53 protein-coding genes (1 of these 53 only partly in view) are annotated in these 55,308 nt (G+C 69.8%); 22 read left to right on the forward strand and 31 right to left on the reverse strand.

Annotated features, from left to right (window positions below; genetic code table 11):
* The 4 genes from B0W80_RS18630 to B0W80_RS18645 all read right to left on the reverse strand — a co-directional run.
* The coding region (locus B0W80_RS18630) for a CaiB/BaiF CoA-transferase family protein (protein ID WP_143684688.1) at positions 1-618 on the reverse strand (618 nt) is incomplete at its 3' end.
* Positions 619-631: 13 nt separating this feature from the next.
* Positions 632-1,426 carry an enoyl-CoA hydratase gene (locus tag B0W80_RS18635; RefSeq protein WP_077000649.1) on the reverse strand — a complete coding sequence of 265 codons (795 nt, stop codon included), beginning with the start codon at positions 1,424-1,426 and terminating at the stop codon, positions 632-634.
* Positions 1,423-3,579, reverse strand: coding sequence for a hydantoinase/oxoprolinase family protein (locus B0W80_RS18640; RefSeq protein WP_077000650.1), 2,157 nt, complete (start codon positions 3,577-3,579; stop codon positions 1,423-1,425). Before B0W80_RS18640 ends, B0W80_RS18635 begins: the two co-directional genes overlap by 4 nt.
* A gap of 45 nt (positions 3,580-3,624) precedes the next feature.
* Positions 3,625-5,238 carry a hydantoinase B/oxoprolinase family protein gene (locus tag B0W80_RS18645; protein WP_077000651.1) on the reverse strand — a complete coding sequence of 538 codons (1,614 nt, stop codon included), beginning with the start codon at positions 5,236-5,238 and terminating at the stop codon, positions 3,625-3,627.
* A gap of 223 nt (positions 5,239-5,461) precedes the next feature.
* On the opposite strand from B0W80_RS18645, the gene B0W80_RS18650 reads away from it, so the two are divergent.
* The gene (locus B0W80_RS18650; protein WP_077000652.1) at positions 5,462-6,412 is read left to right on the forward strand and encodes a LysR substrate-binding domain-containing protein; all 951 of its coding nucleotides are present in this window, start codon (positions 5,462-5,464) and stop codon (positions 6,410-6,412) included.
* Positions 6,413-6,436: 24 nt separating this feature from the next.
* Here B0W80_RS18650 and B0W80_RS18655 read toward each other — a convergent pair whose 3' ends face one another.
* The 10 genes from B0W80_RS18655 to B0W80_RS18700 form a co-directional block, all read right to left on the reverse strand.
* Positions 6,437-7,399, reverse strand: coding sequence for a tripartite tricarboxylate transporter substrate binding protein (locus B0W80_RS18655; RefSeq protein ID WP_179106972.1), 963 nt, complete (start codon positions 7,397-7,399; stop codon positions 6,437-6,439).
* Positions 7,400-7,701: 302 nt separating this feature from the next.
* On the reverse strand, positions 7,702-8,802 hold the full coding sequence (locus tag B0W80_RS18660) for a substrate-binding domain-containing protein (RefSeq protein ID WP_077000653.1): 1,101 nt from the start codon (positions 8,800-8,802) through the stop codon (positions 7,702-7,704).
* An 89-nt stretch (positions 8,803-8,891) separates the two neighbouring features.
* Positions 8,892-10,205: an MSMEG_0569 family flavin-dependent oxidoreductase gene (locus tag B0W80_RS18665; protein WP_077000654.1), complete on the reverse strand. Its 1,314-nt coding sequence runs from the start codon at positions 10,203-10,205 to the stop codon at positions 8,892-8,894.
* A gap of 60 nt (positions 10,206-10,265) precedes the next feature.
* Entirely contained in the window at positions 10,266-10,556 is a 291-nt protein-coding gene (locus B0W80_RS18670; protein ID WP_077000655.1) for an MSMEG_0570 family nitrogen starvation response protein, read from the reverse strand.
* Positions 10,544-11,740 (reverse strand): MSMEG_0565 family glycosyltransferase, encoded by a 1,197-nt coding sequence (locus B0W80_RS18675; RefSeq protein ID WP_077000656.1) that lies wholly within the window; start codon positions 11,738-11,740, stop codon positions 10,544-10,546. Before B0W80_RS18675 ends, B0W80_RS18670 begins: the two co-directional genes overlap by 13 nt.
* A complete protein-coding gene (locus B0W80_RS18680; protein WP_077000657.1) occupies positions 11,733-12,806 on the reverse strand; it encodes a sll0787 family AIR synthase-like protein in 1,074 nt (357 codons plus the stop codon). The genes B0W80_RS18675 and B0W80_RS18680 overlap by 8 nt, the downstream gene beginning before the upstream one ends.
* Complete coding sequence (locus B0W80_RS18685) at positions 12,803-13,387, reverse strand: MSMEG_0567/Sll0786 family nitrogen starvation N-acetyltransferase (RefSeq protein WP_083745489.1); 585 nt, start codon at positions 13,385-13,387, stop codon at positions 12,803-12,805. The genes B0W80_RS18680 and B0W80_RS18685 overlap by 4 nt, the downstream gene beginning before the upstream one ends.
* Positions 13,388-13,403: 16 nt before the next feature.
* Positions 13,404-14,495, reverse strand: a complete 1,092-nt coding sequence (locus B0W80_RS18690; RefSeq protein WP_083745493.1) for an MSMEG_0568 family radical SAM protein — start codon at positions 14,493-14,495, stop codon at positions 13,404-13,406.
* A 20-nt stretch (positions 14,496-14,515) separates the two neighbouring features.
* Positions 14,516-15,541 (reverse strand): Nit6803 family nitrilase, encoded by a 1,026-nt coding sequence (locus B0W80_RS18695; RefSeq protein ID WP_077000659.1) that lies wholly within the window; start codon positions 15,539-15,541, stop codon positions 14,516-14,518.
* A 47-nt stretch (positions 15,542-15,588) separates the two neighbouring features.
* Positions 15,589-16,071 carry an MSMEG_0572/Sll0783 family nitrogen starvation response protein gene (locus B0W80_RS18700; RefSeq protein ID WP_077000660.1) on the reverse strand — a complete coding sequence of 161 codons (483 nt, stop codon included), beginning with the start codon at positions 16,069-16,071 and terminating at the stop codon, positions 15,589-15,591.
* A gap of 363 nt (positions 16,072-16,434) precedes the next feature.
* Between B0W80_RS18700 and B0W80_RS18705 the strand changes: the two genes are divergently transcribed.
* The 5 genes from B0W80_RS18705 (at position 16,435) to B0W80_RS18725 (ending at position 21,009) form a co-directional block, all read left to right on the forward strand.
* Complete coding sequence (locus B0W80_RS18705; protein ID WP_306171866.1) at positions 16,435-17,832, forward strand: PLP-dependent aminotransferase family protein; 1,398 nt, start codon at positions 16,435-16,437, stop codon at positions 17,830-17,832.
* Positions 17,833-17,929: 97 nt separating this feature from the next.
* Entirely contained in the window at positions 17,930-18,679 is a 750-nt protein-coding gene (locus tag B0W80_RS18710; RefSeq protein WP_077000662.1) for an ABC transporter permease, read from the forward strand.
* Positions 18,676-19,368, forward strand: coding sequence for a phosphate ABC transporter ATP-binding protein (locus B0W80_RS18715; RefSeq protein WP_077000663.1), 693 nt, complete (start codon positions 18,676-18,678; stop codon positions 19,366-19,368). Before B0W80_RS18710 ends, B0W80_RS18715 begins: the two co-directional genes overlap by 4 nt.
* Positions 19,365-20,207, forward strand: a complete 843-nt coding sequence (locus tag B0W80_RS18720; protein WP_077000664.1) for a substrate-binding domain-containing protein — start codon at positions 19,365-19,367, stop codon at positions 20,205-20,207. Before B0W80_RS18715 ends, B0W80_RS18720 begins: the two co-directional genes overlap by 4 nt.
* Complete coding sequence (locus B0W80_RS18725; RefSeq protein ID WP_077000665.1) at positions 20,191-21,009, forward strand: extracellular solute-binding protein; 819 nt, start codon at positions 20,191-20,193, stop codon at positions 21,007-21,009. Before B0W80_RS18720 ends, B0W80_RS18725 begins: the two co-directional genes overlap by 17 nt.
* A 13-nt stretch (positions 21,010-21,022) precedes the next feature.
* Here B0W80_RS18725 and B0W80_RS18730 read toward each other — a convergent pair whose 3' ends face one another.
* Both B0W80_RS18730 and B0W80_RS18735 read right to left on the reverse strand, forming a co-directional pair.
* A complete protein-coding gene (locus B0W80_RS18730; protein WP_077000666.1) occupies positions 21,023-21,532 on the reverse strand; it encodes a hypothetical protein in 510 nt (169 codons plus the stop codon).
* Positions 21,533-21,561: 29 nt separating this feature from the next.
* Positions 21,562-22,029 (reverse strand): winged helix-turn-helix transcriptional regulator, encoded by a 468-nt coding sequence (locus tag B0W80_RS18735; protein WP_077000667.1) that lies wholly within the window; start codon positions 22,027-22,029, stop codon positions 21,562-21,564.
* A gap of 131 nt (positions 22,030-22,160) precedes the next feature.
* Here B0W80_RS18735 and B0W80_RS18740 point away from each other — a divergent pair, with 131 nt between their 5' ends.
* Positions 22,161-23,465 carry a D-amino acid dehydrogenase gene (locus tag B0W80_RS18740; protein WP_077000668.1) on the forward strand — a complete coding sequence of 435 codons (1,305 nt, stop codon included), beginning with the start codon at positions 22,161-22,163 and terminating at the stop codon, positions 23,463-23,465.
* On the opposite strand, the gene B0W80_RS18745 is transcribed toward B0W80_RS18740, so the two are convergent.
* Complete coding sequence (locus tag B0W80_RS18745) at positions 23,402-24,400, reverse strand: LysR family transcriptional regulator (RefSeq protein ID WP_083745490.1); 999 nt, start codon at positions 24,398-24,400, stop codon at positions 23,402-23,404. The two genes, B0W80_RS18740 and B0W80_RS18745, sit on opposite strands and share 64 nt — an antisense overlap.
* Before the next feature lie 145 nt (positions 24,401-24,545).
* Here B0W80_RS18745 and B0W80_RS18750 point away from each other — a divergent pair, with 145 nt between their 5' ends.
* Positions 24,546-25,679 carry a DSD1 family PLP-dependent enzyme gene (locus B0W80_RS18750; RefSeq protein WP_077000699.1) on the forward strand — a complete coding sequence of 378 codons (1,134 nt, stop codon included), beginning with the start codon at positions 24,546-24,548 and terminating at the stop codon, positions 25,677-25,679.
* Between the two features lie 36 nt (positions 25,680-25,715).
* On the opposite strand, the gene B0W80_RS18755 is transcribed toward B0W80_RS18750, so the two are convergent.
* From B0W80_RS18755 to B0W80_RS18780, 6 genes are all read right to left on the reverse strand, one after another.
* Complete coding sequence (locus B0W80_RS18755; RefSeq protein ID WP_077000700.1) at positions 25,716-26,618, reverse strand: ketopantoate reductase family protein; 903 nt, start codon at positions 26,616-26,618, stop codon at positions 25,716-25,718.
* A 74-nt stretch (positions 26,619-26,692) separates the two neighbouring features.
* On the reverse strand, positions 26,693-27,679 hold the full coding sequence (locus tag B0W80_RS18760; protein ID WP_077000669.1) for a tripartite tricarboxylate transporter substrate binding protein: 987 nt from the start codon (positions 27,677-27,679) through the stop codon (positions 26,693-26,695).
* A gap of 42 nt (positions 27,680-27,721) precedes the next feature.
* Positions 27,722-28,531 carry an enoyl-CoA hydratase-related protein gene (locus B0W80_RS18765; protein WP_077000670.1) on the reverse strand — a complete coding sequence of 270 codons (810 nt, stop codon included), beginning with the start codon at positions 28,529-28,531 and terminating at the stop codon, positions 27,722-27,724.
* The gene (locus B0W80_RS18770; RefSeq protein ID WP_179106973.1) at positions 28,528-30,399 is read right to left on the reverse strand and encodes an AMP-binding protein; all 1,872 of its coding nucleotides are present in this window, start codon (positions 30,397-30,399) and stop codon (positions 28,528-28,530) included. Before B0W80_RS18770 ends, B0W80_RS18765 begins: the two co-directional genes overlap by 4 nt.
* A gap of 141 nt (positions 30,400-30,540) precedes the next feature.
* Entirely contained in the window at positions 30,541-31,371 is an 831-nt protein-coding gene (locus B0W80_RS18775; protein ID WP_077000672.1) for a helix-turn-helix transcriptional regulator, read from the reverse strand.
* Between the two features lie 132 nt (positions 31,372-31,503).
* Positions 31,504-32,538 (reverse strand): LacI family DNA-binding transcriptional regulator, encoded by a 1,035-nt coding sequence (locus B0W80_RS18780; protein ID WP_077000673.1) that lies wholly within the window; start codon positions 32,536-32,538, stop codon positions 31,504-31,506.
* A 330-nt stretch (positions 32,539-32,868) separates the two neighbouring features.
* On the opposite strand from B0W80_RS18780, the gene B0W80_RS18785 reads away from it, so the two are divergent.
* The 6 genes from B0W80_RS18785 (at position 32,869) to B0W80_RS18810 (ending at position 39,310) form a co-directional block, all read left to right on the forward strand.
* Complete coding sequence (locus B0W80_RS18785; RefSeq protein WP_077000674.1) at positions 32,869-33,828, forward strand: tripartite tricarboxylate transporter substrate binding protein; 960 nt, start codon at positions 32,869-32,871, stop codon at positions 33,826-33,828.
* A 56-nt stretch (positions 33,829-33,884) separates the two neighbouring features.
* Entirely contained in the window at positions 33,885-35,033 is a 1,149-nt protein-coding gene (locus B0W80_RS18790) for a mandelate racemase/muconate lactonizing enzyme family protein (RefSeq protein WP_077000675.1), read from the forward strand.
* Positions 35,034-35,056: 23 nt separating this feature from the next.
* Entirely contained in the window at positions 35,057-36,655 is a 1,599-nt protein-coding gene (gene garD / locus B0W80_RS18795) for a galactarate dehydratase (RefSeq protein ID WP_077000676.1), read from the forward strand.
* 143 nt (positions 36,656-36,798) lie between these two features.
* Positions 36,799-37,752, forward strand: coding sequence for a 2-hydroxyacid dehydrogenase (locus tag B0W80_RS18800; RefSeq protein WP_077000677.1), 954 nt, complete (start codon positions 36,799-36,801; stop codon positions 37,750-37,752).
* A gap of 68 nt (positions 37,753-37,820) precedes the next feature.
* Positions 37,821-38,786, forward strand: coding sequence for a tripartite tricarboxylate transporter substrate binding protein (locus B0W80_RS18805; protein ID WP_077000678.1), 966 nt, complete (start codon positions 37,821-37,823; stop codon positions 38,784-38,786).
* 140 nt (positions 38,787-38,926) lie between these two features.
* A complete protein-coding gene (locus tag B0W80_RS18810) occupies positions 38,927-39,310 on the forward strand; it encodes a nuclear transport factor 2 family protein (RefSeq protein WP_077000679.1) in 384 nt (127 codons plus the stop codon).
* A 28-nt stretch (positions 39,311-39,338) separates the two neighbouring features.
* Here the strand turns inward: B0W80_RS18810 and B0W80_RS18815 are convergent, their stop codons facing one another.
* From B0W80_RS18815 to B0W80_RS18825, 3 genes are all read right to left on the reverse strand, one after another.
* Positions 39,339-39,725: a DUF4345 domain-containing protein gene (locus B0W80_RS18815; protein ID WP_077000680.1), complete on the reverse strand. Its 387-nt coding sequence runs from the start codon at positions 39,723-39,725 to the stop codon at positions 39,339-39,341.
* A 263-nt stretch (positions 39,726-39,988) separates the two neighbouring features.
* Positions 39,989-41,209, reverse strand: a complete 1,221-nt coding sequence (locus tag B0W80_RS18820; RefSeq protein ID WP_077000681.1) for a DUF418 domain-containing protein — start codon at positions 41,207-41,209, stop codon at positions 39,989-39,991.
* Positions 41,210-41,267: 58 nt separating this feature from the next.
* Entirely contained in the window at positions 41,268-41,711 is a 444-nt protein-coding gene (locus B0W80_RS18825; RefSeq protein ID WP_077000701.1) for a carboxymuconolactone decarboxylase family protein, read from the reverse strand.
* A gap of 180 nt (positions 41,712-41,891) precedes the next feature.
* Between B0W80_RS18825 and aspA the strand changes: the two genes are divergently transcribed.
* Positions 41,892-43,313, forward strand: a complete 1,422-nt coding sequence (gene aspA, locus B0W80_RS18830) for an aspartate ammonia-lyase (protein WP_077000682.1) — start codon at positions 41,892-41,894, stop codon at positions 43,311-43,313.
* 51 nt (positions 43,314-43,364) lie between these two features.
* On the opposite strand, the gene B0W80_RS18835 is transcribed toward aspA, so the two are convergent.
* Positions 43,365-43,691, reverse strand: coding sequence for a thioredoxin family protein (locus B0W80_RS18835; RefSeq protein WP_077000683.1), 327 nt, complete (start codon positions 43,689-43,691; stop codon positions 43,365-43,367).
* 102 nt (positions 43,692-43,793) lie between these two features.
* The gene (locus tag B0W80_RS18840; protein ID WP_083745492.1) at positions 43,794-44,930 is read right to left on the reverse strand and encodes a helix-turn-helix domain-containing protein; all 1,137 of its coding nucleotides are present in this window, start codon (positions 44,928-44,930) and stop codon (positions 43,794-43,796) included.
* 225 nt (positions 44,931-45,155) lie between these two features.
* Here B0W80_RS18840 and B0W80_RS18845 point away from each other — a divergent pair, with 225 nt between their 5' ends.
* The 7 genes from B0W80_RS18845 to B0W80_RS18875 are packed head-to-tail and all read left to right on the forward strand — an operon-like array spanning position 45,156 to position 52,767.
* Complete coding sequence (locus B0W80_RS18845) at positions 45,156-45,650, forward strand: (2Fe-2S)-binding protein (RefSeq protein WP_077000685.1); 495 nt, start codon at positions 45,156-45,158, stop codon at positions 45,648-45,650.
* Positions 45,651-45,661: 11 nt separating this feature from the next.
* Positions 45,662-48,106, forward strand: coding sequence for a xanthine dehydrogenase family protein molybdopterin-binding subunit (locus B0W80_RS18850; RefSeq protein WP_077000686.1), 2,445 nt, complete (start codon positions 45,662-45,664; stop codon positions 48,104-48,106).
* 16 nt (positions 48,107-48,122) lie between these two features.
* A complete protein-coding gene (locus B0W80_RS18855) occupies positions 48,123-48,923 on the forward strand; it encodes a xanthine dehydrogenase family protein subunit M (protein WP_077000687.1) in 801 nt (266 codons plus the stop codon).
* Positions 48,924-48,933: 10 nt separating this feature from the next.
* Positions 48,934-49,863, forward strand: coding sequence for a MoxR family ATPase (locus tag B0W80_RS18860; RefSeq protein WP_077000688.1), 930 nt, complete (start codon positions 48,934-48,936; stop codon positions 49,861-49,863).
* Positions 49,864-49,910: 47 nt separating this feature from the next.
* The gene (locus tag B0W80_RS18865) at positions 49,911-51,059 is read left to right on the forward strand and encodes a VWA domain-containing protein (RefSeq protein WP_077000702.1); all 1,149 of its coding nucleotides are present in this window, start codon (positions 49,911-49,913) and stop codon (positions 51,057-51,059) included.
* A gap of 35 nt (positions 51,060-51,094) precedes the next feature.
* Complete coding sequence (locus tag B0W80_RS18870) at positions 51,095-51,700, forward strand: CoxG family protein (RefSeq protein WP_077000689.1); 606 nt, start codon at positions 51,095-51,097, stop codon at positions 51,698-51,700.
* A 56-nt stretch (positions 51,701-51,756) separates the two neighbouring features.
* Positions 51,757-52,767 (forward strand): XdhC family protein, encoded by a 1,011-nt coding sequence (locus tag B0W80_RS18875; protein ID WP_077000703.1) that lies wholly within the window; start codon positions 51,757-51,759, stop codon positions 52,765-52,767.
* Between the two features lie 60 nt (positions 52,768-52,827).
* On the opposite strand, the gene B0W80_RS18880 is transcribed toward B0W80_RS18875, so the two are convergent.
* From B0W80_RS18880 to B0W80_RS18890, 3 genes are all read right to left on the reverse strand, one after another.
* Complete coding sequence (locus B0W80_RS18880) at positions 52,828-53,046, reverse strand: hypothetical protein (RefSeq protein ID WP_077000690.1); 219 nt, start codon at positions 53,044-53,046, stop codon at positions 52,828-52,830.
* A 73-nt stretch (positions 53,047-53,119) separates the two neighbouring features.
* Positions 53,120-54,787 carry a sulfatase-like hydrolase/transferase gene (locus B0W80_RS18885; RefSeq protein WP_077000691.1) on the reverse strand — a complete coding sequence of 556 codons (1,668 nt, stop codon included), beginning with the start codon at positions 54,785-54,787 and terminating at the stop codon, positions 53,120-53,122.
* Positions 54,784-55,308: the 3' portion of a YceI family protein gene (locus tag B0W80_RS18890; RefSeq protein ID WP_077000692.1), read on the reverse strand. The gene runs 60 nt beyond the window's last position; the window shows 525 of its 585 coding nt (coding positions 61-585); its start codon lies off the right edge, out of view; it ends in the stop codon at positions 54,784-54,786. The genes B0W80_RS18885 and B0W80_RS18890 overlap by 4 nt, the downstream gene beginning before the upstream one ends.

The raw sequence follows: 55,308 nt of genomic DNA on the forward strand, positions 1-55,308 counted from the left end.
CAGCGAGGCCTGCACCCACTGGCCCTCGCCCGAGCTCTCGCGCTCCAGCAAGGCCGTCATCACCGCGAGCGCGCAGTACAGGCCCGCGCCGATATCGGCGAGTGCGATGCCGACGCGCGTCGGCCCGTTCTCGGGAAAGCCGTTCATCGACATCATCCCGGCCATGCCCTGGATGATGTGGTCGAAGCCGGGCCGCTTGGCGTAGGGTCCGTCCTGCCCGAAGCCCGAGATGCTGGCGTAGACGATGCGCGGGTTGATCTTGCGCAGCGATTCGTAGTCGATGCCGAGCCGGTGCTTCACGTCGGGCCGGAAGTTCTCGGCGATCACGTCGGCCTCCTGCACCAGGCGGTGCAGGATCGCCAGGCCGCTCGGGTGCTTGAGGTTGAGCGTCAGCGAGCGCTTGTTGCGGTGCAGGTTCTGGAAGTCCGGGCCTTCGCGCAGGCCGCCCCAGCCGTCGCTTTGCTCCAGCAATTCGGGCGTCTCGATCTTGATCACGTCGGCGCCCCAGTCGGCGAACTGGCGAATGCAGGTCGGGCCGGCGCGCACGCGCGTGAGGTCGAGCACCTTGTAGGCGGCCAAGGGGCCGCGGCGGGGAGGCGTATGCGTTGCTGGGTTCATGTCGTGGCTCATGTCAGCGCCCCTTGAAATTCGGCGTGCGTTTGTCGGCGAAGGCGGCGCGGCCTTCCTGGTAGTCCTCGCTGGCGTAGCAGGCATCGACCAGCGCCTGGGCCGCCGCCAGGTCGCGGGCGGACTCGGGCTTTTCGTATTCGAGGAAGGCGCGCTTGAGCGCGCGCAGCGTCAGCGGCGCATTGCCCGCGATCTGCCGTGCGTAGTCGAGCACCGATGGCTCGAGTTCGGCAGCCGGCACCACGCGATGCACGAGCTGGCACGCGAGCGCTTCTTGCGCGCTGTAGCGGCGGCCGGTGAAGAAGAGGTCGCGCGCAGCCGCCGCGCCCATGACGCGCGCCACCCGCACCTGGCCTTCGTGGCCGAAGCCCAGGCCCAGGCGCACGGCAGGAATCGCGAACACCGCGCTGTCGGCGCAGACGCGGATGTCGCAGCTCACCGCGAAGTCGAGTCCGCCGCCGATGCAGTAGCCGTGCACCATCGCGATGGTCGGCTTCGCGCAGGCATACACCGCGTCGTACGAGCGCTGGTTGATCTGGTTGTACTCGCGGTTCTGCTCGGGATTGGTCCGCACGCTGCCGAAGGCCGAGATGTTCGAGCCGGCGGCGAAAGCGCGCTCGCCCATGCCGGTGACGATGACCACCCGCACCTCGGGGTCGGCCTCGAAATCGGCCATCACGCGCGGCACCTCGCGGGCCATGTCCATCGAAATGGCGTTGTGCCGGGCCGGGTCGTTGAAGACCATCCAGCCGATGCCGTCGGCCTTGCGGGCCTGCAGAGAAGCGATCTCGGTCGTCATGACAGTGCGTTGGTGTTGAGGTTGGAAGCGCCGGCGCTTTCGGAGGCGCCGGCTTCGCCCGCGAGGGCGAGGTCGATGATGAGACTGCCCGAGCTGTCGACGCGCGCTTGCGAGTCGGCCGGCAGCACCAGCGTGGAAGAGGCTTCCTGCACGAGTGCGGGGCCCTGGATCGTTTCGCCGGCAGCGAGCCGCTCGCGGCTGTACACCGGCACGTCCTCGTAGCGCTTGCGGGCGCCCACCCAGACCTGGTGCCGGCCCGCCAGCGCCGAGGCGCCGCCGGCCGCCACGGCGGTGCTGGCCAAGCCGCTGGCCGTCGCCTCGACGGTGGCCGCGATGCGGATGTTCACGATCTCGACGTCGCCGAGCGGCATCACCTGCGAGAACATCTGCCGGTAGGCTGCCTTGAAGGCTTCGGCGAAGGTCTTGGCCGACGCGTCGGTGTACGGCCCGGCCGGCAGCGTGGTGACGATCTCGAAGCCCTGGCCCACGAAGCGCATGTCGGCCGAGCGCAGCACGCGCGGCGCACTCGGGTGGTCCGGCAGCGTCGCGTCGATCACCGCGAAAGCCTCGGCCTCGAGCTGGGCGTAGAGGCCTTCGAGTTCACGCCAATCGGTGCGCGAGATCGGTTTCGCCACGGTGGCCATGCGGTCCACGCGGGCCGGTGCCATCAGCAGGCCCAGCGCCGAGGCCACGCCCGCGCCCGGCGGGCACACGACCCGCGTCGCGCCCAGGCGCTGCGCGACCTCGCAGCCATGCAGCGGACCGCCGCCGCCGGTCAGCAGCATGGCGAAGCGCGAGGCCGTGTGGCCGCGCTCGGCCACGTGCACGCGGGCCGCCGCGGCCATGTTCTCGTTGACGATCGAGTGGATGCCCCATGCCATCTCGGGAATGCTGATGCCGGCCTGCTCGGCCAACGGTGCGATGGCGGCCTTGGCGCGGGCCACGTCGAGTTCGATGGTGCCGCCAGCGAAGGTGGCGGGGTCGAGGTAGCCGAGCACCAGGTTCGCATCGGTCACCGTCGGCTGCGTGCCGCCGCGGCCGTAGCAGGCCGGGCCGGGTGTGGATGCCGCGCTTTCGGGGCCGACCTTGATCAGCCCGAGCGGATCGACGTGGGCGATGCTGCCGCCGCCCGCGCCGATCTCGATCAGCTCGATGGTCGAGATGGAGATCGGCAGACCGCTGCCTTCGGTCAGCCGCTTCTGGCGGCTGGCCTCGAACTGGTGGGCGATCATGGGCTCGCCGCCGTCGATGATGGCGAGCTTGGCGGTGGTGCCGCCCATGTCGAAGGCCAGCACGTCCTCGATGCTCGAACGCTCGCCGAAATACGCACCCGCCAGGGCGCCGGCAGCAGGGCCCGATTCGAGCAGCTGGATCGGCACGCGCTTGGCTTCGTCGACGTGCGTCAGCCCGCCGTTCGACAGCATCATGAAAAGCGGCGCCTTGATGCCGATGGCCCGGATCTCGCCCGTCATCAGGTCGAGGTAGCCGTCGGCCAGCGGCTTCACGTAGGCATTCGCCACGGTGGTCACGCTGCGTTCGTACTCGCGGATCTGCGGCGACACCTCGGACGAGATCGACACGAAGAGCTGTGGATAAGCCGTGGCCAGCGCGACGCGGGCCTGCTTCTCGTTGGCCGGGTTGGCGTAGGCGTGCAGGAAGATGATGGCGACCGACTGCACGCCGGCCGCGACCAGCTCGCCGGCGCGGGCCACCAGCGCGGCTTCGTCGAGCGCGGTGATGATCGTGCCGTCCGGCCCGGTGCGCTCCGGCACTTCCAGCCGCAGGTGGCGCGGCACCAGGGCGGCCGGCATCTCGATGTGCAGGTCGTACAGCTCGTACTTGTGCTCGCGGGCGATCTCCAGCGTGTCGCGGAAGCCGGCCGTGGTGATGAGCCCGGTGGGTGCGCCCTTGCGTTCGATGAGCGCGTTGGTGAAGAGCGTCGTCGCATGCACGACGCGTTCGACTGCCGCGTAGGAAAGCCCTTCGCGCTCGAACAGCCGGCGCACGCCGGTGATCACGCCTTCGTGCGGGGCTGCGGGCGTGGTGAGTTCCTTGTGCGAAAGCGAGCGACCCGTGTCGTGCGCGTAGACGACCACATCGGTGAAGGTGCCGCCGATGTCGATGCCGAGGGAAAGTGCTGAGGGTGATGACATGGTGTGAACCGCAGAAGTAGGGGGGACGGACGCGCTCGGGCGTGTTCAGGCGCCGACGTAGGCGCCGCGGAGGTCGGAGGCCAGGCGTTCCGGTGCGCGGCGGTCCGGCGCGCCGTAGCCGCCGCCGCCGGGCGTCTTCATCTCGACGCATGCGCCCGGCTCCAGGACCTGCTGCACCTTCGCGTTGCAGGGGGCGCCGTCGATCAGCACCACGCCGGGCGCGCCCGACTTGCCGCCGGCCAGGCCTTCCGCGGCTGCTTCGGGCCGCGTGCGTTCGGCCATGAAGCTCACCACCATCGGGTTCGGCGAGCAGTTCTCGAACTTGATCTCCTGCCCGGTGCCGCCGCGGAACTCGCCCGCGCCGCCGCCGTCCTGCCGCAGCTGGCGGTGATGCACGCGCACGGGCAGCAACTGCTCGATCATCTCGACCGGCGTGGACGAGATGTTGCTGGGCCAGGAGAGCACGTTCACGCCGTCGCGCCGGTTCGACGCGCCGTAGCCGCCGTTCATGAAGAACATGCTGGCGTAGCTGCTGCCGTCCGTGCGCTGGCCGGCCACGTTGGCGCACCACAGCGGCGAGCCGGTGGTGGCGATCACCTGGTCGGGCAGGGCGTCGGCCAGCGCGCGCAGCACCATGGTCGGCAGCATGTGGCCCACCAGCGCGCGCGCACCGCCGGCAGCCGGCGGCAGGGCGTTGAGGATGGAGCCGGGCGGCGCCGTGACTTCGATCGGGTAGATCACGCCTTCGTTGCCGGCCACGTTGGGCAGCAGCGCGGTCCGGATGCCGTAGCAGGTGTAGGCCTTGGTGTAGGCCATGCAGACGTTGATGGAGGCGGGCACCTGCGCAGAGGTGCCGGAGTAGTCGACTTCGATCGAGCCGTCCTTCACCGTCATCGTCATTTCCAGGCGGATCGGCTCGGCGAGCCCGTCCGTCACCGCGCTGGTGCGGTACACGCCTTCGGGGATGCGGCGAATGGCCGCGCGCATCGCGTTCTCGGAACGGGTGTGGATCTCGTGGGCCAGGCCCTCCAGCGATTGCAGCCCGTGCTCGTGCATCTGCGCCAGCACGCGCTGCTCGATGCGCTGCACGGCCGTGATCTGGGCGTAGAGGTCGCCCATCACCTGGTCGGGCACGCGCACGTTCTTGCGCACGATCTTCTCGAGCACCGGGTCCATCACGCCGGCGCGCAGGATCTTCATCAGCGGGATCTGCAGGCCTTCCTCGAACACCGAGCGGGCATCGGCCGAGCGCACGCGCCCGCCGATGTCGGGCGCATGCGCCACCGAGCCGGCCCAGCCGACGATCTTGCCGGCCAGGAAGATGGGCTTGGCGAGCGTGATGTCGGGCAGGTGGCCCGTGCCCTGCCAGATGTCGTTGGTGATGAGCACGTCGCCGGGCTGCAGGTCTTCGGGCGCGAACTCGTCGATGAAGTGCCGGATGGTCTGCGGCACGGTGTTCAGGAACGACGGGATGCTGTGCGTCGCCTGGGCCAGCGAATGCCCGCGGGCGTCGGTCAGCACACAGGCGAAGTCGTTCGACTCGCGCACGTTGGTCGAGAAGGAAGTGCGGACCATCGCAACGGCCGCTTCGTCGACGATCGAAATCAGTCGACTCCACAGCAGTTCCAGCGTGATCGCATCGAATTGGGTACTTGCCATCGGTGAGCCTGTCGAGGAGTTGTTGAGGGGAGTGTTGAGGGGATGTTCGGGGTGCCGGGAGGAAAGAGGGACCTGGCCGGCCTGATGAATTCTGGGCGCGTACCCCATGACAGTCCAATATCCAGTTCGACCCACCCTATTCCGCGGGTATATACTTTTTGCCGCTCAAGAGCGTGCGTTGCGACCCAAGCCGGTGTCCTGGCACGCGAGCAGGAGAAGGTCGATGTCCACCGAGCCCGCCAGGCCGTTCCAGCCCAGTCCGTTTTCGCTGAACCACCGGTACATCGAGGTGTTCCGGGCTGTGATGATGCGGGGCACCGCCACCGAGGCGGCGGCCATGCTGCACACCTCGCAGCCCGTGGTCAGCAAGCTGCTGGCCCGCTTCCAGTCGGTCAGCGGCATCCAGCTGTTCGAACTGCGCAAGAGCCGGCTGGTGCCGACGCCGGAGGCGCGCATCCTCTTCAACGTGATCGAGCGCAGCTACATCGGCCTCGAGCAGATCGCGCAGACGCTGGCCGAGCTGCGCGGCCTGCATTCCGGGCGCGTGCAGGTCGGCTGCCTGCCGTCGATGGGCATGGGCCTGCTGCCGGAGATCACGCGCAACTTCATGAAGGACCATCCGACCATCCAGGTGGCGATCGACACGGTCGATTCGTCGCTGGTGCGTGACGGCGTCGCGCTGGGCCGGCTGGACCTCGGCATCGCCATGCGGCAGGTCGACTCGGCGGGCACCGAGGCGGAGCCGCTCGTGGCGGTCCATCCGGTGTGCGTGATGGCGCCCGGCCATCACCTCGCAGGCAAGAAAAGCATCCAGGCGAAAGACCTCGACGGCCAGGCCTTCATCGCCACCGGCCGCAACGACGGCACGCGCCAGGCGATCGAGCGGGTGTTCGACGATGCCGGCGTGCGGCCGATCACGGTGGCCGAGACCACCTACGCCATCACCACCTGCATGCTCGCGCTGCAGGGCATCGGCGTCGGCATCGTCAATCCGCTGGTGGTGGCGCCGCTGCTCAAGGCGGGGCTGGTCGCGCTGCCATTCAAGCGCGCGGCGCCGGTCGAACTGGTGTTGCTCACGCCGCTGAACCAGCCGCCTTCGCGCATCACCCAGGCCTTCATCCAGCACGTCAAGCTGGCCTGCGCCGAGCTGCCCGAAGCGATCCGCGCCGCCTGAGCGGCGTGCGCGCTCGTTCGAGGCTCAGAGGCCGAGCCCGGCGTCCTTGATGAGCTTGGTGTACTTCACCGCTTCGGCATGCACGTAGGCGTTGCTCTGCGCGACGGTGCCGCCGATCGGCGTCACGCCCAGGTCGGCCCATCGCGCGGCGAGGGCCTGGGAGTGCACGATCTTGTGGATGTCGGCGCTCAGCTTCTTCGCCACCTCGGGCGGCAGGCCCAGCGGCGCGGCCACGGTGTACCAGCCGACGAACTCGTACTTCGGCACGCCCTGTTCGGCCACGGTCGGCAGGTTCGGCAGGCTCGGCGAGCGCTTCGCACCGGTCACGGCCAGCGCGCGCACCTTGCCGCTCTTCATGAGGCCGATCGCCGTCGGCAGGTTTTCGAACATCAGCTGGATCTGCCCGCCCATCAGGTCGGCGCTGGCGGCCGAGCTGCCCTTGTAGGGCACGTGCATCATCTTGACGCCGGCATCGCGCAGGAAGAGTTCGGCGCCCAGGTGCGTCGCCGAGCCCGGGCCGGCCGAGCCGAAATTCAGCGCGTCGGGGGACGCCTTGGCGAGCTTGATCAGGTCGCCGATGTCGTTGGCCGCCACCGATGGGTGCACCAGCACCACGCTCGGAAACGAGCCGATGATGCCCAGCGTGTCGAGGCTCTTGCCCGGGTCGTAGTTGAGCTTCGGGTAGATGGCGTAGGAGGCCTGCACGGGCTGGATGCCGATCAGCAGCGTGTAGCCGTCCGGTGCCTGCTTGGACACGTACTCGGCACCGATGTGCCCGCTGGCCCCGGCCTTGTTCTCCACCACCACCGGCTGCTTGTAGAGCTCCGACAACTGCTGCCCGACCAGGCGGCCCAGCAGGTCGGCCGAACCGCCCGCGGCGACGGGAACGATGATCCGGATCGGCTTGTCCGGAAAGCCTTCCGCCTGCGCTGCGAAGCAAAAGCCCAGCAAGGGCAGGATGGCGATGATGTTGCGTTTGGTGATCAAGATGGGCCTCTGGTCGCGTGATGCGCGGGTCGAATGAATGTGTTCGTCGGCCGGCACGCCGAACCGGCGTCCCTGTCCTGTGCAGACCTTGGCTAGGAATTCTGGGCGGCAGCCCTATGCGGGTCCAATGCAAAGTTCCCGCCCGGGTATTCCAAACGAACATCCTTTCGATGCACCGCAGCGAGACGCGAATCCGCCGGAATCACGGTTTCTGCACCATAGGGTTACCACCTACGCCCCAAAAGCGTGGGCGCATCGGCAGGTCGGATCGACGGGCGCCGCGTGCCCCGCGCCCCGCGCGCTCAGGCCTTCTTCGGCCCCTTGAAGCTCCACCACGGCAGCAGCGTGCTCAGCGACTGCACCTCGCCGCTGGCGGCGCTCTCGTAGCCCGCCAGCGTGCCCAGCTGGTGCTGCCACGCGGCACCGCTCAGCAGCGAGCGCAAAGCCTGCACGGCCGGCTGGTCCAGCGCCGACTTGAGGCAGGCCAGGTGGTAACGCTCGCTCACCAGCGGCACGAAGCCCAGGCCCGCGCCGCGCGCGGCCGACTCGATGCCCAGGCCGGCATCGGCCTGCCCGCTGGCCACCGCATGCGCGACCGCGGCATGCGAGGGCTCGTCGTGGTCGTAGCCGCGCAGCGCATCCGCGTCGAGGCCGTGCTGCGCCAGCAGCTCGTCGAGCAGCACGCGCGTGCCGGTGCCGATCGCGCGGTTCACGAAGCGGGCACGCAGGCGCGGCAGGTCGGCGATGCCGCGCAGGCCGAGCGGGTTGCCGGGCGCGACGATCAGCCCCTGCGTGCGGCGCGCGAAGCCGATGATCTTGTGCAGCCCCGGCTTCAGCAGCGGCTTGTAGGTTCGCTGCGCCAGCGAGCCGGCCGGTGGGCGTTCGAGCGTGTGGAAGCCCGCCATCACGCAGCGACCCTGGTTCAGCGCACTGATCGCATCGACGCTGCCGGTGAAGCGGATGTCGAGTTGTAGCCGCGCGCGTTCGGCCGCGTGCGCGCGCAGCAGCACCAGCGCCTCGTCGTGGCTCGCATGCAGGCTCAGCACGTGCAGGCGGTCGTCGAAGGCCAGCGCGAAGGCACGCTCCAGGTCGGCATGCAGGGCTTCGATCTGCGGCGCCAGCCGGGCCTGCGCCTGGCGCTCGGCCCACAGCAGCTTGTCGCCGAATTCGGAGAGCTGCGCCGAGCGGCCTTGTTCGCCGCTGACCAGCGGGTGCCCCAGCTCTTGTTCCCAGCGCTTGAGCGCGCCCCACACGTGGCGGTACGAAAGGCCCAGCGCGCGGGCGGCGGCAGAGATCGACCCGTGTTCGCGCACCGCATGCAGCAGCTCCATGAGCGGGTTGCGGATCAGCCGGCGGCCGCTGCGGCGCGGCGCGATGGCGTAGGAGAGTTCGATCTGTTGCAAGCGGGATGAAGGGCGGTCGACGGCGCGTGGATTATGCAGACCGTCGAATCGTCACCCCCGCCGGCGGGCGCGGCCGACCCGCGACGCCGTCACGTCGTTTCGGCCACCCGGTCCTGGCGCAGCGCTTCGAGCGAAGCGGCCGGCGGCGCGTCTGGCTTCTGCCGCTCTTCGATCACCGACACCAGGTGGCGCGCATCGTCCGCCACGCCCAGGAAGCGGCCCGAGCCCCAGGTGTTGAGCCACGGCAGCCCCACGAAGTACAGCCCCGGCACCTCCGACACGCCGCGCTTGAAGCGCGGATGCCCGCGCCCGTCGAAGGTGGGCAGGTCGATCCAGCCGTAGTCCGCGCGAAAGCCGATGGCCCAGACGATGCTCGTGATGCCGGCCGCGGCGAGATCGAGCGAGGTCGGGTCCGACGCCGGTGCCCAGCAGGGTTCGAAGGGTGCTTCGACCGGGGCGTCCACGCCGGCCTTCGCGATGTAGTTGTCGATGTCGCGCCGGATGCTGCAGTACACGTCGTCCGCGTCGTCGAGGTTCTTGCGCAGGTCGGGGCGGAACGCGACCTGCGTCCCCTTGAACTCGTCGAGCGAGCCGTAGAGCTTCACGCCCTCCAGCGCGAAGCGGCGAAGGTCGATCTCGTGGCCGCCGTCGCGGCCGGTCATGTAGTGGTTGGTCTTGTGCCGCGCCTCGTCGCCCAGCGGATGGCGGTCGACGGTGAGCTGGTAGAAGCCCATCTCGTGCAGCCATTCGGTCGACTCGCGTCCGCGGTACATGCGCGGCGATCGCGGCGCCGAGCCGACGGCCAGGTGCACCTTGCGTCCGGCGACGTGCAGGTCTTCCATGATCTGCACGCCGGATTGACCGGAGCCCACCACCAGCACCTCGCCTTCGGGCAACTGCGCCGGGTTGCGGTAGGCAACGGAGTGCAATTGCCGGATTGACAGCGGCAAGCTGTGCGCCGAGGGAGGCACGATGGGGATGTCGTAGCCGCCCGTCGCGACCACCACATGGTCGGCGATGCAGGTGCCGATGTCGGTGACGACTTCGAGCGCGCCGCTGCCGTGACGGCCGACGCGCTTCACGCTCACGCCTTCGATGACGGGTGGGCGCGTCTTCTGCGCGAAGGCTTCGAGGTAGGCCACGATGTCGTCGCGCAGCATGAAGCCCTTGGGGTCATTGCCTTGATAGGGGAAGTCGGGCAGGCGGCACTGCCAGTTCGGCGTGACGAGGCAGAAGCTGTCCCAGCGTTCGCTGCGCCACGAGTGGCCGATGCGGCGCTTCTCGAGCACGACGTGGTCGATGCCCGCGCTTTGCAGGTAGTAGCTGGTCGACAGGCCGGCCTGTCCGCCGCCGACCACGACGACGGAATAGCGCGCTGCGAGGGGTGTGTTGTGAGTGGTCATGGTGCTTCCGAGGTGGGTCGATGGGAGATCGAGAGGTCAGGACGTCAGGACGTCAGGAGGTCAGGCGGGGCCGAAGGACAGGACGTCGACCCGCGCCTCGGGCGTGGCGGAGAAGCGGCGAACCTCGGCCTCGATCGCGCCGAGCTGGTCGCTCGCGCGCGAGCACGCGAAGCCGAACTTGGCCCGCACGCGCTCGTTGGCGATGCCGGTGGCTTCGCGCAGCTTGTCGATGAACTCCGGCAGCGGATAGGACGATCCGGGCGCGAAGTAGTCCTGGATCACCAGCGATGGCGAGTAGCAGGTCGTCTGGCTGGCATCGGGCCAGCGCAGCGTGTAGGTCATGGCAGGCATGTGGGAAGGCTTTCGCAGATTCGTTCGTAGATCGCGGCATGCGCCTGTGCGCTGCGCTGCCAGCTGTGCGCATGGCACACCGCCGGCGAATGGTCGAGCCGCGGCCGGGCCCAGGCCCGCGCGAGGCCCACCGCGACGCTGGCCACGTCTTCGGGGTCGCACCAGCACACCCCTTCTGCGCCGCCCAGGTGTTCGGTGAAGGGCGCGCGGCGAGAAACCAGCACCGGCGTGCCGCAGGCGAGTGCCTCGATCGCGACCAGGCCGAAGCCTTCGTTGAGCGACGGCATCGCCAGCAGGCGCGCACGGCGCATCAGCGCGGGCACGGCGTCGTCGTGGACGGCACCGGTGCGCCAGACCGGCTGACCCGGGCCTTCGACCAGGCCTTCTTCGTGCAGGGCTCGCTGCCAGCGCTGCTGCTCGGCGCCATGCTGGAGCAGGCTGGCGCCACCCACCACGATCAGCCGGGCGCGCGCCGCCCCGGGCACCTCGCGGCGCAGCCGCGCGAAGGCGCGCAGCAGCATCGCGCTGTTCTTGCGCGCCTCGACGCCGCCCACCGCAAGGACCAGCGGCGCATCGTCCAGCCCTTCGGCGACGAGCGGTGCGAGGGCCGCGTCGTCCGACGGCGATGCGGCAGGCGAAAAGCGCGACAGGTCCACGCCATTGAAGACGCGCAGCACCGGCGGGGCGTCGGGTTCGGTCTGCAGCCGCCGCAGCCAGCCATCGCTGACGCAGCACACGACACGCGCCGAGCGCCAGGCCTGGTCTTGCCAGGCGGCGAGGCGCGGATCGTCGAAGCGGTCCAGGTGATGCACCGTCCGCAGCCACGGCAGGTCGGGGCCGATCCGGGCCAGCGCCGCGCCGTTGAGGCTGTCCTGGGCATGCAGCACGTCGACGCCCGATGCCTCGATGGCCGCCGGCAGCGCGCGCGCCAGCGCATCGATGCGCTCGCCGACCTGATCGGCCAGTGCCGTGCTGCGCGGCGTGGCCATGCGCAGCGGCATGAAGCGGATCGGCAAGCCCTCCGGCAGCGAGCGGAACAGCGACTGGCCCGGCTCGAGCGGCGCCATCACGGTCACGCGAATGCCAAGCCTCGCGAGTGCCAGGCCGAGCTCCAGCGCATGCACCACGCCGCCGCGCGGCAGCACGCTGTGCATCAGCAGGCCGACGTGCGGGGCCTCATGCATGGCAGGGCTCCTCGGTGGCGGCATGCGCGGTCGTCCGCAGCGGCAGGATGAATCCTGCGCGGCTCAGGTCCCAGAGGGCTTCGGTCGCACCGTGCAGGCTCACGTCGAAACGCGTTCCGGCTGTGACTTCGCCGATGTCGGCGCAGGCGATGTCGCGGTTCGCGAAGCGCCTCGTCACGGCCGCGACCTGTTCGGGGCGCACCGACAGCACGAAGCCGTAGCTCGGGAAGGCGCTCAGCCAGCGCAGTCGTGCGGCCTGTGCAGCCGGTGCCGGATCGGTCCAGCCGCGCCAGCCCGCGGCTTGCGGCGGCACGGGCAGCGCGTCCAGCCGCACGCGAGCACCGCGGCCGGAGCACTCCAGCAGCATCAGCAGCGTGCCGAGCGCGCCGGCCATGCTGATGTCCTTGCCCGCATCGCACAGGCCTTCCTCGGCCAGTTCGGCAAGCAGGGCCAGATCGGCTTGCAGACGGGGCGCGGGCGCGCGCGTGCTCGCGTTCCAGAAGGGCGCATCGCCTTCCCACGCACCGCGCAGGTCGACGGCCATCAGCAGCCGGTCATCCGGACGCGCGGCGAAGCTGGAGATCAAGCGTTCGGCCCGGCCGAGCACCGCCACGGCGAGCTGGGGCGTGGCGCTGTGCAGGTTGGTGTGGCCGCCGACCAGCGGCACGCCGTATTGCCGGCAGGCGGCTTGCATGCCCTCGATGACGCGGCCGGCGTCGGCGGAGCCGGCCGAACTCCAGAGCGCGTCGACGACGGCGACGGGCCGCCCGCCCATGGCCGCGACGTCGCTGAGGTTGACCATCACCGCGCTGTAGCCCGCGAACCAAGGCTGCTGCTGCACGAAGTCGGGCATCAGGCCCTCGATGGCCAGCAGCTGGTAGCCGCCGCCGGGCAAAGGCAGCGCGGCGCAGTCGTCGCCGTTGGGGACGGCCGTGCGTGCCGCGTCGGCCGCATCGTCGGCGACCAGGCCTCCCATCACCTGCGCGATGTCGCGCTTGTGCGCGAAGCCGCGGCCGCACCGCAACGCGTCGAGCAGCGAGGCCAGGATGTCGTGGGCCGTGTTCATGACGACGCGCCTCCGCCCAGCACGAAGCCGCCTTCGGGATTCCAGCAGGGTGGGTAGTGCCGCAGGTCCGCCCGCATCAGCGCGTGCGGCATGCCTTGCAGCGTGACGGTGTCTTCCTGGTGCCAGTGCAGGCGCTCGAAGAGCGGCACGTTCTGCAGCTGCACGTGGGCCAGGAATTCGCGGCAGCCGCGTGCATGGGCACTGCTCACGGCCAGGCGGATCAGCCCGGTGCCCAGCGCGGCATGGCGGCGCCACGGCGCCGAGACGGCCAGGCGCGAGCCCCACCACAGGCCGGGCTCCGCTTCGTGAATGCGCACGGTGCCGACCACTTCGTCGGGCAGGCCCGCCAGGGTCGAGCAGGCGACCAGCAGGCGCGTGCTCGGCAGCGCGTCGATGGCATCGAGGTCGTCGCGGTCGAACAGCCGTTGTTCTTCGCAGAAGACCTGGCGGCGCAGTGCCAGTGCCTCGCGCTGCATCCACGGGATGCTGGCCCACTGGATGCGGAAGGCGCTGGTGCTGGGGCGCGTGGCGACGGCGGGCGGTACCGACCAGGCCGTCGCATCGAGCAGGACGTTCAACATGGTGCTGTCTCCCCGGTCAGGCCGCGGCCAGTTCGTCGGCTTCCTCGAACACCGACAGCGTCGAGCAGGCAGCGCAGCGGCCGCAGCCCGCCTTGATGTCGCTGGCGCGCAAGCCCGCCTCGCGCACCATCGCGCCCAAGGGCTGGAGCACCGACTGCATGAAGGGCGCGCCCGGCGCAGGATGGTCTTCGAGCGGCGTGCCGCTGATCGGCACGAAGGGCACGACGAAGGGATACACGCCGATCGACAGCAGCCGCTCGCTCGTGGCGAGCAGGGCCTGCGCGCTGTCGCCCAGGCCGGCCAGCAGATAGGTGCTGACCTGGCCGCGGCCGAACACGGCCACGGCCGCCTCGAAGGCGTCCCAGTAGCGGCTCATCGGCACTTCGGCCTTGCCCGGCAGGATCTGCCGGCGCAAGTCCTCGCCGACGACTTCGATGTGCATGCCCAGCGTGTCGGCGCCCGCATCCTTCATGCGCCGGAACCAGGCGTCGGTGTCGGGCGGCTCGCATTGCACCTGGATCGGCAGGTCGACCGCGGCCTTCACGGCCGACGCGCTCTCGCAGAGGATCAGCGCGCCACGGTCGCGCGTCGGCGGCGTGCCGGTGGTCATCACCATGTGGCGCACGCCGTCGAGCTCGACGGCGGCCTTCGCGACCTCGGCCAGCTGTGCCGGCGTCTTGCGCTCGATGGTCCGCCCGGCCGCCAGCGACTGGCCGATGGCGCAGAAGCGGCAGGCCTTGCGCCGGCTCTCGTAGCGGATGCAGGTCTGCAGCACGGTGGTGGCCAGCACGTCGGTGCCGTGCAGCGTCGCGATCTGCTGGTAGGGAATGCCGTCGGCGGTCTGCCTGCCGTAGAAGCGCGGCGTGCGCGGGAATGCGATCTGCGCGATCGGGATGGTGCCGCGCTTCAGCGTCGCCGTGCCGCCCGCGTCGGGCGTGCCGGCGACGAAGGGCGAGTCGAAAGCGCCGTGCGTGTGCACGGGCACCATCAGCGTCACGCCGTCGACGGTGACAGCCTTGTGGTCCGAAGGGCCCGCGCCGCCGCGGCGGCTGGCGGCGCCGGCCTGGGGGGCTTCGAGCCGCAGGCCGCGGGTCTGCAGCTCGGTCATCAAGTCGCGAGTGGCGAGGTTCATGCGGCCTCCGGTACGACGGCGTCGTTCATGGCTGACAGGGAAGAGGGAAGCTCGGGCGCGGCGGCAGCGGCAGCCGTGTCGAGCTCGCGGGTGGTGGCCGCGGCCTCGCGCCGGATGCCGAGGCTCAGCAGCTCGGGCCGCGCGTAGTGGCCCACCGAATCCATCATGCGTTTGCGCTTGTCGATGAGCGCCAGGTCCAGGTCGGCGACGACCAGGCCTTCGCCCTCGGTCAGCGGCTCGGCCAGGTACTTGCCTTCGGGCGAGACGATCGCGGCATGGCAGCCGCCGCGCAGCGCGCCCTGCAGGCTCTCGTCGGGCGTGATGCGGCGGATCTGCTCGTCGTGCAGCCAGCCCGTCGCATTGACCACGAAGCAGCCCGATTCGAGCGCGTGGTGCCGGATGGTCACGCCCATCTGCTCCGCGAAGATCGGGCCCACCAGCGAGCCCGGGAACTGCGCGCAGTGGATCTGCTCGTGGTCGGCCATCAGCGCATAGCGGGCCAGTGGGTTGTAGTGCTCCCAGCAGGCGAGGGCGCCCACGCGGCCGACGCGGGTGTCGACGGCACGCAGGCCGCTGCCGTCGCCCTGGCCCCACACCATGCGCTCGTGGTACGTCGGCGTGATCTTGCGGCGCTTGAGCGCGAGGCGCCCGTCGGCGTCGAAGACCAGCTGCGTGTTGTAGAGGCTGCCGTGGTCGCGCTCGTTCACGCCGAGCACCACCACCATGCCGGCCTGCCGCGCCGCCTGCGCCACGGCGTCGGTGACCGGGCCGGGCACGGTGGGGGCGCGCTCCATCAGCAGCAGGTGGTCGGGCCCCTGCCGCACCGGCGGCTGCACGAAGGAGAAGTAGGGGTAGTAGGGCACGAAGGTCTCCGGAAAGACGATCAGCTCCACGCCCTGGCGGGCGGCCTGCCCGATGGTCTCGAGCACGCGTGCGAGCGTGCCCTCGGCGCTGTCGATGTCGGGTGCGATCTGGGCGGCGGCGGCCCGCACGCTCTTTCCGGTCTTCTTCGTGACGGCCATGGTCTGCTCCTGTCCTTGCGTGCTTCCTTGCTTCTGTCGGGCAGGCCTCAGAGCGTCCAGGTGTCGAGGATGAAAGCGCCTTCCTTGCGGTGCAGCAGCACGATGTCGAGCACGTCCAGCGGATTGATCGGGCGGATGCCTTCGATCAGCGCGCCTTCGCCGTGGCCGTACAGCGCCTGCAGCGCGAAGCGGCAGGCGTAGACCTTGCCGCCCTCGGCGATGAACTTGGTGATCTGCTCGTTGAAGTTCTGGTGGCCCGGGAAGGCGGCGTCGCCCAGCTTCGGAAAGCCTCGCTTCACGCCCAGCGTCACGCCGGGGCCGTAGAGAAGGATGGACGTGTCGAAGCCCTTGCGTTGCAGCCGCGTGGCCTGCAGCAGGTTGACGAAGCCGATCGAGCCTTCGAAGGCCACGGTGTGGAAGGTCACGAGGGCCTTGTCGCCCGGCGCGGCCTTCACGTCCTCGAAGACCTTCTCTTCGTAGTCGACCAGGAAGTCGCCCTTCTGGGCTGCGGGGTGGGTCACTTGGGGCATGGGATCCTCTCGGTTCGGTTGAGTCGGGGTGGCTGAAGGGTCGGTGGTCCGTCGATGCGATCAACCCGGTCGGTCGTTTCGCGTCGGCGGTACGCTGTCCCTTGCGAGGCCCGTACCCGCGGGCTGCCGACAGGTGCGATCAATGCCCGATCAAGCGCGGCAGGCCCGCATCGCCGGCCCGTCGGTGCGCGCGCGACACCGCGCACGGCGTTGCCGCCCGCGCATCGGCCGCACCAAGCACGGGGCGCGCCGATGCAATCAATGCATCCAATCAATGGCACGGCGCACCGAAAAATGGCCGGCGCCCGCGGTGTGGCCGGGCACGGTTTGCGCTCTACTCGACGCATGCCCTTCGCGCACTGGGTGCCCCGCCTCCGACAAAGCGGGCTGCCCGCCTACCAACTCATCCCCGACCTGCTGGCCGAAGACCTGCAGCGTGGCCGCCTGGCGCCGCGCGACCGGCTGCCGCCGCTGCGCGAGCTGGCGCATCAGCTCGGGCTCAACTACACGACGGTCGTGCGCGGCTTCGCCGAGGCGCGCGAGCGCGGGCTGATCGCGTCGCGCCCGGGCCTCGGCTCCTACGTGCGCGGCTCCTTCATCGGCCTGCCGCTGCGCGCGGGCACGGGCGCCGAGATGACGATGAACATGCCGCCGGAGCTGGCCGACCACCCGGTGACGCTCAGGCTGCAGGAAGAGGCCGCGGCCTATGTGTCGGGCACGCCGATTCCCGACCTCATGCGCTACCGCGACGCCGGCGGCTCGAAGCGCGAGCGCGGCGTCGCGGCGCAATGGCTGCGGCAGTGGGTGAGCCATGCCAAGGCCGAGCGCGTGCTGGTGGCGCCCGGCATCCACAGCGTGCTGCTCGCGCTGCTGAGCATGCTGGTCAAGCCGGGGCAGAGCCTCGCGGTCGAATCGCTCGCCTATCCGGGACTCAAGGCGATCGCGGCGCAGCTCGGCACGCAGCTGCAGCCGCTGCAGTGCGACGACGAAGGCATCGTGCCGCAGTCCTTCGAGCTGCTCTGCAAGAGCGCATCGATCGGCGCGCTGTACCTGTGCCCGAACATCCACAACCCGACGACCTCGACCCTGTCGCTGGGGCGGCGCGAGCAGCTCGCGGACATCGCGTCGCACCACAGCATCCCGATCATCGAAGACGACGCCTACGGCATGCTCGCACCCGCCGTGCCGCCACCGCTGGCCGATTTCGCGCCGGGGCTGACCTACTACGTGAGCGGCACTTCGAAATGGCTCGGTGCCGGCCTGCGCAACGCCTTCGTGCTCGCACCGTCGGAGGCGGCGACGCTGCGCCTCGCGGGCGCGCTGCGGGCCACCACCGTCATGGCGTCGCCCTGGACGGCCGGGCTGGTGACACGATGGCTCGAGTCGGGCGTCGGCGCGCAGGTGCTCGATGCCATGCGCGCCGAATGCAACTGGCGCAGCACGCAGGCGCGCGAGGTGCTGGGCGACCTGGGTGTGCGGACCCATCCGCAGGGCTTCCACGTGTGGCTGCCGTTGCAGGACCAGGGCGCCGCGGCCCGCGAAGGGGCCGAGATCGCCTTCGCGCTGCAGGGCCTGGGCGTCGCGGCCGTGGCCAGCCAGGCCTTCTCGACCGACCGCATGCCGCCCGAGGCCTTGCGCCTGTGCCTGGGCGGCGCGTTGACGCGGGAGGACTGCGGCCGGGCCCTGCGTGCGGTGCGGCAGGCCGTGCTGGAGGGCGTGGGGCCGGCAGTGGGCACGGCCGCGCCGCTGCGCGCGGGCTGACGACGCGTCGGGCCCGGCTAGGGCCGCCCCACCACCTACTTATGCATTCATTTGCATAGGCTGGACAGGCGTGCTACCGATACTGCCGGCGCACCCCATGAACACCTTCACCGACAGCGCCGTCGCCGCCTGGCATCTCCTGACCCGTGCCGACCCCGTGCTGTTCTCCATCGTCGGCCGTTCGCTGGCGGTGAGCGCCACTGCCTGCGTGCTGGCCTGCGGGCTGGGGCTGCTGCTCGGCGCCTGGCTCGCGGTGGCGCGCTTCAAGGGCCGCGGCCTGCTGCTGACGCTGCTCAATACGCTGCTCGCCTTGCCCTCGGTGGTGGTGGGCTTGGTGATCTACCTGCTGCTGTCGCGCTCGGGCCCGCTGGGCTTCCTGGGCTGGCTGTTCTCCTTCAAGGCCATGGTGCTGGCGCAGTCGCTGCTGGTGCTGCCGGTGGTCACGGCGCTGACGCGCCAGACCATCGAAGACGCCGACCGCGCCCACGGCGAGCAGCTGCGCTCGCTCGGCGCCGGCTCGTTCACGCGATCGCTGCTGCTGGTGTGGGACGAACGCTATGCGCTGGTCACGGTGCTGATCGCCGCCTTCGGCCGCGCGGTGTCGGAAGTGGGCGCCGTGATGATCGTCGGCGGCAACATCGACGGCTTCACGCGCGTCATGACCACCGCCATCGCGCTCGAGACGAGCAAGGGCGACCTGCCGCTGGCGCTCGCGCTGGGCCTGGTGCTGCTGGGCGTGGTGTTGCTTCTCAACCTCGCGATCAGCGCGCTGCGCGGCTGGCGGGAACGCGTCGATGGCGGTGCCGCCGACGCGGCCGGCGTGCGCGGATTGGAGGCGGCGTCTTGACGCAGGCGCTCTTCGCGCTGCACCGCATCGAGGTTCGCTATGGCCGCGTGCTGGCGCTGCAGGAGGCCACGCTGTCGATCCACGCCGGCGAGCGCGTCGCGCTGATCGGCGCCAACGGCAGCGGCAAGAGCACCCTGCTGCGCGTGATGCATGGCCTGGTGCCGCATGCCGCCGGCAGCTTCGTCGGCCGGGTGCCGCGGCAAGCGCAGGCCATGCTGTTCCAGCGCCCGCACATGCTGCGCATGAGCGTGCGCAACAACGTCGCGCTGGCGCTCTGGCTGCGCGGCGTGCGCTGGCGCGTCGCACAGAGCGAAGCCCTGGAAGCCCTGGCCCGTGTGGGCCTGGAGGGCGTGGCAGGCCGCAATGCGCGTACGCTTTCGGGCGGCCAGCAGCAGCGCATGGCTCTGGCGCGCGCCTGGGCGCTCAAGCCGGCGGTGCTGTTGCTCGACGAACCCACCGCCAGCCTCGACCCGACCGCGAAGCGCGAGGTTGAGGCGCTGATCGCCGACGCCGCGCATGGCCGCACGCTGGTGTTCGCGAGCCACAACCTCGGCCAGGTCAAGCGCCTGGCCAGCCGCGTGGTCTACATGGAGCAGGGTCGCGTGCTGGCGGACCTGCCCGTCGACGATTTTTTTCAGGGGCCGCTGCCCGATGCGGCCCGACTTTTCGTAAAAGGAGAACTGGCATGAACACACTGAAACTCTTGGCCATCGCGTGGACCGTGGCGGCCGGCGGCATGTCGATGCAGGCGCAGGCGCAGGCACAGACGCTCACCATGGCGTCCACGACTTCGACGGAGCAGTCGGGGTTGTTCTCGCACCTGCTGCCGGCCTTCAAGCAGGCCAGCAACATCGACATCAAGGTGGTGGCGGTGGGCACCGGCCAGGCGATCGACATGGCCAAGCGCGGCGATGCCGATGTGCTCTTCGTGCACGACACCGCGGCCGAAGAGAAATTCGTGTCCGAGGGTTTCGCCGCCAAGCGCCAACCCGTCATGTACAACGACTTCGTGCTGGTCGGCCCCAAGGCCGATCCGGCCGGCACCAAGGGACAGGACATCGTCGCCGCGCTGAAGAAGGTTGCCACGGCCAACGCTGCCTTCGTCTCGCGTGGCGACAAGAGCGGCACCGATGCGGCCGAGCGCCGGCTCTGGGCGCAGACCGGCATCGCCGAGGCGGGCCAGCCAGTGCCCAACGACAAGAAGGGCAGCGGCTACAAGGAATGCGGCTGCGGCATGGGCCCGGCACTCAACATCGCGGCGTCGAGCGGCGGCTACGTGCTGGCCGACCGCGGCACCTGGCTCAGCTTCAAGAACCGCGCCGACCTGGCGGTGCTGGTCGAGGGCGACAAGCGGCTCTTCAACCAGTACGGCGTGATGGTGGTCAGCCCGGCGAAGTTTCCGCAGCTCAACAGCGCCGGCGCGCAGAAGTTCGTGGACTGGGTGATCTCGCCGGCCGGGCAGTCGACGATCGCCAGCTACAAGATCGGCGGCGAGCAGCTGTTCTTCCCGAATGCCACGGCGCAATAGGGTCGCAAGCGCGATGGTGCTGGCCAGTGCAATGGTGGGCGGTGTGGCCGGCGCGCAGGTGCCGGGCTTCACGGTGCACGCGGCCGGCAGCCTGCGCGAGCCCATCACGCAGGCGGCGCGCGACTTCGAGCAAGCCCACCCCGGCACGCGCATCGCCTTGCACTTCGGCGCTTCGGGCCTGCTGCGCGAGCGCATCGCGGGCGGCGAGCCGGCCGACGTGTTCGCCTCGGCCAACATGGCGCATCCGCAAGCGTTGTCGGATGGCGGCGCCTGGGGCCCGACCCGGGCCTTCGCACGCAACGCGCTCTGCGCCCTGGCCCGCCCCGGCCTGGGCGTGACGCGCGACTCGTTGGTCCGCACCATGCTCGATCCGGACATTCGCCTGGGCACCTCGACGCCCAAGGCCGACCCCTCGGGCGACTACGCCTTCGAGCTGTTCGAACGCGTCGAGCGCAGCGGTGCGGCGCCCGCGGGCACGGCGCGCCGGCTGGCCGACAAGGCACTGCAGCTCACCGGTGGCCCCAACTCACCGCCACCGCCGGCCGGCCGCAACGTCTACGGCATGCTGGTGGCGACCGGGCAGGCCGACGTGTTCCTCACCTACTGCACGAATGCCGTGGTGGCGGTCGCGCAGGAGCCCGGGCTGCAGGTGGTCGACGTGCCACCCGCCATCAACGTGACCGCCGAGTACGGCCTGGCCGTGCGCAAGGGCGCGCCCGCCGCGGCGCAGGCCTTTGCCGATGGATTGGTGCAGGGCGCTGGGCAGCAGGCGCTGCGGAAGGCCGGCTTCCTCGCGCCCTGAAGAACGGCGATGCTCAGTCGAGCGCGCGTACTTCGATGCGCACCAGGTTGCGCACGTGCCGCGGCCCGAGTCGACGGTCGGCAGCCGACAGCAGCGCGATGCCGCCCTCGCGTGCATCCAGCGCACGCCCGTCGCGCTCGAACAGCACCAGCACGCCGTCACCCACGGCGGTGTTGCTGATCTCCGGCCACGAGAACACGGCACGGTAGCCGTCCGTGGCGGTGGCGACCACGACCAGGTTCTTCCAGTCGTTGGGCCCCGGCGCCGACAAGCCGGCGCGCTCGACAAGCGCAGCCAGTTTGACGCCTCGCACCGTGCTGCGAGTCTCGGTGCCCTGGCCGCTGCGCGTTTGCGTGAACTGGCCGATGTCCGGCGCGGCGAAGGCGGCGAGGGCCGCCACGTCGAGGCTCAGCTTGTCGCGCACGGCGCCTGTGATGTCGAGGCGCTGGCTGGGCTGCGAAGCGGCCGCCAGCGCGAAAAAGGCCAGAACCAGCGAGAAGAGAACGGGGCGTAGTGCGCGCATCTTGCAACTCCAAAGGGCCATAGGGCGGTTCACCGATCCAGCGCCAGATAGAGGCTCTCCTTCACCTCTTCCATCACCACATAGCTGTTCGACTCGGCCGGCACCGGCAGCTTCTTGAGCATGTCGCCCAGCAGGCGCCGATAGTCGCTCATCGCGCGCAGCCGTGCCTTCACGAGGTAGTCGAAGCCGCCGGAGACCAGGTGGCATTCCATGACTTCGGGCATGTGCAGCAGTTCGCTCCGCACCTTGTCGAAGACGTCGGCCGACTTGGACGACAGCGTGATCTCCACGAACACCAGCAGCGTCTTGCCCAATGCGTTGGGGTCGATGCGGGCGTGGTAGCCGGTGATGACGCCGTCGCGTTCCATGCGCCGCACGCGCTCGGTGCAGGGCGAGGTCGACAGGCCGATCTGCTGCGCCAGCTCGGTCATGGGCAGGCGTCCCTCGCGCTGGAGGATGTCGAGGATCTTGAGGTCGGTGCGGTCGAGTTCGGTCATTTCACTGCGGGCAACGACTTGGATAGGCCTGTGGCAGGAAAAGTCACTTCTGTTGAGCCAAAGTTCGGTGGATTTTATGGCGAATGGGCGAATAACCTTGAGTTCTTGATCGGCAATCAACGGATATCGCAATGAAAGTGATCGTTCTCGGCGGCGGCGTCATCGGCGTCACCACGGCTTACTACCTTGCCCGCTCCGGCGCGGAGGTCACCTTGCTCGATCGCCAGAACGGCGCGGCCGATGAAACCAGCTTCGCGAATGCCGGCCAGGTGTCCCCCGGCTACTCGACGCCCTGGGCGGCGCCGGGCATTCCGCTGAAGGCCTTCAAGTGGATGTTCCAGAAGCACGCGCCGCTGTCGATCCGCCCCGACGGCACCCTGTTCCAGCTGCGCTGGATGGCCGCGATGCTGAAGAACTGCTCGCCCGAGCGCTATGCGGTGAACAAAGAGCGCATGATGCGCGTCGCCGAATACAGCCGCGACTGCCTGCGCACACTGCGCGCCGAGACCGGCGTGAACTACGAGCACCGCACCCAGGGCACGCTGCAGCTCTTTCGCACGCAGGCGCAGCTCGATGCGGTGGCGCGCGACCTGGCCGTGCTCGAGGAATGCGGCGTGCCTTACCAACTGCTCGACCGCCGCGAACTGGGCGCCTTCGAGCCGGCGCTGGCCCGCACCGGCGAGCTGCTGGCCGGCGGCCTGCGCCTGCCCAACGACGAGACCGGCGACTGCCACCTGTTCACCCGCGGCCTGGCCGACGTGGCGCGCGGGCTGGGCGTGGACTTCCGCTTCGGCCAGTCCGTCGACGGCCTGGTCACCGAGGGCGGCCGCATCACCGGCGTGCGCGTGTGTGGCGAAACGCTGCAGGCCGACCGCTACGTGCTGGCCTTCGGCAGCTATTCGCGCGACTTCCTCGCGCCGCTGGGCCTGCAGATTCCGGTCTACCCGGTCAAGGGTTACTCGCTGACCGTGCCGCTGGTGGACCCCGCGCTCGCGCCGCAGTCGACCGTGCTCGACGAGACCTTCAAGGTCGCGGTCACGCGCTTCGATGACCGCATTCGCGTCGGCGGCATGGCCGAGCTGGCTGGCTTCGACCTGCGCCTGAACCCGCAGCGGCGCGCGACGCTGGAACGCGTGGTCGGTGAACTCTTCCCCGGTGGCGACCTCGCGCGCGCGAGCTTCTGGACCGGCCTGCGCCCGATGACGCCCGACAGCACGCCCATCGTCGGCCCCACGCCCTACGGCAACCTGTTCCTGAACACCGGGCACGGCACGCTGGGTTGGACCATGGCCTGCGGCTCCGGCAAGTTGATCTCGGACCAGGTGATGGGGCGCCGGCCCGACATCCGCACCGATGGCCTCGGCGTGGACCGCTACCTGCCGCGTCCGGCAGCGCCCCGGCCGGTCGGCACGCGGCCGGTCGACGTTCCAGCCTGAATCGGCGAAGCGGCCGGATGCCGTTCCGGCCCGCCCATCGAATCCTCGAGGAACTGCAGCAGCGCCTGCACGCGCGCCGTGCGGCCGCGCCGCGTGGGCACCAGCGCCAGCACCGGCGCGCTGTCGAGCCGCCAGTCGTCCAGCACCCGCACCAGCGCGCCGCGCGCGACCGCTTCGGCCGCATCCCATTCGGAGCGCAGCACCAGCCCCAGGCCTTGCTCGGCCCACTCACGCGCGACCGTGCCGTCGTTGGTGGTGAAGGCCGGCACGATGCGCACCGCTTCGCGGGCCTTGCGGGGTCGCTCCGATTCGGCGCCAGCGCGATGGAAGTGCCACAGGGTCACGTCCTCTTCGTTCTCGCGGATGCTGATGCAGGCATGGCCGGCAAGCGCGCGCGGCTCGGCCGGCGTGCCGTGGCGGCGCAGGTAGTCGGGGCTCGCGCACAGCCAGCGCTCGTTGAAGGCGAGGGTGCGCGCCACCCAGGAGGAATCGCGTACGGTGCCGATGTGGATCACCACGTCGGAATCGTGCCGGTCGGGCCAGGGTGTTTCGCGCAGGTCGAGCTGCAATCGCAGGCCCGGATGCAGCCGCGCGAAGCGCGCCAGCATCGGCGCGATGCGTTGCCGGCCGTAGCCGAAAGGCGCCGCGATGCGCAAGGTGCCGGTGAGCTGGCGGTCGTCGCGTTGAAAGGACTGGGGCAGGGTCTCGAGCTTTCCGAGCAGTTCGGCGGCCTCGCGCGCGAAGCGCTCGCCTTCGGCCGTAAGGCTCAGTCGCCGGGCCGTTCGCACGGCCAGCGCTAGGCCCAACGAGGACTCGAGCTTGCGCAGCCGCATTGACAGCGCGGGCGGCGTGACGTTGAGGGCGCGGGCGGCGGCGCTGAGCGATGGCGCCTGGGCCAGTGCCGCGGCCAGTTGCAGGTCCTCGATGCGGAGCATTCAGTGGAGCTTAACGATTGATGCAGCGAGCGTAAACCACAAGCAGGCGCCGAGTTTCTACAGTACGGGCATGCCGACAACTGCCGAACCTCACATGCCCCATCTGCCCGACATGCCCGGCGCGCTCGCCGGCAACCCGCGGCCCATGCCCTTCGACCGGCTCGACACGCCCTCGGCGATCGTCGACGTCGCCCGCATGCAGCACAACATCGAGCGCATGCAGTCTCGCGCCGATGCGCTCGGCACGCGCCTGCGCCCGCACGTGAAGACCACCAAGTGCACGCCGGTCGTGCGCGCCCAGATCGCGGCCGGCGCGCAGGGCATCACCGTGTCGACGCTCAAGGAGGCGGAGCAGTTCTTCGCCGATGGCGTGACCGACATCGTCTACGCGGTCGGCATGGCCGAGCACCGGCTGCCGCAGGCCCTGGCGCTGCGGCGGCGCGGCTGCGACCTGAAGATCATCACCGACAGCCTGGCCTCGGCGCGCCAGATCGCGGCCTTCGGCAGTGCGCACGACGAGGCCTTCGAGGTCTGGATCGAGATCGACACCGACGGCCACCGCTCGGGCATCCGTCCCGATCAACCCGCCTTGCTCGACGTGGGCGGTTGCTTGCACGATGCCGGCATGCGCCTCGGCGGCGTGCTCACGCATGCGGGCTCGAGCTACGAACTCGACACGCCCGAGGCGCTGGCGGCCCTGGCCGAGCAGGAGCGTGCCGGCTGCGTGCAGGCGGCCGAGCGGCTGCGCGCGGCGGGGCTGCCGTGCCCGGTGGTCAGCGTCGGCTCGACGCCGACCGCGCTGTCGGCGGCAACGCTCGACGGCGTGACCGAGTTGCGCGCCGGCGTCTACGTGTTCTTCGACCTCGTGATGCACAACGGCGGCATCTGCGGCATCGACGAACTCGCGCTCAGCGTGCTCACCACCGTGATCGGCCACCAGCCCGAGAAGGGCTGGGCCATCGTCGATGCGGGCTGGATGGCGATGAGCCGCGACCGCGGCACGCAGAAGCAGAAGCGCGACTGGGGCTACGGCCAGGTGTGCACGGTCGACGGCGTGCCGATGCCGGGCTACGTGATGCAGGGCGCCAACCAGGAGCACGGCATCGTGGCCGTCGAGGGGCTGCGAAGCGGCGAAGACATCGTGTCGCGCCTGCCGATCGGCACGCGGCTGCGCATCCTGCCCAACCACGCTTGCGCAACGGGCGCCCAGTTCCCCGAGTACCACGCGCTGGCGCCAGACGGCAGCGTGCAGACCTGGAGCCGCTTTCACGGCTGGTGAGCGTGGCGCGCGGCGGCCGGCCGCGCGAAGCGCGGATCAGGCCGCTTGCGCGTCCCGCCGCTCCAGCAGCTTGACCAGCGTGTGCAGCACGCGATTGGCCGGCGTCGCGACACCCAGCGCCTCGCCTTGGCGCAGTACGTAGCCGTTGAGGTGGTCGATTTCGCTGAGCTTGCCGCGCGCGAGGTCTTGCGCGGTGGACGAGAACTGAAGGGGCATGGTCACCGGAATGCGCTGCACGGCCTGCCAGACGTCGCCCTGCACCGTCACGCCGCTGGCCGCCGCGACGGCCAGGCATTCGTTCACCACCTCGCGGATGGTGGCCTGCACGCCTTCGCCCTGCACCAGCCGGCCGTAGGGCATCTGCGTGATGGCGGACAGTGCGTTGTAGGCGCAGTTGAGGATCAGCTTGGACCACAGCGCGCCATCCACGTTGTCGGAGATCTGCGCTGGCACGCCGGCAGCGGCCAGCAACTCGACGATCTGCGCGCTTTTGGATGATTGGGCGATCACGAGTTCGCCACGGCCGTTGTGCTTGACGTGGCCGGGGCCCGACATGCCGGTGGCGACGTAGACAACCGTCGCCGCCACTTCCTGGGGCAGCACCGATTGCAGTCGCTTCGCGTTGTCCACGCCGTTCTGCAGCGTGAGCACCAGGGCATCGGGCGCGAGGTGAGGGCGCATGGCCTCGCCGGCGCTTTCGGTGTCGGTGGACTTCACGCAGAAGAGCACGAGCCCGGCGCCTTCGACCGCGGCCGTCTCGGTGCTCGCATCGAGCCGCACGTGCTCGTCGAAGCTCAGCGTTTCCATGCGCAGGCCGTCGCGCCGCACGGCCTCGACGTGCGCGGGCCGCCCGATCAGCACCACCGGATGCCCGGCGCGCGCGAGCATGCCGCCGTAATAGCAACCCACCGCACCTGCGCCCATCACCGCGATCTTCATGCCGTGCTCCATGCAAATTGGTCTTGCATGGTAGTGGTGCCCCGCAAGACGCGTCTTGCGAGGCGCGCGTATCCCTAGTCGCCGCGGAAACCGGTCGCCTGCACGATCTTCTTCCAGCGCGGCGCCTCGGCCGCGACCATCGCGCGGGCGTCGGCCGAGCTGGTGCCGAGCAGCGTGAAGCCGGCCTCTTCGAGCTGGCGGCGCAGGTCGGGCGCCTTGAGCGCGGCGACGACCTGCGCATTGAGCGCCGCGACGATCGAGTCCGGCGTGCCCGCTGGCACGAACAGGCAGAACCAGGCCGAGAAGTCCGCTTTGGGAAAGCCCGACTCGGTGAAGGTGGGCACTTCGGGCAGCAGCGTCGAACGCTGGGGCGCGGTGGTGGCCAACGCGCGCATCTTGCCGCCCTTGACCTGCGCGGTGGCCAGTGCGGTGGAGACGAACGCGGCCTGCACGTCGCCGGCGATGATGGCCGACACCGCATCGCCCGTCGCGCGGTAGTGCACGGGCTCGACCTTGAAGCCGGCCTGCTCCGCGAACATCTCGGCGCCGAAGTGGCCCGGCGTTCCCGCGCCGAAGGTGCCGAAGTTGACCTTGTCCTTGCCTGCCTTGGCGGCTGCCACGAACTCGGCGACCGTCTTTGCCGGTGCGTTGGCTGGCACGACCAGGATGAAATCGGTGCGCACCACCTCGGACACCGGCACCAGTTCCTTCGCGGGGTCGTAGGCCAGCTTGGAGAAGGCGGCCGGCGCGATGCTGATGGCGCTGACGTCGGCGATCAGCAGCGTGTAGCCGTCGGGCGCGGCCTTGGCCGCGAACTGCGCCGCGATCTGGCCGCCGGCGCCGGCGCGGTTCTCGATGACCACGGGCTGGCCCATGTTCTCGCCGAGCTTCTGGCCCAGGGCGCGGGTCACCACGTCGGGGCCGGTGCCGGGCGCGAAGCCGACGGCCAGGCGGATCGAGCGGTTCGGATACGACTGCGCCCAGGCCATGGGGCACAGCGTCGCGACGCCCGTCGCGATGCCGGTGGCGAGCCAGTGGCGTCGCGAAATGGTGAAAGTCATGGGTGTCTCCTCGATGGTCAATGTGATTGCACTTCAGCGGATTCAGCGGCCGGTGTACACGGGATCGCGCTTCTCCATGAACGACCGCGGTCCTTCGCGCGCATCCGCGCTGGCGAACACGTGGCGCTTGGTCCTGTCTTCGAGCCGGTAGCCGACATCGAGCGGCAGGCCGCTGGCCTCGGTGACGGTCTGCTTGACGGCGCGGACCGCGAGCGGTCCGTTGCGGGCGATGCGCGTGGCGATGTCCAGAGCCTTGTCCATCAGCTCGCCGGGCGGCACCACATGGTTGACGAGTCCGCAGCGATGCGCTTCCTGCGCGTCGATCGGTCGGCCGGTCAGCAGCAGCTCCATCGCGATTGCGTGGGGTATCTGCCTCGGCAGCCGGACCATCGAGCCCGCGAAGGGCACCAGCGCGCGCTGCACCTCCGGCAGGCCGAAGCTCGCATGTGGCACGGCCACGCGGATGTCGGTGCCGAGCATCGTCTCGAAGCCGGCGGCGAGGCAGGCGCCGTTGATGGCGGCCACCACCGGCTTGTGCAGCGGAAAGTCGCGCAATGCCGATGCCGCCAGCACCGACGGGTCGTTCAGCATGCGGCGCTCGAAAGCGTCTTGCGGCTCGCGCGCGCCGGTCATCAGCGGCAGCGTCGTCGCCAGGTCGCCGCCGGCGCAGAAGGCGATGCTGCCGGTGGCGGTGAGGATGGCGGCGCGAATGCCGTCGTCATCGCGGACGTGCATGAAGGCATCGGCCAGCGCGCACAGCATCTCGGGCGTGAGGGCGTGGTGCGCGGCGGGGCGGTCGAGCGTCACGATGGCGACGGCGCCCGTGCGCTCGACCAGGACGTTCGCGCTCATCGCGTCGCCTCGCGTTCGGTGTGCGCGTCGAGGCGGTAGTTGAGCGCGAACGGCGCCATCAGTTGCCGCACCGCTTCGGTGACTTCAGCGACTTCGTCGCCTTCGTCAGCTTCGTCGGTGTGTCGTGCGGAGAACCGCAGCAACTGCGTGCGCCCGTCGATCTCCGCGCGCGCCTCGACCCGGCCCGCCAGCCCGGCTTGTTCGAGGCGCTGGCCGATCACCCACTCGATGGCGCGCAGCCGCAGCGCCGGCTTGAAGAGCTTGCCGATGGCCGTGAGGGGCAGCGCATCGAGCACGAACACCGCCTTGGGATAGGCCGGTCGTTCGGGAATGTGGGCCTGCGCGAACGACGAGAGCGTGTTCGCGTCGATGGTCGCGCCGCTGCGCAGCGACACGAAGGCGACCGGCACCTCGCCGGCGTATTCGTCCGGCGCGCCCACGGCCGCAGCCATCAGCACGTCGGGATGGCGCAGCAGCGCGGCCTCGATCACCAGCGGGTCGATGTTGTGGCTGCTGCGGATGATGAGGTCCTTGGCCCGGCCGGTGACGAAGACGCGGCCCGCGTCGTCGAGATGGCCGACGTCGCCGGTGACGAGCCAGCCGCCTTCGATGAACACGCCTTCGTTGCCCTCGGCGTCGACGTAGCCCGGCCCCACGTTGGGGCCTTGCACGTGCAGCACGCCGTCGGTGCCGGGCGGCAGGGGCGCACCGGCGTCGTCCACCGCCTTCACGGTGCAGAAGGGCAGGGGTAGGCCGGCGGAGCCGGCCACGCGGGCCGCATGCGCCGGCTCGATGGCGATGACGCCGCCGCACTCGGTCATGCCGAGGATGTTGCGCACGGGGATGCCCAGGCGCTTCTCGAAGGCATCCGCCAGCTCGGGCGGCAACGGCGATCCGCCTGTCAGCAGGCAGCGCACGCTCGACAGGTCTTCCTGCGCGCGGGGCACGCCCAGCAGGGTCGACATCACCGTGGGCACTGCGGCCAGCAGGGTGACGCGGTGGCGTTCGACGTGCCGCCAGTAGGCCTTGACGAAGTCGGTATTGCGCAGGCCCAGCAGCGTGGGCAGCACGACGTGCCCTCCGGCCAGCAGGATCGAAAGGCCGTACACGAAGGAGCCGGCGACGTGGAACAGCGGAAAGCCGTTGAGGATGACGTCGTCGTCGCGCGCGCCGTACATGCAAGCCGCGCCCCAGGCCGCGTGGAGCTGGTTGCGGTGCGTGTGCTGCGCGAGCTTGGGCCGGCCGGTGGTGCCGCCGGTGTGGAAGAGCGCCACCAGGTCGTCGGGCCGCCTGGGCGCCGCATCGGCCAGCGGCTCGGGCGACTGGGCGCGCAGCAGCGCGTGGAAATCCAGCGCACCCTCGGCACCGCCCAGCGCGACGACGTGGCGCAGCGTCGGGCATCGTTCGCACAGGTCTTTCGCGCGTGACCAGACGTCCAGCGCCGGATGCGGGCCGAGCGCCACGAGGATGTTCACGCCGGCGGCGTCGATCAGCTCGGCGATGTGCGCCTCGCCGAGCAGGTAGTTGATCGGGCAGGCGACGCCGACGGCTTCGGCGCCCCACAGGGTCAGGTAGGCCTCGGGTATCGCGGGCAGCAGGAATGCGACGCGGGGCTCGGCGCCGTCGGCGAGCTGCAGGAAGGCGCGTGCCGTGCGTCGCACGTCGGCGATGAACCGGGCATAGCTCCACGACGCGCAGGGCGCGCCGGCATCGTCGGACTCGATGAAGGTGAGCGCGGGCCGTTCGGCATGCGCTGCTGCGGCTGCCTCCAGCGCGGCCAGCACATCGCCGTGCGGCATGAACGCGCCGTAGGGCCGGGACTCGATCTCCCTGACGTCTTCGAGCTTGCGAATCTTGGATGTCTGCACCGGGGCCTGCTCCATCGGCCGGGCGCCCGTTCCTCGACCGTCGAGGGTGATGGTGCCCGCCTTCGGGACGAAGCGTAAGGACGGGCCGCGCTCGCGTCTGTCCACCGCGATGGGGACCGGGTCGATACCGATGGACCGCCGTCAGTCGTCCGTGGAAGGCGCGTCGATGCTGCCGATGGCGAGCGCGAAAAGCTCGTTGCGGTGGTGGATGCCCAGCCGCTCGAAGGCGCGGTCGCGGTAGGTCTTGACGGTGCCGCTCGAAATGCCCAGGTCGGCGGCCACGCCTTCGTGCGTCCAGCCGCGCAGCAGGCGTTCGCAGACCTCGCGCTCCCGGCGAGGCAGCGCGGCGAGCAGGCCTGCGCCGGGCGCCGGGGCCTCCGCCGGATCGGCGCCGCGGTCGGCCGGCCGGGTGCTGCGCAGGTGCAGGCCGATGCAGGCGGCCAGCGGCGCGCCGATCAGGCCGATGAGTTCCAGCTCGGCGTCGTCGAAGGCGCGCTGGCCTTCATGGTGGTAGAGGTTGATGGCGGTGAGGCCGCCTTCCTGGCCCACCGTGACCACCGACGCGCGCTCCTTCAGGCCGTGCCGCGTGTAGATCTCGCCGCGGTGGCGGCGTGGAATCTCTTCCGCGCGCCAGTGGGTCAGCACGGCGCCGGCGGGCTCGATGCATTCGCGCACGGCGTCGAAGGTGCAGTCGACGCGGTAGACGCCGTTGCGATAGAACTCGAAGGCGCTGTAGGTCTGGTCCGCCACCCCGTAGCTGCCGCCCAGGTGCATCTGCGGCGGACGGGTGTCGAAGAGGCTGTAGACCGAAATCCAGCACAGCGGCAGCGCCGCATTCAGGCGCTCCAGCGCGGCCGTGCCGAAGGCGCGGTCGCCCACGCAGCCGACCACGCCGGCGATGGCCGACGATGCCTGCCACGAGCGGTCGAGCGCGCGGGCATGCGCTTGTTCATTCAGTCGCACGAGCTGCATGGTTGCGAAGGGAAGGGCTTGTTTCGCTTGTCTCTGTTGTCTCTGTCGTCTCTATCGGTGCAGCGCGCCGGTTGAAGAAGGGCGGGCGGCTCGGGGCATTGTGCGCGTGCCGACCGGGCCGGACAAGGCGGATCAGGCCGTGGATGCGGACCGAGTCGCGGGCCTGGACGCGGCCGTGGAAGCCCGCTCGATCAGCTGGAAGCCGAGGTCGACGATCGGCTCGGCCGCGCGCTCGCCGCGGCAGCGGGCCAGGATCATGCGGGCGGCCAGCGTGCCGATGCCGGGCCCGTCGACGTGCACGGTGGTGATCGACGGCACCGTGTGGGCGCTGAAGTCGGCATTGCCGAAGCCGCAGACGGCCAGGTCTTCCGGCACGCGCAGGCCACGCGCCTGGGCCTCGACCAGCACGCCGCTGGCCAGCGTGTCGGAGCTGCAGCACACGGCCTCGAGCTTCGGCTCCTTCTCCAGCAGCTCGGCGAGCGCGCGGCGGCCCAGCGCCAGGCTGCTGGGCGCCGGTACCACGGCCGTCGGCACGTCGCGGCCCATGGTCGCGACGAAGCCCTCGCGCCGCTGCATCGCGCGGTGGTCACTGCCGGTCGCGACGCCGACCTTCTTCCAGCCGCGCGACAGGAAAAAGCCCGCCACCGCGCTGCCGACCTTCAGGTGCGAGAAGCCGACCACCATGTCGACCGGCCGGTCGCTCAGGTCCCAGGTCTCGACGACCGGGATGCCGGAGCGGCGCAGGCGCTCCTGCGCGCGCGGGGATTGCACCAGGCCGGTCATGACGATGCCGTCGGGCTGGCGGCTGATCATCGCGTTGAGCACCGCTTCCTCGCGCTCCGCGTCGTAGGCGGTCTGGCCCAGGATGACCTGGTAGCCCTCGGCGGCCAGCGCCGTGGTCAGCGCCTGCACGGTCGGCAGGAACTGCGACACCGAGAGGGCAGGGACGATGCCCGCCACCATCAGGCTGCGCTTGGACTTGAGTCCGCCGGCGAGCAGGTTGGGGATGTAGCCCGTCGCTTCGACCGCCTGCTGCACGCGCGCCTTGGTCTTCTCCGACACCACGCCCGGATTGCTGAGCGCGCGCGACGCCGTGATGAGCGACACGCCGGCCGCCTTGGCGACGTCGTGCAGAGTGACGGTCTTGAAGGGAACCGGGGCGTTCATGAAGGGCGGGCAGCGGCGGATGGGTGCAGAGAATACCGCAGGCTCGGGGCGACGGGGTCGGGTTGACAACGTTATCAGCGGCGGGCGCGATATTGTGTGGCCTACGCGGAATTGCTGGCGTTGCAGGGCGAACGTTGTCTGCTCGATTCCGGGTAAACCCCGAGTTCGTTGCGTTGACCCTCCAAAATGACAACGCTATCATTCTTCCAAGGTGACGCCGCGCAGCATTCGTAAGGTGGTTGCGGCTGGCCCGCTTATCGACGATGCTGACGAAGTGCCTGCGTCGAACCGAGAAATGACAACGTTATCAGATCAATCCAGGAGACCCGCATGAAGAAACTCTTGACCACGCTTTCCTTCGCCATGGCTGCTTTGTCCGCGAGCGCGCAGGCCTGGCCCGAGAAGACGGTGACCTTCGTCGTCCCGTTCCCACCCGGCGGCTCCACCGACCAGGTGGCCCGCGCGATGGCCCCGCGCCTCGGCGAGAAGCTCAAGCAGAGCTTTTTGGTCGACAACAAGGCCGGCGCCACCGGCACCATCGGCGCCACCTTCGTGAAGCGCGCCCCGGCCGACGGCAACACCTTTCTCGTGACCTCGCTTGGCCCGCTGGTGATCGTCCCGCACCTGGTCAAGGGCCTGCAGTACGACGCGCTCAAGGACTTCGACCTGATCACCGTGGTCGTGCAGTCGCCCAACGTGCTGGTGGTGCCGGCGAATTCGCCGCACAAGAGTCTGGCCGACGTCATCGCCTGGCAGAAGGCCAACCCTGGAAAGATGAGCTTCGCCTCCGCCGGCAACGGCTCCAGCGACCACCTGACGGCCGAGCTCTTCTGGCAGCAGACCGGCACCCAGGGCGTCCACGTGCCCTACAAGGGCGGGGCGCCGGCGCACACCGACCTGATGGGCGGGCAGGTCGACGCCTCGTTCCAGAACGTCAACTCGGTGCTGCAGTACATCAAGGCCGGCAAGATGCGCCCGTTGGCCATCACCAGCCCGAAGCGCTCGCCGGTGCTGCCCGAGGTGCCGACGCTGGCCGAGGCCGGCGTGAAGAACGTCGAGGTCGCGTCGTGGCAAGCCATCGTTGCGCCCAAGGGCCTGCCGCCCGCCGTGCGCCAGAAGGCCCACGACGCCTTCGTCGAGGCGATCGCCGACCCGAAGGTGAAGGACCAGTTCACGTCCATCGGCTTCGAGATCGTCGCCAACACGCCCGAGCAGTTCGCCACCTTCCAGCAGGCCGAGTACGCACGCTGGAAGAAGGTGATCGAGACCGGGAAGATCACGATCGATTGATCCGTACCTCGCCTGCCGCCAGCCGCCTGCTCCAGCCCCTTCAACAGCGCCCACCCATGACCGCCTCCGCTTCCTCCTCCGCCGACAGCATCGCCTGGATCCGCCTCTCGTCGTGCTACCTGCCGTTGGCCAACCCGATCAGCGACGCCAAGGTGCTGACCGGCCGCCAGAAGCCGATGACCGAGATCGCGATGCTGTTCGCCGAGATCGAGACCAAGGACGGACACCGCGGCCTGGGCTTCAGCTACTCGAAGCGCGCAGGCGGGCCCGGCCAGTTCGCGCACGCGAAGGAAATCGCGCCGGTGCTGATCGGCGCCGACCCGAGCGACATTTCGAAGCTGTGGACGCAGCTGTGCTGGGCCGGCGCCTCGGTCGGCCGCAGCGGCATGGCGGTGCAGGCCATCGGCGCCTTCGACGTGGCGCTGTACGACCTGAAGGCGCGCCGCGCGGGCCTGTCGCTGTCGAAGCTGCTGGGTTCGCAGCGCGACTCGGTGCGCTGCTACAACACCTCGGGCGGCTTCCTGCACACGCCGATCGAGCAGCTGGTGGTGAACGCCGCGGCCTCGGTCGAGCGCGGCATCGGCGGCATCAAGCTCAAGGTGGGGCAGCCCGACGGCGCGCTCGACATCCGGCGCGTCGAGGCCGTGCGCAAGCAGCTCGGCGACCAGGTGCCGCTGATGATCGACGCCAACCAGCAGTGGGACCGGCCGACCGCGCAGCGCATGTGCCGCGTGTTCGAGCCGCTGGGCCTGGTGTGGATCGAAGAGCCGCTCGATGCCTACGACTTCGAAGGCCACGCCGCGCTGGCCGCCACCTTCGACACGCCGATCGCCACCGGCGAGATGCTGACCAGCGGCATCGAGCACGGCGAACTGATCCGCCATCGCGCCGCCGACTACCTGATGCCCGACGCACCGCGCGTCGGCGGCATCACGCCCTTCCTCAAGATCGCCGCGCAGGCCGAGCAAGCCGGCCTCGGCCTGGGCCCGCATTTCGCGATGGAGCTGCACGTGCACCTGGGCGCGGTGTATGCGTCCGAGCCCTGGGTCGAGCATTTCGACTGGCTGGAGCCGCTCTTCAACGAGCGACTGGAGATCAAGGATGGCCGTATGCTGGTGCCGACCCGGCCGGGCCTTGGCCTCAGCCTGAGCGAGCAGGCCCGCACCTGGACGCGCGAGAGCGCCGAGATCGGCCAGCGCCCCTGACCCGGCGACCCTGGAGCCCCACGATGAACGACACCGCCGACGCCGTTACGGCAGCACCCCTCTACATCACCATGCACGAGCGCGACAACGTCGCGATCGTGGCCAACGATGGCGGCCTGCCTGCGGGCACGGTGTTCCCGTCGGGCCTGGCGCTCGTCGAGAAGGTGCCGCAGGCGCACAAGGTGGCGCTGGTCGACATTGCCGAAGGTGGTGAGATTCGCCGCTACGACGTGGTGATCGGCTACGCGCTCAAGCCCATCGCCGCCGGCAGCTGGGTGCACGAGCGGCTGCTGCGCATGCCGGCCGCGCGTTCGCTCGAAGGCCTGCCCATCGCCACCGTCAAGCCGCCGCCCCAGCCTGCGCTGGAGGGCTACACCTTCGAAGGCTTTCGCAACCCCGACGGCTCGGTAGGCACGCGCAACATCCTGGCCATCACCCAGACCGTGCAGTGCGTGGCCGGCGTCACCGACTTCGCGGTGCAGCGAATCAAGTCCGAGCTGCTGCCCAAGTACCCCAACGTCGACGACGTGGTGGCGCTGGAGCACGGCTACGGCTGCGGCGTGGCCATCGACGCGCCGGACGCCATCGTGCCGATCCGCACGCTGCGCAACATCAGCCTCAACCCCAACTTCGGCGGCGAAGTGATGGTGGTCAGCCTGGGCTGCGAAAAGCTGCAGCCCGAGCGGCTGATGCCGCCCGGCACCATTCCGCTGGTGGACGAGCGCAACGTGGCCGACGTGGGCGACAGCGCCGACGCGAAGCTCGACGTCGTGTGCCTGCAGGACGATGCGCACGTCGGCTTCATGTCGATGGTGCAGTCGATCATGCGGCAGGCCGAGGAGCACCTGGAGCGCCTGAACGCGCGCCGTCGCGAGACGGTACCGGCCAGCGAACTGGTGGTGGGCGTGCAGTGCGGCGGCAGCGACGCCTTCTCGGGCGTCACGGCCAATCCGGCCGTCGGCTTCTGCTCCGACCTGCTGGTGCGCGCCGGCGCCACGGTGATGTTCTCGGAGGTCACCGAGGTGCGCGACGGCATCGACCAGCTGACCTCGCGCGCGTCCACGCCGGAGGTGGCCGAGGCGATGATCCGCGAGATGGCCTGGTACGACGCCTACCTCGATCGCGGCCGCGTCGACCGCAGCGCCAACACCACGCCGGGCAACAAGAAGGGCGGGCTGTCGAACATCGTCGAGAAGGCGATGGGCTCGATCGTGAAGTCGGGCTCTTCGCCGATCTCGGGCGTGGTGGCGCCCGGCGAGAAGGCGCGGCAGAAGGGACTGCTGTACACCGCCACGCCGGCGTCGGACTTCATCTGCGGCACGCTGCAGCTGGCCGCGGGGATGAACCTGCACGTGTTCACCACCGGCCGCGGCACGCCCTATGGGCTGGCGCAGGTGCCGGTGATCAAGGTGGCCACGCGCAGCGACCTGGCGCGCCGCTGGCACGACCTGATGGACGTGAACGCCGGGCGCATCGCCGACGGCCAGGCCACCATCGAGGAGGTGGGCTGGGAGATGTTCCGCCTGATGCTCGACGTGGCCAGCGGCCGCAAGAAGACCTGGGCCGAGCAGTGGAAGCTGCACAACGCGCTGGTGCTGTTCAACCCGGCGCCCGTGACCTGATCCGTCTCTAGACCCATCCCCTGCGAGCAGCACATGCGCAGGCGGGCCGCCAGGCCTGCCGGGCGATGCTTCGCCATGCCTGTACGCCCCGCATCCTTCAAATCTTCGAAGCCTGTGTTCAACCCCTGGAAGCCGACACCACCATGAAGCCGCACGTTCTCCAGCTCAACCCCATCCTGATCCCCGCGATCAACGAGCGCCTGGAAGCGCTCTACACCGTCCACCACCTGTATGCGCAGGCCGACAAGGAGGCCTACGTCCGCGAGCACGGCGCATCGATCGAAGGCGTGATCACCGGCGGCCATACCGGCATCACGAAGGCGCTGATGGCGCAGCTGCCCGCGCTCAAGGTGGTGGCCGTCAACGGCGTGGGCACCGACGCGGTGGACCTCGACTACGCGCGCAGCCGCGGGCTGGCCGTGACCGCCACCTTCGGCGCGCTGACCGAAGACGTCGCCGATCTGGCCATCGGCCTGCTGATCGCCAGCTGCCGCGGCATCGGCGCGGGCGACCGCTTCGTGCGTGCCGGCAACTGGGTGCGCTTTCCGCAGCCGAGCAGCATTCCGCTGTCGCGCCGCTTCAGCGGCATGCGCGTCGGCATCGTCGGCATGGGCCGCGTCGGCCGCGCGATCGCCGTGCGGGCCGCGGCCTTCGGCTGTGCCATCAGCTACACCGACCTGCGTGCGATGGACGACGTGCCGCATCGCTTCGTCGCCGACCTGGTCGCGCTGGCGCGCGACTCCGACGCACTGGTGCTGGCCGCGGCCGCCGACAAGGCCGAAGGCATCGTCGATGCCCGCGTGCTCGACGCGCTGGGGCCGCAGGGCTTCCTGGTCAACATCGCGCGCGGCCGGCTGGTCAACGAGCCGGACCTGGTCGCAGCGATCGAGGCCGGCCGCATCGCCGGTGCGGGCCTGGACGTGTTCGTCGACGAGCCGCACGTGCCCGAGACGCTGCGCAACTCCGACCGCGTGACGCTGCAGGCGCATCGCGCCAGCGCCACGGTCGAGACGCGCACCGCCATGGGCGAGATGGTGCTCGCGAGCCTGGCGCAGGGGCTGGCCGGGCAGCGGCCCGAGATGAGCCTGACGACCTGAGCCCGGGTCACTTTCGACTTCGCCACTTTCTTAGCACTCACACCGCAAACGCCCCAAGAAACATCGACATGAAGAAGCTCACACGCATCGCCTCGTTCGCGCTCGCCGCCTTTGCATGCGGCACCGTGGCCGCGCAGGCCACCTATCCCGCGAAGCCCATCACCATCGTGATCGGCTCCAGCCCGGGCAGCACCACCGACGGCCTGGCGCGCGCGGTCGGCCAGCAGATCACCAAGGAGACCGGCCAGGCCGTGGTGGTCGACAGCCGGCCCGGCGCGTTCGGCGGCATCGCGGCGCAGATGGTGGCGCGTGCGGCGCCCGACGGCTACACGCTGTTCATGACCACCAACACCACCCAGGCCGCGAACCCGCACCTGGTCAAGAACCTGCCTTACAACCCCATCAAGGACTTCGCGCCCGTGGGCCAATTGGTGCAGGGCTACATGCTGATGGTGGTCAACCCGGCAGTGAAGGCCAACAACGTGCAGGAGTTCGTGGCGCTGGCGAAGAAGGAGCCGGGCAAGCTGTCCTTCGGATCCGGCTCGTCGTCGGCGCGCGTCGCGACCGAGCTGTTCCAGCACATGACCGCGACGAAGCTGAACTACGTGCCCTACAAGGCCAACCCGCCCGCCGTGCTCGACCTGGTGGGCGGCCAGACCGACGTGATGATCGTCGACCTGACGACCAGCCTGCCGCAGGTCAAGAGCGGCAAGCTGCGCGCGCTGGGCCTGAGCAGCCCGAAGCGATCGAGCCTCGTGCCGAACATCCCGACGATCGCCGAGCAGGGCTTGCCGGGCTACGAAGCCAGCTACTGGAACGCGCTCTACGCGCCGGCCGGCACGCCGGCGCCGCTGGTGCAGCGGCTGAACGAGCTGATGCGCAAGGCCATGGCGACCGAGCCGGTGCGCCGCTTCGTCGCCGACAACGGTATGGAGGTGACGCCGACCTCGCCCGAAGAACTCGCGCGCTTCCAGGTGGCCGAACTCGAGCGTTGGGGCCGCATCATCAAGGACGCGGGCATTCAGCCGGAGTGATGCCGCGCGGCACGACGGCGTGAGCGCGGTGGCGAGGTGTGGGATTGCCATGACCTCGCACGTCATCGACCCGCGAGTGGCTTGCGGAGAACATTTCATCAACCCGCGATGTTGCGGGTCGCCGAAACAAGGAGCCGCACATGAGCAGCAACGCCATCACCCCCGAAGCCGCCCGCATCGCCGAGCACTACATCGCCGCCTGGAACGAGACCGACGCGCAACGCCGCCTGGGCTTGCTCGAGCAGCATTGGACTTCCGACGCCACCTATGTCGACCCGGTGATGCAGGGCAGCGGTCTGGCCCAGATCAACACGCTGATCGGCGGCGTGCACCAGCGCTATCCGGGCTTTCGATTCGCATTGAAGGGGCAGGCCGATGCGCATGGCGACCACCTGCGCTTTTCGTGGACGCTGGGCCCGAGCGGGGCCGAAGACCTGGTGGAGGGCACCGATTTCGTGGCGCTCCAGCGAGGGAAGCTGCGCGCGGTGACGGGCTTCCTGGACAAGGTGCCGGTCGGCGCCTGATCGCGCCGACCGCCGGACTAAAAAAAACTCAGCTGCTGCGGTACTGGGCCCAGGCCAGGATCACCGGCAGCACGAGCTCGGGCACCAGGTAGCCGATCCAGACGGCGTGCGGGGTCGGAAGCCCGACCTGGCTGATGGACACGAGCCGCCCGACGGCCGCCAGCAGAACGCCCAGGGCGATCAGGTAGACGAGGGTGCTCTGCTCGCGAATCGCGATGCCGGTCCAGATCGCGATGAATCCGGTGGCGAGATAGACGCCGGCCATGAAGCGGTGCACGTTGTCCAGGCGGGGCGTGGTGTCGGGTTGGCCCAGGTACATCTGCAGGCAGCCGCCGGTGACGGCGATGGCGCCGATCATGAAGAGACAGATGCGCGCGACGAGCTGAGAAGTTTCCAGCGGAGTGCTGTGAGGCATGTAGATACCGTAGATGAAAGAGTTGAAAAGTGCAGCCGACGACGTGAAGCGGCGAGTGGCTGCGAACGGAGAGCGGCCAATCTAGCGAGGCGATGGTGCTGTCGCAATGCCGTGTGCGGCGGTCTGCCAACTATTTCGTTGGGGTGTAGTAGGAATGGGTGCGCCGAAAACCGCGCTCTGTTGCGGCGCTTAAGCCAATGATCTACAGCTTCGCAGAAGTGCGCATTCGACGGGGCCGCATCAGGGCCGCCGCCGATGCGCGCTCACCGCGTGCGCGACTCGGCCTCGCGCCGCATCGCCGGCCAGGCTGCCGTCGTCAGCGCGCGCAGTGCCCATTCCACCGGCCCGTAGCGAAAGCGGCCGAGCCACCATCGGCTCGCCACCATCTGGCAGCCGAACAAGCCCAGCGCCACAAGCACGCTGCCCAGCGGCGACACCCGGCCCATGAGCCCGAAGCCGTAGCCGGTGAAGACCAGCGCACAGACCAGCGATTGCGCCAGGTAGTTGGACAGCGCCATGCGCCCGGCCGGGGCCAGGACTTGCGCGATGCGCAGGCCCGCCTTGCGCTCGAACAGTGTCATCGCCATGCCCATGTAGGCCGCGCTGAGGAAAGGCGCCGTCACGAGGCTCACGCCCAGTCCGGTCAGCTCCCAGCCCGTGCCCTGGCCCCACAGGGTGGCGGACGCATAGAACATCGCGCCCGGCAAGCCCACCGCCAGGCCCCAGGTGATGAGGCGCGGCCACAGGCTGCGATAGGCGTCGAGCTGCGCGAACACGCGGCGCCGGCCGGCCGCGGCGCCGACCATGAACATCGCGAACGCGCACGGTCCTTGCACCAGCACGACGACCCACCACGCGTTGCCGAGCTCGCGCACGCGCTGGCCCACGATGTCGGCCGTCGAGCCCAGCCAGAACTTCTGTGCAGCTGCCGCGCGCAGCGTCGGGCCGGCCAGGTCGACGGGCTGGCCGTACATCGATTGCACGAGCCCCATCGACACCAGCATGACCGCCGGCAGCAGCGTGAACACGCAGGCCCGCCGGAACGCCTGCCGCTCGCTCTGCCGGCGCACCACGAGCAGCAGGAGCCCCAGCACGGCATAGGTGACGAGGATGTCGCCGTGGTAGAGCCAGAACGCATGGGCCGCCCCGAGCAGCAACAGCCCGAGCAGCCGGCGCAGCATGCGCGGCACGAAAGCCGCGCCGCCCTGCTCGGCCGCATCCATCTGCAGCACGAAGCTGTAGCCGAAGAGGAAGGAGAAGAGGATGTAGAACTTGGTCTCGAACAGCGCGCTCGCGAGCCAGCGCACCAGATGATCGATGGGCCGGTTGTAGAGCGGATCGGGCACGGCGCCGGCGTAGTAGGCCGAGGCGAAGGTGGCGATGTTGACGATCAGGATGCCCACGAGCGCGAAGCCGCGCAGGGCATCCAGATGCAGCAGGCGGGTCGGTTGCGTCGGCGTCGCGGCATCGGCTTGGGAACTCATCGAGCCGATGGTAGACGCCGGTGTGCGCGTTGCCCGTGAGGGCTTACGCCGCGCGGTCCTATCGGATCGGGTTCCGGAAGCTGATGTTGAGCAGGTTCCAGGCCGTGATCACCGAGATCGCGAAGCCCAGCTCCGCGATCTCTTCATCCGAGAAGTGGGCCCGGAGCCGCGCGAACTCCTCGTCGCTCGGGTCCTGCTGCGGAATGGCCGTCACGATCTCGGCCCAGCGCAGCGCGGCACGCTCGCGCTCGGTGAAAAAGGGCGCCTCGCGCCAGCCGGCCACCGCGTTGATGTGGCGCGCGTCGACGTCCTGCTTGACCAGGTCGCGCCAGTGCATGTCGATGCAGAAGGCGCAGCCGTTGATCTGCGAGACGCGCAGCACCATCAGCTCGTGCAGGCGCGCACCCAGCAGGTCCTTGCGCACGGCGCCGGAGAGTGCGTAGAGTGCCTTGAAGGCCTTCGGGGCGAGTTCATGAAAAGGGAGGCGGGGAGCGTGCGACATGGTCGATTCCTTGGCGTCGGTGGTGGACTGCCGCACCCTGCGGCCTTCCATGCACTGAAGACGCACCGGCCCATCCGTTTGTGACATCGGCTCATGCGCGATGGGCTGCGCCGGACATCGCGGCACCGGGCCGAACGGGAGCACACTCGGGCATCCCCCCAACACCAAGAGGAGACAGCCATGGCCAAGACGCGCATCGAACACGACCTGCTGGGTGATCGCGAAGTGCCCGACGAGGCCTACTACGGCGTCCACACGCTGCGGGCCAAGGAGAACTTCCAGATCTCGGGCACCACGATCTCGGCCTTCTCCGAACTGGTGGTGGCGCTCGCCTCCGTGAAGGAAGCGGCGGCCCAGGCCAACACCGAGCTGGGCCTGCTCGCACCCGAGCTGCGCGACGCGATCGTGGCGGCCTGCGAGGAGATCCGCCGCGGCGCGCTGCACGACCAGTTCGTGGTCGACGTGATCCAGGGCGGCGCCGGCACCTCCACCAACATGAACGCGAACGAAGTGGTGTGCAACCGGGCGCTCGAAATCCTGGGCCACCAGCGCGGCGAGTACCAGTACCTGCACCCCAACGAACACGTCAACATGGCGCAGAGCACCAACGACGTGTACCCGACGGCGATCCGCATCGCCACCTGCTTCGCCATCGAGCGCCTGCTGGCGGCCATGCAGCACCTTCGTAATGCGTTCGCCGCCAAGGCGGCCGAGTTCGCGCACCTGCTCAAGATCGGCCGCACGCAACTGCAGGACGCGGTGCCGATGACCCTCGGCCAGGAGTTCTCGACCTACGTCGTGATGATCGAGGAAGACATCCTGCGCCTCACCGAAGCCTCGGCCCTGATCCGCGAGATCAATCTGGGCGCGACCGCGATCGGCACCGGCATCACGGCTCATCCGGAATACGCGGGCAAGGCGCTGGCGGCGCTGCGCCGCATCACGGGGCTGGATTTGTCGACCGCGCCCAACCTGATCGAGGCGACGCAGGACTGTGGTGCTTTCGTGCAGCTCTCCGGCGTGCTCAAGCGCATCGCGGTCAAGCTGTCGAAGACCTGCAACGACCTGCGGCTGCTGTCGAGCGGGCCGCGCTCGGGCCTGGGCGAAATCAACCTGCCGCCGATGCAGGCCGGCTCGTCGATCATGCCGGGCAAGGTCAATCCGGTGATTCCGGAAGTGGTGAACCAGGTCTGCTTCGAAGTCTTCGGCAACGACCTGACCGTGACCTTCGCGGCGGAAGGCGGACAGCTGCAGCTCAACGCCTTCGAGCCGATCATCGCAAGCGCGTTGTTCCGCAGCTTCAAGCACCTGACCAACGGCTGCACGACGCTGGCCGACCTGTGCGTGAAGGGCATCACTGCCAACCCCGACCGGCTACGAGAAAGCATCGAGCGCTCCATCGCGCTGGTGACGGCGCTGAACCCGATCATCGGCTACAAGCAGGCGACCGAGGTGGCCGCGGAGGCTTATGCCAACGGCACCAACGTGCGCGAGGTGGTGCTGCGCCGCAAGCTCATGACCGAGGCCGAACTGGAGGATGCGTTGCGCCACGAGGTGCTGACGCAGCCGCGCGCTTACGAGCGCGCGTCCAAGGCCGGCTGAACGGGTCGGCTGAACTCGAGCGTTGCTTTGCTCGATCGCCGAGCCGGGCCTTCAGGCCGGCTGCGCGAGGCGGGCCAGTTCGTCCGAGATCTGGTCCGCGCTGGTCGGCCGCACGACGCGGCCCAATTCGCGCCCGTCGCGCATGAAGACCAGCGTGGGCCAGAGCTTGATGCCGAAGGAGCGGCCGAGCGGGCGCCCGCTGCCGTCTTCGACCTTCAGGTGACGCAGTGTCGGCGCCGAGGACAGCGCCTTCTCGATGATCGGCTGCGCGCCCTTGCAGATGCCGCACCAGTTCGCTCCGAATTCGACCACCGTGGCACCGGAGAAGGCGTCGACCTCGGCGCGGGTCGGCTCGTCGCTTGAGTAGGGCTTGTTCATGTGGCGATTCTGGCCCCGCGGGCGAAATCGCGCTGGCGCGCCGATGTCGTCGCCCGATGTCAGTGACGGCCCACGGGGTGTGGGCAAGCGCCGACGGCGCCCTCAGCCCGCCCCGCGCCGCGCCCGGTTCAGCGTGCGATAGACGGTGGCCCGGCTGATGCCCAGCGCACGCGCCGCCTCGGCCACGTTGCCGCGCGCGTCGTCCACGGCCCGGCGGATCAGCGCGGCCTCGACGTCGCGCAGGCGTGGCAACCCCGGTGCAACTTGCACCGGCGGGGGTGCCGATCGCTGCGCGCCGTGGGCCAGCTGCGGCCTGGCCTGCACGCGCAGGCCCGACCACAGCGGCACCTCCATCACCGAATCGCCGCGGCGTGCCGCATCGAACAGCATCTCGGGCGGCAGCGCGAAGAGTTCCTGGCAATGCGGGGCCGGATGATGGCCCGGCGGCTGGTGCAGCATCTGGCGCGCCACGGTGTTGGCGCCCGTCACGCGGCCGTCGGCATCGATGCACAGCAGGCCTTCATTGCCCGGCCCGCCGCCGTAGCCCGGCCAGTTCAGGTGCAGCAGCAGCGTGCAGGGATGGGCGAGCACCAGCGCGTTCTCGATGTGGCGCGCCGACAGCACGGCCAGGTGACGAAGCTCGGGCCGCTCGACCACCTGCACGCCGGTCAGGTCGAGCATGCCGATGCAGTCGCCGGCCGGGCCGAACAGCGGTGCGCCGGCGCAGCTGTAGATGCTGGTGTCGTCGAAGAAGTGCTCGCCGCGATGCAGCCAGACGGAGTCGCGCTCGGCCAGCGCGGCGCCGATGGCGGTGGTGCCGACCGCACGTTCCGACAGGTCGACGCCCACGCGCGCGATATCGCGCGCATGGCGGGCCGTGGCCTCGCTGCCGCCGGGCAGGGCGCCGACCTCGATCACGATGCCGTCGGCGTCGGTCAGGATCGCGAAGTAGCGCGTGTCGGCAATCGCGCGCGACAGGCTGGCCAGCACCGGCCGCGCGGCCGAGAGCAGGCCGCGGTTGCGTTCGGCGACGCGCCGGGCGGCCTGGCGCGTCACGGGGTCGAAGCCGACGCGCTGCTGCGGCCGGTGGCCCGCCGCCAGGCAGCGCTGCCACGATCGCAGCAGCCACGGCTCGACGCGTGCGCCGTGTGCGCCGACGGACTCCCCGTCGATCCACGCGCGGCGCGCCTGGGCGATGGCGAGGGAGCGCTCGGGCAGGTGCAGGGAAGGCAGGCTCATCGTGTTCGTGGCGTCTTGGTGGCGCGTTCTTGGTGTGCCGATCGACTGACTGCGGGCTGACCACCGGGCGGCGCGTCGTTCGAGTTCGTCAAGCGGGTGTGATGTTTCATTTTGAGAATTTCAAGACCGGCCTGCAAGCGCCTAGGGTTTTGCCTAGGATGCCGCCCCAGGGCGGCGTCCACCATTCGATTTGCTCAGCCATCACCAATCCATGGAGACAGCCACATGCAGGTTACCTTCACCGTCAACGGCCGCGAGGCCACGGTCGACGCGCCGCCCAACACCTTTCTCGTGCACGCGATTCGCGAGCACCTTCACCTGACCGGTACCCACGTCGGCTGCGACACCGCGCAGTGCGGTGCGTGCACGGTCCACGTCGACGGCCGCGCGGTCAAGTCCTGCAACGTGCTGGTCGGGCAGATGGCCGGCCGCAAGATCACCACCATCGAGGGCATCGCCGAAGCCGACGGCACCATGCACCCGATGCAGGCCGCCTTCAAGGAGTGCCATGGCCTGCAATGCGGCTTCTGCACGCCGGGCATGGTGATGAGCGCCATCGACCTGTGTACCCACCACCCCAAGGCCAGCGAGGCCGAGGTGCGCGAGCTGCTCGACGGCAACCTGTGCCGCTGCACCGGCTACCAGAACATCGTCAAGGCCGTCATCCAAGGTGGCGAGGCCATGTCGGCCGCGCCCGCCAAGGCCGCGGCCACCGCCTGAGGAGACGAGCCATGGGTGCACCCGACTTCGCGAAGCTGCCGCACATCGGCGAGGCTCTCAAGCGCAAGGAAGACTACCGATTCCTGACCGGCGCGGGCCAGTACACCGACGACGTGAACCTGGCCAACCAGAGCCACGCCGTGTTCCTGCGTTCGCCCCACGCGCACGCGAACATCAAGTCGATCGACATCGCGGCGGCGCAGAAGATGCCCGGCGTGGTCGGCATCTTCAGCGGCAAGGACATCGACGGCAAGATGGGCGGGCTGCCCTGCGGCTGGCTCATCAACAACCCCGACGGTTCCCCGATGAAGGAGCCGCCGCACCCGATCCTCGCCATCGGCAAGGTGCGCTACGTGGGCGACCACGTCGCCATGGTCGTGGCCGACACCGTGGAGCAGGCCAAGAACGCCGCCGAGGCGATCGTGGTCGAGTACGAGGAACTGCCCGCGCTCGTGAACGTGGCCGATGCCGCGAAGAAGGCCGGCGGCGTCACGCTGCACGAGGCCGCGCCCGACAACCAGTGCTACAAGTGGGCGCTGGGCGACAAGGCCGCGGTCGATGCCGTGTTCGCCAAGGCCGCGCACGTGACCAAGCTCGACCTGGTGAACAACCGCCTGGTGCCCAACCCGATGGAGCCGCGCGTTGCCATCGGCAGCTACGCCCGCGGCACCGACGAGTACACGCTCTACGTCGCCAACCAGAACCCGCACGTCGAGCGCCTGCTCATGACGGCTTTCGTGCTGGGCCTGCCCGAACACAAGGTGCGCGTGATCGCGCCCGACGTGGGCGGCGGCTTCGGCTCCAAGATCTTCCTGTACGCCGAGGACGTGGCGCTCACCTGGGCGTCGAAGCAGCTCAACCGCAGCATCAAGTGGACCGGCGAGCGTTCGGAGTGCTTCCTGTCCGATGCGCACGGCCGCGACCACGTGAGCCATGCCGAGATGGCGATGGACAAGGACGGCAAGTTCCTGGCCATGCGGGTGCACACCGACGCCAACCTGGGCGCCTACCTGTCGACCTTCTCGACGGCGGTGCCGACCATCCTCTACGCCACGCTGCTGGCCGGCCAGTACACCACGCCGCAGATCTATGTGGAGGTCGATGCCTGGTTCACCAACACCGCGCCGGTCGATGCCTACCGCGGGGCAGGGCGGCCCGAGGCCACGTACCTGCTCGAGCGTCTGGTGTCGCGCTGCGCCTGGGAAATGAACCAAGGACAGGACGAGATCCGCAAGCGCAACTTCATCACCGAGTTCCCCTACCAGACGCCGGTGGCGCTGCAGTACGACACGGGCGACTTCCACGCCTCGATGGACAAGGCGAAAAACCTGGCCGAGGTGGCAGGCTTCGCCGAACGCAAGAAGGCGACCGAGGCCGCGGGCAAGCTGCGCGGCATCGGGTATTCGAGCTACATCGAGGCCTGCGGCATCGCGCCGTCGAACATCGCGGGTGCGCTGGGTGCGCGCGCGGGCTTGTTCGAATGCGGCGAGATCCGCGTGCATCCGACCGGCAGCGTCACCGTGTTCACCGGCTCACACAGCCACGGCCAGGGCCACGAGACCACTTTCGCGCAGGTGGTGGCGGCGCGCCTGGGCATCCCGGTCGACAACGTCGACGTGGTGCACGGCGACACCGGCCGCGTGCCCTTCGGCATGGGCACCTACGGCTCGCGCTCGATCTCGGTCGGCGGCGCGGCCATCATGAAGGCGCTCGACAAGATCGAGACCAAGGCCAAGAAGATCGCGGCCCACCTGATGGAGGCCAGCGATGCCGACGTGGAGTTCGCCAACGGCGAATTCACCGTCAAGGGCACCGACAAGAAGATCCCCTTCGGCCAGGTGGCGCTGACGGCCTACGTGCCGCACAACTACCCGCTCGACAAGCTGGAGCCGGGGCTCAACGAAACGGCCTTCTACGACCCGACCAACTTCACCTTTCCGGGCGGCACCTACATCTGCGAGGTGGAGATCGACAAGGACACGGGCGAGGTCAAGATCGACCGCTTCACCGCGGTGGACGACTTCGGCACCATCATCAACCCGCTGATCGTCGAAGGCCAGGTGCACGGCGGCATCGTGCAGGGCCTGGGCCAGGCGCTGATGGAGAACTGCGTCTACGACAAGGAAAGCGGCCAGCTGCTCACCGGCAGCTTCATGGACTACGCCATGCCGCGCGCGGGCGACTTCCCGAACTTCAAGATCGACACCACCTGCACGCCCTGCACGCACAACCCCTTGGGCACCAAGGGCTGCGGCGAGGCCGGCGCCATCGGCTCGCCGCCTGCGCTGATCAACGCGGTGCTCGACGCGCTGGCGCCGCTGGGCGTCAAGGACTTCGACATGCCGGCGTCGCCGCACCGCGTGTGGGAAGCCATTCACAACGGCCGCACCAGCGCGACGCAAGAACCGCAGGAGCCCGCGCTGACCGCGAGCACCCAGGGCCGTCCGGCAGCCTGAACAGGAGGAACACGACATGTACGCATTCACCCTCGAACGTCCTGCCTCCGTGGCCGACGCGGCCAAGCTGGCCGCGGCCGGCGGCAAGCCGCTGGCCGGTGGCCAGACCCTGCTCGCGTCGATGAAGCTGCGGCTCGCAGCGCCGGAGCAGCTGGTCGACCTCGGCAGCATCAAGGAACTCGCCGGCATCAAGAAGGAAGGCAATGCCTTCGTGATCGGTGCCATGACCCGGCACCTCGACGTGGGCGCCAACGCGGAGATCAAGTCCGCCTTTCCCGCGCTGGCCTGGCTGGCCGATCACATCGGCGACCGGCAGGTGCGGGCCATGGGCACCATCGGTGGCTCGCTGGCCAACAACGATCCCTCGGCCTGCTACCCGAGCGCGGTGCTGGGCTCGGGTGCCACGGTGGTCACCAACAAGCGCGAGATCGCGGCCGACGACTTCTTCCAGGGACTGTTCACTACCGCATTGGAAGACGGCGAACTGATCACCGCGGTGCGTTTTCCGATCCCGAAGAAGGCGGCCTACGAGAAGCTGCGGCAGAAGGCGTCGCACTTCCCGCTGGTCGGCATCTTCGTGACGCAGGGCAGCGGTGAGGGCGGCGGCGTGCGCGTGGCCGTCACCGGCGCGGGCAACGGCGTGTTCCGCCACAAGGGCCTGGAAGACGCGCTGACCCAGAGCTTCACGCCCGAGGCCGCGGCCGGCGTGAAGATCGACGCCGGCGACCTGAACAGCGACCTGCATGCCAGTGCCGCCTACCGCGCCAACCTGATCAGCGTGCTGACGCAGCGAGCGGTGCGAAAGGCCTTGGGCTAAGCTCGCTCGGATGACCGACGCCACGCCCGCAACGAACTCCCCGTTCCCCACCATCGACGCGGTCGTGCAGGCGCTGCAAGGCGCCGGCTACTTCGCCGACCGGCGGCTGGCGACGGCGGTGTTCCTCGCCCTGCGCCTGCAGCGCCCGCTGCTGCTGGAGGGCGAGCCGGGCGTGGGCAAGACCGAGCTGGCGAAGGCGCTGTCCAAGGCGCTTCGTCGCGAACTGCTGCGCCTGCAGTGCTACGACGGCCTCGAGCAGCGCGAGGCGCTCTACGAGTGGAACTACGCGGCGCAGCTGCTGCACATGCGTGCGGCCGAGGCCCATGGCGCGGTGCGCGACGTCGAGGCCGAGGTCTACCAGCCGCACTACCTGATCCGCCGCCCGCTGCTGCAGGCCCTGCAGGCGCCGGCGCCCGGCGCGGTGCTGCTGATCGACGAGGTCGACCGCGCCGACGAGCCTTTCGAGGCCTTCCTGCTCGAGTACCTGGGCGAGTACCAGGTCAGCATTCCGGAGCTGGGCACGGTGCGCGCAATCGTGCCGCCGGTGACGCTGCTGACCAGCAACCGCACGCGCGAGCTCAACGACGCGGTGAAGCGCCGTTGCCTCTACCACTGGCTGGACTACCCCGAGCGCGAACGTGAACTGGCCATCGTGCGCGCCCAGGTGCCGGGCGCGAGCCAGACGCTGTCGGACCAGGTCGCGAGCTTCGTCGCGCGCCTGCGCAGCGCGCCATTCGCCGACGCCTTCCAGCGCGCACCCGGCATCGCCGAGAGCGTGGAATGGGCCCGTGCGCTGATCGCGCTGGACACGCTGGAACTCGACCCCGAGATCGTGGTCGACACCGCCGGCATCCTCTTCAAGCAGCGCGACGACGTGGCCGCGCTCACGCACGAACTCGCCGCCGAACTGCTCCGGCCCGAGGAGGAGGGCACGCGGTGAGCGTCCAGCAACTGGGCGACGCGCGACGCGGCAAGCTGGCCGACAACATGGCCGGCTTCGGCCGTGCATTGCGGCGTGCCGGCGTGCGAACGGATTCGGCCCGCATCGCGTTGGCGGCCGAGGCGGCCACGCTGGTCGGCGTGGAAAGCCGTCTCGACCTGTCGGCCGCGATGGAGGCCGTGATGATCAGCCGCGAGCAGGACCGTGGCGTCTTTCGCGAGCTTTTCGACGCCTGGTTCCGCGACCCCGAGCTGGCCAACAAACTGCTGGCCCAGATGCTGCCCAGCGCCGAAGGCCAGGCCGAGCCCGTGAAGCGCCGCCCGCGCGTGCGCGAAGCCCTGGCCGCGCCGCGCGCGCCCATGCAGGCGCCGCAGAACGAGCGCGAGGTGGAGTTCGATGCCGCGATGACGGCCAGCGACCGCCAGCGCCTGCACCACGCCGACTTCAACGCGTTGGGCGCGGCCGAATACCGGCTGGTCGAGCGCCTGGCGCGCGACGTCGCGCTGCCGGTGCCCACCGTGGCCGCGCGCCGTCTGCATGCGGCCGGCAATGCCGGCGCGCATTCGCGCATGAACTGGCCGGGCGTGTGGCACGAGGCGGCCCGCACCGGCGGCGAGATCATGCGGCTGCCGCGGCTGGCCCGGCGCAAGCAGCCCTTGCCCTTGCTGGTGCTGGTCGACGTCTCGGGCTCCATGGAACGCTACGCGCGTTTGTTGCTGGCCTTCTTGCATGCGGCCACGCGGCGGGCCGGCCGGCGCGACGTGTTCGCCTTCGGCACCCAGTTGACCGACCTCACGCCGGCCTTCCGCATCGCCGACACCGACGCCATGCTGGCCGCGGCCGGCGTGGCGATCGCCGACTTCGCCGGCGGCACGCGGCTGGGCGGCTCGCTGACCGAATTGCGCCGGCAGCATGCCCGCCGCCTGAGCGGCCGCCGCACGCTGGTGCTGGTGATCAGCGACGGGCTGGACACCGGCGAGCCCGAAGTGCTGGAGCACGAACTGCTGTGGCTCAAGCGCCATGCGCGGCGCGTGCTGTGGCTCAACCCGCTGATGCGCTATGAAGGCTATGCCCCGCTCGCGCGCGGGGCCGCCGTGCTGCACCGGCATGCGGACGCGATGCTCGCGGTCCACAATCTCAGCGCACTCGAAGAATTGGCATCGAGCCTGGCCGCGCTGATGCGCCGCGGACGCTGATCCGACGAACCCAGAGAACCAAGAAGGACACCACCATGGAAATGCTCGGCAACCGCCGGCTCGGCATCACGCAGCAGCAGGCCTGGGAAGCGCTCAACGATCCCGAGACGCTCAAGAAATGCATTCCCGGCTGCGACAAGTTCGAGCCGGCCGGCGACAACCAGTACACCGTGGCGCTGGCGGTCAAGATCGGCCCGGTGTCGGCCAAGTTCAACGGCAAGGTGGCGCTGGCCGACATCACGCCGCCCGACAGCTACCGGCTGTCTTTCGAGGGGCAGGGCGGTGTGGCCGGCTTCGCCAAGGGCTCGTCGAGCGTCACGCTCAAGCCGGTGGCCGACAGCGAGGGCGCGGCCTGCGACCTCGACTACACCGTGCAGGCCCAGGTGGGCGGCAAGATCGCCCAGCTGGGGCAGCGGCTGATCGACGGCGCCGCCAAGTCGACCGCCGACGACTTCTTCAAGCGCTTCGAGGCCGAGATGCAGGCGCGCTACGGCCCGCCGCCGGCCGCAGCCACCGAAGGCGCAACTGCCGAAGAGCCTGCGGAAAAGCCGGGCGCCATGGCCGGGCTGATGCGCAAGATGGGTTTCGGCAAGAAGGACGACAAGCCCGAAGACGGCGCCGGCGACAAGCCGGCCGAATGAGCGGCAAGTCGATCGACACAGCAATCGAGAAGACGAGCGAGACGGTAGGCGAGACGATGGAAAACCTCGACGTGATGGTGCTGCGCACGCTGCGCGACTGGCGTCTGGCGGGGCAGCGCGCGCTGCTCACGACGGTGGTGCGGACCTGGGGCTCGTCGCCGCGGCCGGTCGGATCGATCATGGCCTTGGCCGAAGACGGCGCCGTGGTCGGCTCGGTGTCGGGCGGCTGTATCGAGGACGACCTGATCGCGCGCCACAGTCGCGCCCACGGCGCGCCGAACGGCATGCCCTCGGGCCCGCCCACGCTGATCAAGTACGGCATCACCGCCGACGAGGCGCACCGCTTCGGGCTGCCCTGCGGCGGCACGCTGGAACTGCTGCTCGAGTTCGACCCCGATGCCGCGTCGCTCGCCGCGCTGGTGGAGCAGCTGGAGCAGGGCCGGCTGATGCGCCGCACGGTGAACCTGGCCGACGGCGCGGTGCAACTGGCCGAGGCCGCCGCACCGGCCGAGCTCACGGTGGACGACCACACGCTGGTCAACACCTTCGGCCCCGAATACCGCATGCTGCTGATCGGCGCGGGCCAGCTGGCCGAGTACCTGTCGACCATGGCCAAGTTCAGCGGCTTCGCGGTGACGCTGTGCGACCCGCGCGCCGAATACCGCACCGCCTGGACCACGCCCGGCGTGACCATCAGCACCGAGATGCCCGACGACGCCGTGCAGGCCTTCAAGCCCGACCGCCGCAGCTGCGTGGTCGCGCTGACGCACGACCCCAAGCTCGACGACCTGGCCCTGCTCGAGGCGCTGGACAGCGAGGCCTTCTACGTCGGTGCGATCGGCTCGCGGCGCAATGCGCTGGCGCGGCGCGACCGCATGATCGAGCACTTCGACCAGACCGACGAATCGCTGGCGCGGCTGCGCGGGCCGATCGGCATCTACGTGGGAAGCAAGACCCCACCCGAGATCGCGGTCAGCGTGATGGCGGAAATCCTGGCGGTGAAGAACGGCGTGACGCTGCCGCGCGAAATGGAAGTGGCCGTGGCCAAGGCGGCTGTCGCAAGCTGAGCCGGCGAACCGGGCACATGGGCAAGGCCCCGGCGCTTGCGCCCTTCGGCGTGGCGCCCCTCAGCGTTTGCGCAGCCCGGCCAGGAAGGTGGTGCTTCGCCCGAAGGCGCGCTGCATGTCCTTCGATTCGCGGGCCTCTTCGCGAGCCCGCGACAGGATGAAGGTGCCGGCCGCTGCGGTGAGGCATGCGCCGGTGGCGATCAGGAGTCCGGTGTAGGAACCCAGCCACCAGGCGGCGGCGGGGACGGCGATGCTGGCAAGAAGAAGTAAGGCGCGCATGCCCCGCAAGTTAGCAGACGCAGCGTGAAGTGCCCGTGAACTAGTTCGCGAAACCGGCGCCCGACCTTGGAACTCATTCGGCCGTGCCGGCCGGCGCGGGCGGAGGTGCGTCGAGCAGTTGGGCCAGGAGCGGCGTCAGCGCGTGCATGTCCAGGGTCGGTGCCTGCGCCTGCGCTTGCCCCGGCGGCGGCATCAGGCCTCGCGCGAAGCCGTGCGCTTCGAAGCGGCCGAGCAGCGCGGCATCGGCGCTGATGACGTGCACCGGCACGTCCCACGAGGCGCCCGTGCCGCTCACGCCGGCCAGCGGTTGATGGTCGCCGATCACGATGGTCAGCAGCGTTCGGGGCGCGCGGCGGCCCAGGTAGTCGCCCAGCCAATCGAAGGTGTAGCCAAGGGACTCGAGGTAGGCCGGAACGACTTCCTGCCAGCCGGCGGGCTTGGCCTGTGCCGTCGCGAGTTCGTCAGGCGAGTAGGCATCGGGGCCGAGCAGACGGTCCCAATCGGCCAGGTAGGGCGGCAGCGGGCGGAAGGGCGCGTGGCTCGCCAGCGTCGGAAAGACGATGAAGCGCGGCGCGCGCGTGCCGGGCGGCTGCGCCAGCTCCTGCGCGTGCAGCAGCGCCATCGAGGCCTGGTCGGGCACGCGCCAGTAGCCGAAAGCGGCGCCTCGGTAGCCCGTGCGGTCGGCGTCCACGTAGCGGTCGAAGCCGTAGAAGCTGCCCTCGGGCCAGGGACGGTGCAGGCCTGGCATCCAGCTCACGGTGCGCCAGCCGTGGGTCTGGAAGTGGCGCACCAGCGTCGGCCGGTCGGTGGCCAGGAGCAGCTCGTAGGCGCCGGGGTCGTGCGTGTCGACACCGCTCAGCAATGCCGCGTGCGCCAGCCAGGAGGCGCCGCCGAAGGTGGGCGAGCGGACGCGGGCCGACACCACCTGCAGGCCGCCGGCGGCCAGCGCTTGCGCGAAACGCGCGCGGGCGGGTGCCAGGGCCTCGGCCTGCCGTGGGTTGTCGAGCGTGGTGACGCCGTAGGACTCGGCGAACAGCAGCAGCACGTCGGCGTTGTGCAGGCCCGCGAGCCCGACGTTGGCGAATTCGGGGCTGGGCGACAGCTGCGCCTCCGCGCGCCCCGGCATCAGCTGGCCGGCCAGCACCTCGGCCTGGTGCGCGAGGATCGGTGCCACCGGCATCGAGAAGAACCAGCGCGTGTCGCGCCCGCCGATGCCATGCGCCGCGAAGCTGGCGGCGAGCAGCAGGCCGGCCAGCCCGATCGCCGGTCGGATCGCTGGGCGCCGCGGCGGCGAAGCGAGCGCCTGCGCGATGCGGCGCCAGCAGACGAGAGTGAGCCGGTACAGCAGCCAGGGGACGGCCAGCAGCGCCATGGCGCCGAGCGCGAGCTGCCACCCGGCGAGGTCGCCCATTCGCACGACCTCCAGCGCATGGCGGCCGTCCCAGTACAGGTTGATCTGCCGGCCGAACACGGCCGACACCGTCACGTCGAGATAGCGCACCACGATCCAGGCGCTGCTGACGGCGGCCAGCAGGCGCAGCGTGCGCTCGCCGGCCCGGCCGCGCCAGGCGATCCAGGCGGTGAGCGCGAGCAGCGCCATCGCCAGTTCGAAAGACAGCCGCAGGGCGGGCCGGGGCCATAGCCCGGGGCCATGGTTTTCCATCGTCAGCAGCGCGTTCAGCACCACGAACGGCAGCGCGAAGCGCAGCGTCCATGCGGGCCAGGCGCTGGTGTTGGTCATTTGCGCTTGGCTTCGAACTCGATGATGAGTTCCACGTCGTCGCCGACCCAGCCGTTGGCGACCGCGTAGTTCATGCCGTAGGCGCTGCGCTTGAAGCTGCCTCGCGCGGACACGCCCATGGTGTAGGTCTTGTCGATGGGCGAGGCGCCGCTCTTGTTCCAGGTCGCGGTGAGCGTAAGGGGCTGCGAACGGCCCAGCAGCTCGAGCTGGCCCACGATCTCGAACGTGCGGTCGGCAGTGCGCTTGGCGCCGTTCGCGGTGAACACCATGCGCGGAAACTCGGAGCTGTTGAGGAAGTCCGCGCTCTTCAGGTGCCGGTCGCGGCTGGCGAAGTTGCTGAACACGCTTTGCGTGTCGACCTCGATGCGCAGCGCGCCCAGCGTGGCGGTGGCTTCGTCGAAGCTGTAGTTGCCCCGCGCCGCGCGGAACATGCCCAGCACCTTGGCATAGCCGATGTGGTCGACGAGAAACGCCACCGTGATGTGCTCGGGGTCGAGCTCGTAGCGGGCCTGCTCGGCGCG

This window comes from Variovorax sp. KK3 (genome assembly GCF_001984055.1).
GTDB lineage: Bacteria > Pseudomonadota > Gammaproteobacteria > Burkholderiales > Burkholderiaceae_C > Variovorax.

Bases quoted from the DNA above. Each gene is read 5' to 3' on its own strand.
- B0W80_RS18635 (WP_077000649.1), bottom strand. From the start codon at position 1,426: ATGACGACCGAGATCGCTTCTCTGCAGGCCCGCAAGGCCGACGGCATC.
- B0W80_RS18640 (WP_077000650.1), bottom strand. From the start codon at position 3,579: ATGTCATCACCCTCAGCACTTTCCCTCGGCATCGACATCGGCGGCACC.
- B0W80_RS18645 (WP_077000651.1), bottom strand. From the start codon at position 5,238: ATGGCAAGTACCCAATTCGATGCGATCACGCTGGAACTGCTGTGGAGT.
- B0W80_RS18650 (WP_077000652.1), top strand. From the start codon at position 5,462: ATGTCCACCGAGCCCGCCAGGCCGTTCCAGCCCAGTCCGTTTTCGCTG.
- B0W80_RS18665 (WP_077000654.1), bottom strand. From the start codon at position 10,205: ATGACCACTCACAACACACCCCTCGCAGCGCGCTATTCCGTCGTCGTG.
- B0W80_RS18670 (WP_077000655.1), bottom strand. From the start codon at position 10,556: ATGCCTGCCATGACCTACACGCTGCGCTGGCCCGATGCCAGCCAGACG.
- B0W80_RS18675 (WP_077000656.1), bottom strand. From the start codon at position 11,740: ATGCATGAGGCCCCGCACGTCGGCCTGCTGATGCACAGCGTGCTGCCG.
- B0W80_RS18680 (WP_077000657.1), bottom strand. From the start codon at position 12,806: ATGAACACGGCCCACGACATCCTGGCCTCGCTGCTCGACGCGTTGCGG.
- B0W80_RS18685 (WP_083745489.1), bottom strand. From the start codon at position 13,387: ATGTTGAACGTCCTGCTCGATGCGACGGCCTGGTCGGTACCGCCCGCC.
- B0W80_RS18690 (WP_083745493.1), bottom strand. From the start codon at position 14,495: ATGACCGAGCTGCAGACCCGCGGCCTGCGGCTCGAAGCCCCCCAGGCC.
- B0W80_RS18695 (WP_077000659.1), bottom strand. From the start codon at position 15,541: ATGGCCGTCACGAAGAAGACCGGAAAGAGCGTGCGGGCCGCCGCCGCC.
- B0W80_RS18700 (WP_077000660.1), bottom strand. From the start codon at position 16,071: ATGCCCCAAGTGACCCACCCCGCAGCCCAGAAGGGCGACTTCCTGGTC.
- B0W80_RS18710 (WP_077000662.1), top strand. From the start codon at position 17,930: ATGAACACCTTCACCGACAGCGCCGTCGCCGCCTGGCATCTCCTGACC.
- B0W80_RS18720 (WP_077000664.1), top strand. From the start codon at position 19,365: ATGAACACACTGAAACTCTTGGCCATCGCGTGGACCGTGGCGGCCGGC.
- B0W80_RS18725 (WP_077000665.1), top strand. From the start codon at position 20,191: ATGCCACGGCGCAATAGGGTCGCAAGCGCGATGGTGCTGGCCAGTGCA.
- B0W80_RS18730 (WP_077000666.1), bottom strand. From the start codon at position 21,532: ATGCGCGCACTACGCCCCGTTCTCTTCTCGCTGGTTCTGGCCTTTTTC.
- B0W80_RS18735 (WP_077000667.1), bottom strand. From the start codon at position 22,029: ATGACCGAACTCGACCGCACCGACCTCAAGATCCTCGACATCCTCCAG.
- B0W80_RS18740 (WP_077000668.1), top strand. From the start codon at position 22,161: ATGAAAGTGATCGTTCTCGGCGGCGGCGTCATCGGCGTCACCACGGCT.
- B0W80_RS18745 (WP_083745490.1), bottom strand. From the start codon at position 24,400: ATGCTCCGCATCGAGGACCTGCAACTGGCCGCGGCACTGGCCCAGGCG.
- B0W80_RS18750 (WP_077000699.1), top strand. From the start codon at position 24,546: ATGCCCTTCGACCGGCTCGACACGCCCTCGGCGATCGTCGACGTCGCC.
- B0W80_RS18755 (WP_077000700.1), bottom strand. From the start codon at position 26,618: ATGAAGATCGCGGTGATGGGCGCAGGTGCGGTGGGTTGCTATTACGGC.
- B0W80_RS18760 (WP_077000669.1), bottom strand. From the start codon at position 27,679: ATGACTTTCACCATTTCGCGACGCCACTGGCTCGCCACCGGCATCGCG.
- B0W80_RS18765 (WP_077000670.1), bottom strand. From the start codon at position 28,531: ATGAGCGCGAACGTCCTGGTCGAGCGCACGGGCGCCGTCGCCATCGTG.
- B0W80_RS18775 (WP_077000672.1), bottom strand. From the start codon at position 31,371: ATGCAGCTCGTGCGACTGAATGAACAAGCGCATGCCCGCGCGCTCGAC.
- B0W80_RS18780 (WP_077000673.1), bottom strand. From the start codon at position 32,538: ATGAACGCCCCGGTTCCCTTCAAGACCGTCACTCTGCACGACGTCGCC.
- B0W80_RS18785 (WP_077000674.1), top strand. From the start codon at position 32,869: ATGAAGAAACTCTTGACCACGCTTTCCTTCGCCATGGCTGCTTTGTCC.
- B0W80_RS18790 (WP_077000675.1), top strand. From the start codon at position 33,885: ATGACCGCCTCCGCTTCCTCCTCCGCCGACAGCATCGCCTGGATCCGC.
- garD (WP_077000676.1), top strand. From the start codon at position 35,057: ATGAACGACACCGCCGACGCCGTTACGGCAGCACCCCTCTACATCACC.
- B0W80_RS18800 (WP_077000677.1), top strand. From the start codon at position 36,799: ATGAAGCCGCACGTTCTCCAGCTCAACCCCATCCTGATCCCCGCGATC.
- B0W80_RS18805 (WP_077000678.1), top strand. From the start codon at position 37,821: ATGAAGAAGCTCACACGCATCGCCTCGTTCGCGCTCGCCGCCTTTGCA.
- B0W80_RS18810 (WP_077000679.1), top strand. From the start codon at position 38,927: ATGAGCAGCAACGCCATCACCCCCGAAGCCGCCCGCATCGCCGAGCAC.
- B0W80_RS18815 (WP_077000680.1), bottom strand. From the start codon at position 39,725: ATGCCTCACAGCACTCCGCTGGAAACTTCTCAGCTCGTCGCGCGCATC.
- B0W80_RS18820 (WP_077000681.1), bottom strand. From the start codon at position 41,209: ATGAGTTCCCAAGCCGATGCCGCGACGCCGACGCAACCGACCCGCCTG.
- B0W80_RS18825 (WP_077000701.1), bottom strand. From the start codon at position 41,711: ATGTCGCACGCTCCCCGCCTCCCTTTTCATGAACTCGCCCCGAAGGCC.
- aspA (WP_077000682.1), top strand. From the start codon at position 41,892: ATGGCCAAGACGCGCATCGAACACGACCTGCTGGGTGATCGCGAAGTG.
- B0W80_RS18835 (WP_077000683.1), bottom strand. From the start codon at position 43,691: ATGAACAAGCCCTACTCAAGCGACGAGCCGACCCGCGCCGAGGTCGAC.
- B0W80_RS18840 (WP_083745492.1), bottom strand. From the start codon at position 44,930: ATGAGCCTGCCTTCCCTGCACCTGCCCGAGCGCTCCCTCGCCATCGCC.
- B0W80_RS18845 (WP_077000685.1), top strand. From the start codon at position 45,156: ATGCAGGTTACCTTCACCGTCAACGGCCGCGAGGCCACGGTCGACGCG.
- B0W80_RS18850 (WP_077000686.1), top strand. From the start codon at position 45,662: ATGGGTGCACCCGACTTCGCGAAGCTGCCGCACATCGGCGAGGCTCTC.
- B0W80_RS18855 (WP_077000687.1), top strand. From the start codon at position 48,123: ATGTACGCATTCACCCTCGAACGTCCTGCCTCCGTGGCCGACGCGGCC.
- B0W80_RS18860 (WP_077000688.1), top strand. From the start codon at position 48,934: ATGACCGACGCCACGCCCGCAACGAACTCCCCGTTCCCCACCATCGAC.
- B0W80_RS18865 (WP_077000702.1), top strand. From the start codon at position 49,911: ATGGCCGGCTTCGGCCGTGCATTGCGGCGTGCCGGCGTGCGAACGGAT.
- B0W80_RS18870 (WP_077000689.1), top strand. From the start codon at position 51,095: ATGGAAATGCTCGGCAACCGCCGGCTCGGCATCACGCAGCAGCAGGCC.
- B0W80_RS18875 (WP_077000703.1), top strand. From the start codon at position 51,757: ATGGAAAACCTCGACGTGATGGTGCTGCGCACGCTGCGCGACTGGCGT.
- B0W80_RS18880 (WP_077000690.1), bottom strand. From the start codon at position 53,046: ATGCGCGCCTTACTTCTTCTTGCCAGCATCGCCGTCCCCGCCGCCGCC.
- B0W80_RS18885 (WP_077000691.1), bottom strand. From the start codon at position 54,787: ATGACCAACACCAGCGCCTGGCCCGCATGGACGCTGCGCTTCGCGCTG.